General features: G+C 74.1%; 34 protein-coding genes (1 of these 34 cut by a window edge). 17 read left to right on the forward strand and 17 right to left on the reverse strand.

The features are described 5' to 3' along the window. The 7 genes from ACFWJW_RS19640 to ACFWJW_RS19670 all read left to right on the forward strand — a co-directional run. A protein-coding gene (locus ACFWJW_RS19640) for an ATP-binding protein (protein WP_387242601.1) crosses the window boundary here: on the forward strand, positions 1-474 show its 3' end. It extends 1578 nt beyond the left edge of the window; 474 of the gene's 2052 nt are visible here — the last part of the coding sequence; its start codon lies off the left edge, out of view; the stop codon is at positions 472-474. An 863-nt stretch (positions 475-1337) separates the two neighbouring features. Next, positions 1338-3452: a GTPase gene (locus ACFWJW_RS19645; RefSeq protein WP_387242605.1), complete on the forward strand. Its 2115-nt coding sequence runs from the start codon at positions 1338-1340 to the stop codon at positions 3450-3452. 478 nt (positions 3453-3930) lie between these two features. Next, on the forward strand, positions 3931-4839 hold the full coding sequence (locus ACFWJW_RS19650; RefSeq protein WP_387242699.1) for a single-stranded DNA-binding protein: 909 nt from the start codon (positions 3931-3933) through the stop codon (positions 4837-4839). 226 nt (positions 4840-5065) lie between these two features. Continuing rightward, positions 5066-6466, forward strand: coding sequence for an LAETG motif-containing sortase-dependent surface protein (locus ACFWJW_RS19655; RefSeq protein ID WP_387242608.1), 1401 nt, complete (start codon positions 5066-5068; stop codon positions 6464-6466). A gap of 368 nt (positions 6467-6834) precedes the next feature. Next, positions 6835-8499, forward strand: coding sequence for an energy-dependent translational throttle protein EttA (ettA, locus tag ACFWJW_RS19660; protein ID WP_387242611.1), 1665 nt, complete (start codon positions 6835-6837; stop codon positions 8497-8499). 5 nt (positions 8500-8504) lie between these two features. Then, entirely contained in the window at positions 8505-8939 is a 435-nt protein-coding gene (locus tag ACFWJW_RS19665; protein WP_387242614.1) for an acyl-CoA thioesterase, read from the forward strand. After that, the gene (locus tag ACFWJW_RS19670; RefSeq protein ID WP_387242617.1) at positions 8936-9667 is read left to right on the forward strand and encodes a hypothetical protein; all 732 of its coding nucleotides are present in this window, start codon (positions 8936-8938) and stop codon (positions 9665-9667) included. Before ACFWJW_RS19665 ends, ACFWJW_RS19670 begins: the two co-directional genes overlap by 4 nt. A 91-nt stretch (positions 9668-9758) precedes the next feature. Here ACFWJW_RS19670 and ACFWJW_RS19675 read toward each other — a convergent pair whose 3' ends face one another. The 11 genes from ACFWJW_RS19675 to ACFWJW_RS19725 all read right to left on the reverse strand — a co-directional run bounded on the left by ACFWJW_RS19675 (position 9759) and on the right by ACFWJW_RS19725 (position 28909). Next, on the reverse strand, positions 9759-10850 hold the full coding sequence (locus tag ACFWJW_RS19675; RefSeq protein ID WP_387242620.1) for an ABC transporter ATP-binding protein: 1092 nt from the start codon (positions 10848-10850) through the stop codon (positions 9759-9761). Continuing rightward, positions 10847-13564, reverse strand: coding sequence for an FtsX-like permease family protein (locus tag ACFWJW_RS19680; RefSeq protein ID WP_387242623.1), 2718 nt, complete (start codon positions 13562-13564; stop codon positions 10847-10849). The genes ACFWJW_RS19675 and ACFWJW_RS19680 overlap by 4 nt, the downstream gene beginning before the upstream one ends. Before the next feature lie 96 nt (positions 13565-13660). Beyond that, on the reverse strand, positions 13661-17089 hold the full coding sequence (locus ACFWJW_RS19685) for an FtsX-like permease family protein (protein ID WP_387242626.1): 3429 nt from the start codon (positions 17087-17089) through the stop codon (positions 13661-13663). Positions 17090-17252: 163 nt separating this feature from the next. After that, on the reverse strand, positions 17253-17657 hold the full coding sequence (locus ACFWJW_RS19690) for a globin (protein WP_042154860.1): 405 nt from the start codon (positions 17655-17657) through the stop codon (positions 17253-17255). Positions 17658-17773: 116 nt separating this feature from the next. Beyond that, positions 17774-19378, reverse strand: coding sequence for an FHA domain-containing protein (locus tag ACFWJW_RS19695; RefSeq protein WP_387242630.1), 1605 nt, complete (start codon positions 19376-19378; stop codon positions 17774-17776). Positions 19379-19438: 60 nt separating this feature from the next. Continuing rightward, a complete protein-coding gene (locus ACFWJW_RS19700; RefSeq protein WP_387242633.1) occupies positions 19439-20788 on the reverse strand; it encodes a VWA domain-containing protein in 1350 nt (449 codons plus the stop codon). 139 nt (positions 20789-20927) lie between these two features. Further along, the gene (locus tag ACFWJW_RS19705) at positions 20928-22400 is read right to left on the reverse strand and encodes a PP2C family serine/threonine-protein phosphatase (RefSeq protein WP_387242637.1); all 1473 of its coding nucleotides are present in this window, start codon (positions 22398-22400) and stop codon (positions 20928-20930) included. 1 nt (position 22401) lies between these two features. Next, positions 22402-25029 (reverse strand): tetratricopeptide repeat protein, encoded by a 2628-nt coding sequence (locus ACFWJW_RS19710; RefSeq protein ID WP_387242702.1) that lies wholly within the window; start codon positions 25027-25029, stop codon positions 22402-22404. Next, positions 25023-26348, reverse strand: coding sequence for a hypothetical protein (locus tag ACFWJW_RS19715; RefSeq protein ID WP_387242640.1), 1326 nt, complete (start codon positions 26346-26348; stop codon positions 25023-25025). The genes ACFWJW_RS19710 and ACFWJW_RS19715 overlap by 7 nt, the downstream gene beginning before the upstream one ends. A gap of 147 nt (positions 26349-26495) precedes the next feature. Beyond that, complete coding sequence (locus ACFWJW_RS19720) at positions 26496-27509, reverse strand: glutamate ABC transporter substrate-binding protein (RefSeq protein WP_387242643.1); 1014 nt, start codon at positions 27507-27509, stop codon at positions 26496-26498. Positions 27510-27535: 26 nt separating this feature from the next. Continuing rightward, on the reverse strand, positions 27536-28909 hold the full coding sequence (locus tag ACFWJW_RS19725) for a hypothetical protein (RefSeq protein WP_387242646.1): 1374 nt from the start codon (positions 28907-28909) through the stop codon (positions 27536-27538). A 266-nt stretch (positions 28910-29175) separates the two neighbouring features. Between ACFWJW_RS19725 and ACFWJW_RS19730 the strand changes: the two genes are divergently transcribed. Then, positions 29176-29868, forward strand: a complete 693-nt coding sequence (locus tag ACFWJW_RS19730) for a FadR/GntR family transcriptional regulator (protein ID WP_387242649.1) — start codon at positions 29176-29178, stop codon at positions 29866-29868. Positions 29869-30730: 862 nt separating this feature from the next. Here ACFWJW_RS19730 and ACFWJW_RS19735 read toward each other — a convergent pair. The 4 genes from ACFWJW_RS19735 to ACFWJW_RS19750 form a co-directional block, all read right to left on the reverse strand. Further along, positions 30731-31801 carry an N-acetylglucosamine kinase gene (locus ACFWJW_RS19735; protein WP_387242652.1) on the reverse strand — a complete coding sequence of 357 codons (1071 nt, stop codon included), beginning with the start codon at positions 31799-31801 and terminating at the stop codon, positions 30731-30733. Then, complete coding sequence (locus ACFWJW_RS19740) at positions 31792-33075, reverse strand: 6-phospho-beta-glucosidase (protein ID WP_387242705.1); 1284 nt, start codon at positions 33073-33075, stop codon at positions 31792-31794. The genes ACFWJW_RS19735 and ACFWJW_RS19740 overlap by 10 nt, the downstream gene beginning before the upstream one ends. A 232-nt stretch (positions 33076-33307) precedes the next feature. Then, positions 33308-34444: an ROK family transcriptional regulator gene (locus ACFWJW_RS19745; RefSeq protein WP_387242708.1), complete on the reverse strand. Its 1137-nt coding sequence runs from the start codon at positions 34442-34444 to the stop codon at positions 33308-33310. Positions 34445-34905: 461 nt separating this feature from the next. Beyond that, entirely contained in the window at positions 34906-35994 is a 1089-nt protein-coding gene (locus ACFWJW_RS19750) for a mechanosensitive ion channel family protein (protein ID WP_387242655.1), read from the reverse strand. 290 nt (positions 35995-36284) lie between these two features. Between ACFWJW_RS19750 and ACFWJW_RS19755 the strand changes: the two genes are divergently transcribed. Continuing rightward, a complete protein-coding gene (locus tag ACFWJW_RS19755) occupies positions 36285-36821 on the forward strand; it encodes an HNH endonuclease (RefSeq protein WP_018088296.1) in 537 nt (178 codons plus the stop codon). A 72-nt stretch (positions 36822-36893) separates the two neighbouring features. On the opposite strand, the gene ACFWJW_RS19760 is transcribed toward ACFWJW_RS19755, so the two are convergent. After that, positions 36894-39923, reverse strand: coding sequence for a beta-N-acetylglucosaminidase domain-containing protein (locus tag ACFWJW_RS19760; protein ID WP_387242711.1), 3030 nt, complete (start codon positions 39921-39923; stop codon positions 36894-36896). Positions 39924-40390: 467 nt separating this feature from the next. Here ACFWJW_RS19760 and ACFWJW_RS19765 point away from each other — a divergent pair, with 467 nt between their 5' ends. The 6 genes from ACFWJW_RS19765 to alc all read left to right on the forward strand — a co-directional run bounded on the left by ACFWJW_RS19765 (position 40391) and on the right by alc (position 46825). Further along, positions 40391-40660, forward strand: coding sequence for a hypothetical protein (locus ACFWJW_RS19765; protein ID WP_042154838.1), 270 nt, complete (start codon positions 40391-40393; stop codon positions 40658-40660). A gap of 6 nt (positions 40661-40666) precedes the next feature. Beyond that, positions 40667-42889, forward strand: coding sequence for a 4-alpha-glucanotransferase (malQ, locus tag ACFWJW_RS19770; RefSeq protein ID WP_387242659.1), 2223 nt, complete (start codon positions 40667-40669; stop codon positions 42887-42889). Positions 42890-43063: 174 nt separating this feature from the next. Beyond that, positions 43064-43312: a hypothetical protein gene (locus tag ACFWJW_RS19775; RefSeq protein ID WP_042154835.1), complete on the forward strand. Its 249-nt coding sequence runs from the start codon at positions 43064-43066 to the stop codon at positions 43310-43312. 238 nt (positions 43313-43550) lie between these two features. Continuing rightward, positions 43551-44528: an acyl-ACP desaturase gene (locus ACFWJW_RS19780; RefSeq protein WP_387242663.1), complete on the forward strand. Its 978-nt coding sequence runs from the start codon at positions 43551-43553 to the stop codon at positions 44526-44528. A 71-nt stretch (positions 44529-44599) separates the two neighbouring features. Further along, positions 44600-45562, forward strand: a complete 963-nt coding sequence (locus ACFWJW_RS19785) for a LysR family transcriptional regulator (RefSeq protein WP_387242666.1) — start codon at positions 44600-44602, stop codon at positions 45560-45562. A 117-nt stretch (positions 45563-45679) separates the two neighbouring features. After that, complete coding sequence (alc, locus tag ACFWJW_RS19790) at positions 45680-46825, forward strand: allantoicase (RefSeq protein ID WP_387242669.1); 1146 nt, start codon at positions 45680-45682, stop codon at positions 46823-46825. Positions 46826-46942: 117 nt separating this feature from the next. Here the strand turns inward: alc and pepN are convergent, their stop codons facing one another. Continuing rightward, on the reverse strand, positions 46943-49543 hold the full coding sequence (gene pepN / locus ACFWJW_RS19795) for an aminopeptidase N (RefSeq protein WP_387242672.1): 2601 nt from the start codon (positions 49541-49543) through the stop codon (positions 46943-46945). 124 nt (positions 49544-49667) lie between these two features. On the opposite strand from pepN, the gene ACFWJW_RS19800 reads away from it, so the two are divergent. Beyond that, positions 49668-49898 carry a ribbon-helix-helix domain-containing protein gene (locus tag ACFWJW_RS19800; RefSeq protein WP_387242675.1) on the forward strand — a complete coding sequence of 77 codons (231 nt, stop codon included), beginning with the start codon at positions 49668-49670 and terminating at the stop codon, positions 49896-49898. Further along, the gene (locus tag ACFWJW_RS19805; protein WP_387242678.1) at positions 49885-50232 is read left to right on the forward strand and encodes a type II toxin-antitoxin system PemK/MazF family toxin; all 348 of its coding nucleotides are present in this window, start codon (positions 49885-49887) and stop codon (positions 50230-50232) included. Before ACFWJW_RS19800 ends, ACFWJW_RS19805 begins: the two co-directional genes overlap by 14 nt. The last annotated feature ends 130 nt before the right edge of the window (positions 50233-50362 follow it).

Raw genomic sequence — 50362 nt, forward strand, 5'->3', positions numbered from 1 at the left:
GCCGGCGGTCGGCTCGGGGTGATCGTCCGGCGCTGGCGGCGCTGCCTGGAGGAGCTGGCCGAGGAGGAGACCCGTGAGGCGCGCGCCGGACAGGCCGGGGAGCGCGCGGGGTCGGTGGAGCCGGAGGAGTCGGCGGCGCTGTTGGCCACCGCGCTGCTCGGCGGCCGTCGCGCCCGTACGGCGGGCGAGAACCTCGCCGACCTCTTGGGGGCGCAGACCGCGCTCCGGCTCTGCGAACGGGGCGGCCGGCTGCTGGCCACCTACCTGGAGCGCGCGCTGGACGGTGAGCGCGAGCGGCGGCTGGCGCCCCTGGACCAGCTGACCGTGCCACTGGACCAACAGGCGGAGCTGATTGCCGCGCTGTCCGTATTGCAGCGGGAGAAGCAGCGGGAGACGGAGAAGGAGCCGCGGCAGGAGCAGCGGCAGGCGGACGAGCGGGCGAGGGCGATGGAGAAGGAGGAGGTGTCGGGGTGAGCGATTCCGAGGCGGCTGGTTCCGGGGAGGGCGCGGGGAACAACGGGCGGGGGATGGGGGAGGGGAAGCCCGGCGGTGCGGTGGGGGAGGGCGTGATGCCGGGTGAGGACGTGGCGTTGAGGAGCGGCGTGGGGCTGGTGGCCGGTAGTGCGCCGGTGGTCGGTGATGAGTCGGTGGTGGGTGAGTCGCTGGTGGCGGGTGGAGCGGCTGGGGGAGAGCGGAGGCCGGGGGAGTCGGGGGCGGCGGTGACGACGGGGGCGGCGGGGGCGTCTCCCGTGGAGGGGGAGCCTGTGGTGGGTGCAGAGGCTGTGGCTCCTGTGGTTTCCATGGCTCCCGTGGCCTCTGGGGCTTCCGGGGAGTCGGCGGGGGCTGCGGAGCGTCAAGGGGCCCAAGGGGCTCAGGGGGCTGTGGTGTCGGAGGCGGAGCAGGCTTTGGCGGAGCAGGAGTCCGAAGTGGCTTCGGGGGCGGCTGTGCACGAGGCAGTGGTGGGCGGGGCGTGGGATGACGGGTTGATTGCGCGGCGGGCGCGGGGTGCGGGTGTGCCCAGGCCGGGGACGCGGGCGGAGCCGTCTGTGGGGGCAGGCGTGGCGGCGGGTGTGGCGGCGGGTGTGGGTGCGTCGGCCGGTGCCTCGGTCGGCACGTCGGCCGGTGTGTCGGTTGGGGCGGGTGCCGAGTCGGGTGCGCGGGCGGGCGGTGCGGCCCCTGCCGAGGGGGACGGTTCCGGGGCTGCCCGTACGGCGGAGGCCCGTATCGGAGAGGCCCGTACCGCGGAGGCCCGTACGGCGGCAGCTCATGGCGCGGGCTCCCGTATGGAGAGGGCGCGTAGCGAGGGAGCACGGGGCGCGTTCCGTGCCGACCCGTGTATGGAGGCCATGGTTCAGCCGCGTTCGCCGGCCGAGATGGAGAGCGGTGCCGGGGGCGCGTACCGGTGGGTCGCGGACGGGGGGCGGCGGGCCGTGGGGGGCGGGCTGCGCGGGCGGCTGGATGCGTTGCGGGAGTTGATCGCGCTGTCCCGGACCCGGCTGGACCGGCGGACGCTGGAGGGGGCGGGCCGGGTGTTGGAGACGGCGGACGAGCGGTACCGGCTGTCCGGTGAGCACACCGTCGTCGCCATCGCGGGGGCGACCGGCAGCGGTAAGTCGTCGCTGTTCAACGCGCTGGCCGGGGCGAATCGTTCACAGGTCGGGCCGCGGCGGCCGACGACCGCGGAGCCGGTGGCCTGCGTCTGGCCGGGCAGCCGGCCGGGCGCGGACGGGCTGCTGCACCGGCTCGGCGTGCCCACCCATCGTCGGCATGTCCCGGCCGACGGCAGCACCGAGCTGCGCGGACTCATCCTGATCGATCTGCCCGACCACGACTCCTCGGCCACCGAGCACCGCGCCCAGGTGGACCGGATGCTGGAGCTGGTGGACGCGGTGATTTGGGTGGTGGACCCGGAGAAGTACGCGGACGCGGTGCTGCACGAGCGCTATCTGCGGCCGTTGGCGGGCTACGCCGAGGTCATGTTCGTCGTCCTCAACCAGGTGGACCGGCTGCCCGGGGACGCCGCCGACCAGGTGGTGGACGATCTGCGCCGGCTGCTGGACGAGGACGGGCTGGCGCTCGGCGAGCACGGGGAGCCCGGCGCGGCGGTGCTCGCGCTGTCCGCGGCGACCGGCCAGGGCGTGGGGGAACTACGGGAGGCACTCGGCCAGTTCGTCGCGGAACGGGGCGCGGCGGACCGGCGGCTGGCGGCGGATGTGGACGCGGCGACCGAGCGGTTGCGGTCGGCATATGTGGCGCAGAACGGGATCGGGCTGACCGAACGGGCCCGTGCGGAGTTCGACGACCGTTTGGCGGAGGCGGTGGGGGCGGTGGCCACCGGGCGGGCGGCGGAGCGCGATTGGCTGCGGTACGCGGAGCGTGCCTGCGGGTCTCCGTGGTCGCGGATGCGGCGGTGGCGGTGGCGGGGGAGCCGGTGGGGGGCCGGTGGCTTCGGGGCGGGGACGAACGAGGGATGGATGACGGGCGCGGGGGCGACCGGAGCGGGAACGACGGGAGTGGGGGCTACGGGAGCGGGGGCCGGCCCGGGAGGAGGGCGTGCAGGCGCCGGGCAGACGGGTGCCGGGCGGGCCGATGACGGGCGGATCGGTGCGGTGCGGGGCCGTAGGTGGCGGGCGGGAGCGAGGCGGAGCCAGGACGGGCGGGCAGCCGCCGAGGACGGGCGGGCCGCCGCCGTGGGGCAGTTCTGCGTGGGGCACGGGGAAGCGGGGCGGACGGGGACGGGGCGGACGGGAACGGGACGGGCCCGTTCCGGGTGGAACGGTGAGGGGCCCGAGGGGCTGACCGCTTCCGGGCGGAGCGGCATGCGGCAGGGCCTGGTGGAGCGGCAGTGGGCGGCCGGGCATCCGGGAGCCGGCGGGACCGGAGCCGGTGAGAGGGGTGCGTCGGCGGTGGACGGCCGGGCAGCGGCGCGGCCCGTGGTGGAACACGCCGTCCGCACGGTGGCCGCCGAGGCGGCGCACGGGCTGCCGGCGCCCTGGGCCCACGCGGTGCGGGAGGCGGCGGACCGCGGTGCCTACGGGCTGCCGGAGGCGCTGGACAAGGTGGCGGCGGACGCCGAGGAGGCCCTACGGGGCGGGCCGGCCGTGAAGCCGCGGTGGTGGACGGTTGCCGCCTCGTTGCAGGGCATGTTGTCCGTCCTCCAAGTCGTCGGTGTGCTGTGGCTGCTGGGCGCGGTCACGGGCGTGGGCGATGCGACGGCCTGGATCTCCGGGCTGCTGCCCGCGGTTCTCGGGTCGGTGGGCGGGCCGGCGCTGGCGTGGATGTGCCGGGTGGTGGCGCGCGGACCGGCCCGCCGTTACGGGCAGGACGCCGAGCGGCGGCTGCGGAGTACGGCGGCGGCCTGCGGGCGGGCGCGGGTACTGGAGCCGGTCGCCGCCGAGCTGCTGCGCTATCGCGAGGTGCGGGAGCAGTACGCGGTGGCCTCGGGCGTGTGACGGCGAGAGGGCAGCGGAGCAGACAGGGAGCGGCGCAACGGTCGGGTGGGGGCGGGAGTTGGTGACCGGCGGGGTGGATGGGACGGCCGAGGCGACCGGGCGGCAGCGACTGTGGCGGTAGCGACCGGGCCGAGGGGGACCGAGGCGAGGACGACCGGGGCGGATGACGACCGCGGCGGATAACGACCGGAGCGGATGACGCCCCGGGGCCGAGGCGGCTGGGGAGCGGGGAGAAGGCCCGATGGCTGCCTGCCGACAACTACCGGGCGGAGGGCAGACGGCGACCCGGGCCGTGAACACCCCGCCATTGCCCCCTCTCTCCCCCTCCCGGGTGGCCGAGTTGTCCACAGTCGGCCACTCGTCCACACGCCGCCGCGGCGCTTGCCGAATCCGTGCAGCATGAGGTCAACGCAGCGCGAGCGGTACGCGACGAGAGCGACCGCCGGACACGGGGGAGGCGTAGCAGGTGAACGACACGATGGTGACGCTGGTGGGGAATGCCGCGACGGCGGTGGAGCACCGGCAGACGGCGGCGGGTGTGACGGTGGCGAGATTCCGGATGGCGGCGACATCCCGCCGGTGGGACAAGGCACAGGAGCGCTGGACCGACGGCGAGACGAGCTTCTATACGGTCCGGTCGTGGCGTGGGCTCGCCGACAATGTGGCCGCGTCGGTGGCGGTGGGTGAACCCCTCATCGTCCAGGGACGGTTAAGGCTGCGGGAAGGGGAGCAGCCGCCCGAGAAGGGCGGGCAGCGCTGGTTCTCGGCGGAAGTCGACGCCGTGGCGATCGGCCACGACCTCACGCGGGGCACCTCCGCGTTCCGAAGGGCCCTCCGGGCGGTCCGTACGGGAGCGGACGGCCCTTCCGCCCCGGCTCAGCAGCCTCCCCCGGCTCAGCGACCTTCCCCGGCGCCGGAACCCTCCCCAGCGTCGGAACCCTCCGCCGCATCGGAGCCCTCCCCGTCAGGACAGTCGGCGCAACAAGACTTATGGGAAGGCCCATTGCCGGAAGCCGGCACTCGGGCGACCCCCAAGGCACCGACGGCAGCCAACTCTCCAACGGCGGCCAACTCCCCAACCAACTCCCCAACGGACGTCGGCCCACCAACGGGCGCCGCCCCACCAACGGACGCCAAAACGCGGACAGTCGGTGAAGCACGGACACGCTCCAGAACCCGGCCAGGCTCCAGAACCCGGCCACCCTCCAGAACCCGGACTGGCGCCGGAGCGCGGACAGTTCGCAAGGAGCAGCCGGCCGCCGGGGTCGCCACGACCGCAAAAACGCCTACGACCAGCGGGATTGCAGCCGGCGGAGGGGCGCCGGGGGACTCCGCCGCATCGCCTTCCTACGTGCCCCACTCGCCGGGCAAGGTGACTTTGCCCTGAAAAGCCCGGGTGATTTGTCGATAATGCCAGGTCAGGGTGCTCGTGGTCGGTAACGATTGCGATTCGGATCGCTTATGAGATGCCATTACTGGGGACCCTGATGCACCTGCTCCATAAGATCCGACAAGTACTCACGGGGGCTGACGTGTTCGGCTGTTGAGTTCTTTGGGATCTTTCCGGCGAGGCAACCTCTCCCACTCGACCGCCTCGCCCAGAGGGGAATTTCATGCTTTCGATAAAGAGGCGGGGCGCAGCCCGCCTTGCCGCCGCGGTCGTGGCCTCCGGCCTCGTCGCGGCGGGTGCGATAGCCACCGCGGGGCCTGCCGCGGCGGACGAGACGACCCCCTCCCACGGGGGTGCCACCGCCACGCTCGGCGGTCTGAAGACCTTCGACCAGGCGGTCGTGCACAACGACGGAGGGGACCAGCGCGTAGGCGCCGGCCTCTTCGAGATGGCGGTCGACAACGGCGGCACGCTCCAGACGTACTGCATCGACATCCATAACCCGACGCAGCAGCAGGCCAAGTACCAGGAAGTGCCCTGGAGCGCCTCGTCGCTGCACAACAACGGGGACGCGGGCAAGATCCGCTGGATTCTTCAGAACTCCTACCCGCAGGTGAACGACCTGGCCGCGCTCGCCACCAAGGCCGGTGCCGGGAACCTCACCGAGAAGACCGCCGCGGCCGGCACCCAGGTCGCGATCTGGCGCTTCTCCGACCACGCCAAGGTGGACGCGGTCGATCCGGCGGCCGAGAAGCTCGCCGACTACCTCGAGAAGAGCGCGCAGAACGTCGCCGAACCCAAGGCATCGCTGACGCTCGACCCGCCGGCCGTCTCCGGCAAGTCGGGCAGCAAGCTCGGCCCGGTCACCGTGCACACCAACGCCGACAGCGTCACGATCTCCCCGGCCGCCGGCGTGCCTGCCGGTGCCAAGGTCGTCGGCAAGGACGGCAAGCCGGTCACCAGCGCGACCGACGGCACCCAGCTGTTCTTCGACGTGCCCGCGGGCGCCGCGGACGGCAGCAGCTCGCTGACCGCGCAGGCCGCCACCAAGGTCCCGGTCGGCCGTGCCTTCACCGGCATCGGTGAGCACGCCAAGAGCCAGACCCAGATCCTGGCCGGCTCCAGCGAGTCCACGGTCTCCGCGGCCGCCACGTTCTCGTGGAAGAAGCAGGGCGCCATCCCGGCGATCACCGCGGAGAAGAACTGCGCCAAGGGTGGCGTGGACGTCACGGCGAGCAACAAGGGCGATGAGGCGTTCCGCTTCCAGCTCTCCGGCAAGGACTACGAGATCGCGCCCGGCAAGTCGCAGACCGTGACCGTGCCGATGGCCGAGGACCAGCCGTACAACATCACGATCAAGGGTGAGGGCGGCTTCAAGAAGTCGTTCTCCGGCGTCCTGGACTGCAAGACCGCCGGCAGCGGCGGCGGCAAGCCCTCCAGCCAGCCCAGCCCGGCCTCGGTCGGTGGCAGCACCACCGGTGGGGACAAGGGCGGCGACCTCGCCGAGACCGGTTCCAGCAACGCCACCCCGATGATCGCGGGCATCGCGGTCGTCCTCGTCGTGGTCGGCGGCGCGGCGGTGTTCTTCCTCCGTAAGAAGAAGACCGGCACCCCCGCTCAGTAACACCCGGCGGCCGGTGGCCCGGCGTCCGGCCGTACCCGGTGACCACTCGGTGACCACTCGGTGACCCGAGGGTGAGCCCCCGACGGCCCCGGAGCGCAGCAGCGCTCCGGGGCCGTCGGCATTCGCCCGGCGCCGTCCGCCCCACCCCGCCCACTCCCAGGTGACCAACGCTGACAGACGGCGATCAAGCGGACACAGCGGCGTGCCGGGCCGGGGCTGAGCAGGGGTGCGCTGACCTACTCGTTTCCGCCTGAGCGCAGGCGTACGGCAAGATGGGGTGTATCTGCCCTCCCTCGGTTGCCGCGCACGATGGCCCCGGGGCGGTGCCGCACAGACCCTGATCGATCCAATCTGCCGGACGGTTTCTCTTGGCTGAGTACATCTACACGATGCGCAAGGCGCGCAAGGCGCACGGCGACAAGGTCATCCTCGATGACGTGACGCTGAGCTTCCTGCCGGGCGCAAAGATCGGTGTCGTGGGTCCCAACGGCGCCGGTAAGTCCACGGTGCTGAAGATCATGGCCGGTCTTGAGCAGCCGTCGAACGGTGACGCGTTCCTCTCCCCGGGCTACACCGTCGGCATGCTCCTCCAGGAGCCGCCGCTGGACGAGTCCAAGACGGTGCTGGAGAACGTCCAGGACGGCGCCAAGGAGGTCATGGGCAAGCTCCACCGCTTCAACGAGGTCGCCGAGCTGATGGCGACCGACTACTCCGACGAGCTCATGGAGGAGATGGGCAAGCTCCAGGAGGACCTCGACCACGCCAACGCGTGGGACCTGGACACCCAGCTCGAGCAGGCCATGGACGCCCTCGGCTGCCCGCCCGGCGACTGGCCGGTCACCAACCTCTCCGGTGGTGAGCGCCGCCGCGTCGCGCTGTGCAAGCTGCTGCTGGAGGCCCCCGACCTGCTGCTCCTCGACGAGCCCACCAACCACCTGGACGCCGAGTCCGTGCAGTGGCTGGAGCAGCACCTGGCGAAGTACCCCGGCACCGTCGTCGCCGTCACCCACGACCGGTACTTCCTCGACAACGTCGCCGGCTGGATCCTGGAGCTCGACCGCGGCCGCGCCCACGGCTACGAGGGCAACTACTCCAAGTACCTGGAGACCAAGCAGACCCGTCTCAAGGTCGAGGGCCAGAAGGACGCCAAGCGCGCCAAGCGCCTCAAGGAAGAGCTGGAGTGGGTCCGCTCCAACGCCAAGGGGCGGCAGGCCAAGTCCAAGTCGCGACTGGCCCGTTACGAGGAAATGGCCGCCGAGGCCGACAAGATGCGGAAGCTGGACTTCGAGGAGATCCAGATCCCGCCGGGCCCGCGGCTGGGCAATGTCGTCGTCGAGGTCGACAAGCTCAACAAGGCATTCGGCGAGAAGGTCCTGATCGAGGACCTGAGCTTCACCCTGCCGCGCAACGGCATCGTCGGCATCATCGGCCCGAACGGCGCCGGCAAGACCACGCTGTTCAAGATGCTCCAGGGCCTGGAGACCCCGGACTCCGGCGACATCAAGGTCGGCGAGACCGTCAAGATCTCCTATGTCGACCAGAGCCGCGAGAACATCGACCCCAAGAAGACCCTGTGGGCCGTGGTCTCCGACGAGCTGGACTACATCAACGTCGGCCAGGTCGAGATGCCCTCGCGGGCGTACGTCTCCGCGTTCGGCTTCAAGGGCCCGGACCAGCAGAAGCCGGCCGGGGTGCTCTCCGGTGGTGAGCGCAACCGCCTCAACCTCGCGCTCACCCTCAAGCAGGGCGGCAACCTCCTGCTCCTCGACGAGCCGACCAACGACCTCGACGTCGAGACCCTGTCGTCGCTGGAGAACGCGCTCCTGGAGTTCCCGGGCTGCGCCGTGGTCGTCTCCCACGACCGCTGGTTCCTCGACCGCGTCGCCACGCACATCCTGGCGTACGAGGGCGACTCCCGGTGGTTCTGGTTCGAGGGCAACTTCGAGTCGTACGAGAAGAACAAGGTCGAGCGCCTCGGTGCGGACGCGGCCCGCCCGCACCGCGCCACGTACAAGAAGCTCACCCGGGGCTGACCGGCGTGCGACACCACTACTCCTGCCCCCTGCGCTGGTCGGACATGGACGCGTTCGGCCATGTCAACAACGCGGTGTTCGTCCGCTACCTCGAAGAGGCGCGGATCGACTTCACGCGCCGGCTGGCGCCGGGGGACGGCAGCCCGTCGTTCACGGGTGGCTCCGTCGTCGCCCGGCACGAGATCGACTATGTGCGGCCGCTGGTCCACCGGCACGCCCCGGTGACCGTCGAGTTGTGGGTGAAGAAGATCAGCGCCGCGTCGATGACGGTCGGCTACGAGGTCAAGGACGAGGACACCCTCTACCTGCGGGCCTCGACCGTCGTCGTGCCGTACGACTTCACCGAGGAGCGTCCCCGCCGCCTCAGCGCGGAGGAGAAGGCGATCCTGAAGGAGTATCTGGACGACGCCGCGCATCAGGGGGGATCCGCCGCGGTATGACGGCGCTGCACCTGGCTGACGCGGGGGAGGCGGCGGATCTCGCCGCCTTCCTCGCCCGCCTGATCCACTACGACCGCGCCGCCGCGGTACGGCTCCAGGCCGGCGGCGGGGTGCTCGCCGTCTTCGGCCGCCCGCCGTCCTTCGAGGTGCTGGCCATCCGCACCGCCCGGCTCGCCGACGACACCACCCTGGACCGTACGGTCTCGGCCGGTGAACTCCTCGACGGCGTGGCGGAGTCGGCGGGTGTGCTGACCGTGCCCGCCGCCGTCACCGGTCCGCCGTGGACCGGGCTGCTGCCGCCGCGCGGCGGCTGGCAGCGGGTACCGGGGCTGCCCGCGCCCGAGGCGCTGATGCGTGCGGTGGCCGCCGCGGTCGCCGAATTCCGCGCCCGTGACGAGGCGTTGCCGCCGCAGCACCGCACCCGCACCGAACGGGACCGCATCGGCCGGGAGATCTGGTCGCGCACCCTCGGCGACACCCATCTCCCGCTGCGCGCCGCGCATGCCGCGCAGTCGCTGGGCTTTCTGCGGCCGGTACGGGCCGGGGCGCTGGCGGGCAGCGGCACCGCTCCCGGCGCCGGATCCGCGCAGCCCGGGCACCGGCCGCTGAGCCTGCTGTCCACGGGCGGCTGGCTGCGGCTGAGCACCCCGTACGGGTCGATCGCCGTACGCACCGGCGGGCCGACGGGGCTGACCGGGCTGTCGGGTCTCACGGTCACACCGCTCTGACTGACGCGGGTGGCTGCGGGGAGGTAGCCGGTCGGGAGGTAGCCGGCCGGTCGGGCGGCGGCTCCGGGGCCCACGCCCCCTCGCCGGTGCTCTAGCCCCCACTCTCGTCCTCGTCCCCACTCTCGTCCCCGTTCTCGCCCTCGCCCCGCCCTCGGGCCGCCCCATCCGCCGTCGGGTCCGGCCATACCCCGATGTGGTCACTTTCCAGTTCCAGCAGGACGCGGTGGGCCATGCCGAGGCTGGTGGTGTACTCGGTGGGCAGCTGGAGCCGGCCCGCCCGGTCGAGCATGGCGTACTCGCGGGACACCAGGGACTCCTGGCCGGTGGTGGCGTCCCGTTCGGTGCGGCGCAGTACCTCCGAGGACGTGCGGCCGTCGCGGATCGCGACCGTGCGCCGTACCTCGCTCGCCACCGCCCGGTCATGGGTGACGATCACGATGGTGGTGCCCAGTTCCTCGTTGGCGGTGCGGAAGGCCGTGAAGACCTGTTCGGCGGTGTGTGAGTCCAGTTCGCCGGTCGGCTCGTCGGCCAGCAGGACGGACGGGGTGTTGGCCAGGGCCACCGCGATGGCGGTGCGCTGCTGTTCGCCGCCGGAGAGCTGGTGTGGCCGGCGGTCCCGGCAGTGGTGGAGCGAGAGCATCGACAGCAGCTCCTCGGCCGCCTTCGTGCGGGCCGCCCGCCGTCGGCCGCCCCGCAACTGCATCGGCAGCATGACGTTCTGGTGGGCCGTCAGATACGGCAGCAGGTTGCGGGCGGTCTGCTGCCAGACGAAACCGACCACCTCGCGGCGGTAGCCGAGCCGGGCCCTGGCGTCCATCGTCAGTAGATCGCGGCCGGCGACGGTGGCGGCCCCCGCGGTGGGCACGTCCAGGCCGGCCAGGATGTTCATCAGGGTGGACTTGCCGCTGCCGGACGCGCCGACCAGTGCCATCAACTCGCCCTCGGCGACCAGCAGATCGAGCCCCTGTAGTGCCTGCACCTCCACCCCGTCGGTGGTGAAGACCCGCACCAGCCGGTCGCAGGCGATCAGTGCGTCATGCCCGTAGGCGGGCCGCCCGCGCCGGGCGGACGCGCGCCGCTCCAGCTCGGCCAGGCCGGCGGGCGCGGCGGGCCGGGGCCCGGACGCCGGGTCCGCCGCGGGGGCGGGCTCGTCCGGTGGGGTGTCGTCGGGCCGTGTGGTCATCGGGTGTCCCCCGCTCTCAACTCGGTGCTCTCGCGCCGCCGTCCGCTCAGCCATGCCTGGGCCAGGGCCACCGCCAGGGCCAGCGCGACCACGCCCGCCGACGGCAGCAGCAGGGACGCGGGATCGGTGTGCAGTCGTACGGTGCCCGCCGCGCCGCCGCCCGAGGTGCCGGGGAGCGCGAGCGCGGTGAGGTCCGTACCGGGGCCCAGCAGCCGGATCGTGGCGACGCCGGCCAGGGCGCCCCCGACGGCCGCGAGCAGCGCCGGTGGCAGCGACTCCAGGACCAGCAGACGCCGCGCCTGGGCCCGGGTCAGCCCCATCGTGCGCAGCCCGGCCAGGAGTTGGCTGCGCTGCGGGGCCGCCTGGAGGAGGGACAGCAGCAGGGCGAGCAGGGCGAAGCCGGCGCCGGCCGCGACCGCGGCGGTGTAGAGGCGTATCGCGCCCTGCTGGAGGGGGGAGTCGGCGAACCCGTCGCGCACGGCGGAGCGCAGCGCCAGACGGACCGACAGCGATCCCGGGGTGTGGGCGCGTACGGCGGTGCGCAGCGCGCCGGTGTCCAGGGAGCGGCCGGACAGCAGGAGCACGGAGGGGCCGGTGGCGGGGTCGCGGTAGGTGTCGGGGTGGCGGCGGGCGACGCTCCCGGCGTCGACGACGACGAAGTCGCCGCCGGGCTGCGCGGGGGTGTCGGCGCGTACGGTCTTCGGGCGGATGACGAGCTGCCCGAACTCCGGCTGGAGAGCCATGGGGGCGCGCCCGAAGCGGGTCAGGAAACGGGAAGAGACGAGCGCGGGCAGCGGGCGGTCGCCGCCGGGGTCGGCCAGGTCCTGCGCGTCGAACGCGCCCAGGCCGGTGGCCCGTGCGAGCCGGGCGTACGCCTCGGCGTCGGCGATGACCAGGTAGAGGGGCGGCCCGTTGTCGTCGGCGGCCTGGACGTCGATACGCAGCGGAACCGCGTCCTCGACGCCCGGCACCTTGCCGGCCGCCCGCCGCAGCGCTTCGGGGAGCGGCTTGTCGGCCGAGATCCGGGCCTCGGCGCCGACCGCGGTCAGCGCCGCGTGGTCCCGTGCCGCGGCGACCCCGGACAACACCGAGCCACCGAACGACGCCGTGGTCAGCGCCACCACCAGGGCCAGCAGCGGCAGTCCGGCGGTGGCCGGGGCGCGGCCCGCGCGGGCCAGCGACAGAAAGCCGGTCAGCCCGGCCGTGCGGGCGGCGGGGCGGGCCGCCAGCCGCGGCGCTATCGGACTGAGGCGCATCAGGACCAGCGCGGCGATCACCCCGATCAGCACCGGCGCGGTGCTGACCAGCGCGTCCACCCCGCCCGTCGCCGTACTGCGGCCCCGCAGCGCGAGCACCGCGCCCACCGCCAGCACCAGTACGGTCAGTTCGGCGACCGTACGGCGCCGGGAGGGGCGGGCGCCCGCCCCGTCGGCGCGCTCCACGGGGCGCGGACGGCGGTGCGCGACCGCCGCCCGCAACGGCAGTGCGAGCGTCCCCAGCAGCCCGGTGCCGGCCGCCGCCAGCAGCGAGGGCAGCACCCGCTCGCCGGGCACCAGCAGCAGCGCCAGCACACCCCCGGCCGCGGCCGCCGGCAGCGCCACCGCCGCGGTCTCCGCCGCCAGCCGTCCGGCCAGCCCGGCCAGGGACGCACCACGGGCCCGCAGCAGGGCAAGTTCGGCACGCCGGCGCGCCGCGGTCAGTCCGGCGGTCATCAGCAGCACCACCCCCGCGACGGTGCCGATGCCGTACGCGGCCACCGCGATGACCGGCGCGACCGCCGCCCGCATCCGCCCGAAGGTGTCCAGCAGACCGTCCACCGCGCTGTCGGCCAGCGCGCCCCCGCCCGCCACGCTGCGCAACCCGGCGAGCGCCGCGCCGTGTTCGAGGGAGAGCAGCCGGTCCCGCAGCAGCGGGGCGTCCCGGGCGGTCAGCGCGTGGGTGTCGACCGGGTAGCGCCAGAACTTCTCCGGCTCACCTTCGGTGCGCAGCAGCGCCGGGCCGTCCTGCGGGGACAGCAGCAGAGCGGCGCGCCAGAATCTCTGCGGCGGGAGGCCCGGCGCCATGTCCTGGTGGGCGGTCGCCATCAGCGGGTCCACGGCCCAGTACGCGCGGTCCGGGGCGCGTGGGGTGAGCAGCCCGGAGATCCGTACCGTCAGGTCCGGCAGATGCAGGGTGCTGCCGACGTGCAGGCCGAGGGCCCGTGCGGTGGCGGCGGTGACCGCGGCCTCCAGGGTGTGCTTCCCGGGGGCCGCGCCGTGCGGCAGCCGGCCCGCGGTGAGTGTGGCATGCGCACCGAGCCCGGCTGCCGCGTACAGCGAGAAGCCGGGAGCGACGCCGTCGGGCCGGGGCAGCCAAGCGTCCCGGGCGCTCAGCGGTTTCGTGGTGCGTACGCCGTGCAGGGACTCGTCCGCGTCGATTCGCAGCGGGGCGCGGAACCGGCCCCGCAGCGCCCGGTCCTGGCGGGTGAGCTCGCCTGCGGCGTAGGCGGCCGCGGGATCGCCGCCGGTCACGTCGGTACGCGAGACGGTGATCTCCACCGTCCGCTGGCCGGGCGGTACCGAGCCGAGCGCCTGGCGCACGCCCCGGGTCTCGTACGCCGCCACGCCCCGCGGGAACGCCGCCGCGAGGAACGCCGTGACCAGCACCAGCGCGCCCAGGGCCAGTGCCGCCGCGCGCGCCGGACGCGGCCGGGCCCGCCAGGTCGGTGCCTTCACCGGCGCTCACCCCGCAGGCGGGAGCCCGCGGCCTGTCCGCCGGGCCGTGATTCCGTACGGGCCTTGGGCTCCGGCCCTGCGACATGGCTCGTCATCTCACCGCACTCCTTGGCCGCGCAGGGCCCGCACCGGGTCGCCGCGGCGCAGTCCGATGGCGGCGACGACCAGCAGCGGCACCGCCGCGACCGCCGCGAGCAGCACGGCGACCGGGCCCGGCGGCAGCTCCACCACCACGGGCGGCACCGGGCGGCCCGCCTCCTCGGTCAGCACGATCAGCGGGACGACCGCGCGGGTCAGCACCGTCCCCAGCGCCGCACCGACCGCCAGCGCCAGGGCGATCAGGACGCCCTGTTCGATGACGATCATCCGGGCCAGCTGCGGACGCGGCGCCCCCAGGGCCCGCAACACGGCGAATTCCCGGGCCCGTTCGCGGACCGACCCGGCGGCACCGACCGCGAAGCCGACCGCCGCCAGGGCCACCGCGACCGCGGCCGCCGCGGTCAGCGCGGTCTGCGGGCCGAGTCCCAGCGGATCGTCGTGCAGCTGCCCGGCGATCTCGTCGCGGACCAGCACCTGGCCCGGGTCGGTGTCGGGGCGGTCCCGCAGCGCCGCGACGACTCCGGCCGCCGCGCCGGGCCGCGGGCGCAGCCACCACTCGGTGGCGGTCAGCGGCAGCGCACCGAGGTCGGACAGCGCCTCGTTGACGGCCCCGAGGTCGACCAGCAGCCCGCCGGTGGCCGGCGCGTCCGCCGGACCCGGCAGCGCGCGCACCGCCCGGACGATCCGTACCTTCAGCGGCCGGCCGTTGACCGGTACCTCGACGAGGGAGCCGGTCCGCGAACCGCTGTCGCGCAGGAACTTCTCGGTGGCGACGGCGGCGAGCGGCGGGCGGGCGGCATGCGCGGCGGTGATCCGCACCGTGGTCACCGCGGCTCCCCAGTCGCCCAGCCTGGCGCCGGTGTCGTATGTCTGGGACAGCAGGCCGCCGCCGGGGACCCCCGCCCGGCCCGCCCGGGGTCCGGACGGCTCGCCCGCCGAGGTGCTCTCATCGGTGATCCGCGCCTTCCAGGCGAGGGCGGCGGGCGCGGTCAGGGACCGGGGCGGGCCATGCCCGGTGGCGGCTGCGACGGCGGTGACGGTGAGCCGCTGACGGTGCGCTACCGGCGACTGGTCCATGGCGACGAGCAGGCCGGTGAGCCGCAGCGGACCGGCCGGGCGGCCCGCCGGAGCGCCGGCCGCGGCGCCGAGGTCCGCGTGCAGGGTGTGCGGTGCGCCGTCGGCCGGGAGCGGGCCGAGCGGCAGGGTGTACGGGATCCCGTGGCGGTCGGTGACGAGGGCGGAGAGGGTCGCCGGAACCGGCCCGGTGTCGTGCCCGGCGGCCTCCTGGCCGGGCGCCGGCGGCAGCGCCCGCAGCGAGCGCAGCGCGGCGGTCAGCCGTAACCGGTCGCTGCCGGGCGGCAGTTGCACCCCTGCCGGGGGACCGCCGTCCGGCGCCACCGCGCGCAGCACCCCGTCCGCCGCCCGGCCCCGTGGGCCCTCCGCGCTGCCGCCCACCAGATCGCCGCGCAGCAGCAGTGCCCCCGCCGACCTCCGGGCGTCCAGCGCGAGCAGCGCGGAGGACCGGCCGTCCGACAGCTCCAGGCCGGCCAGCCCGGCGGGCAGCGCCGCGGCCACCCCCGGCACCGTCGCATAGGCACCGCCCTGGCCCAACGGCGGTGTCCGGCCGGCCAGTACGCGCACCGCCGCGGCCGCGCGGAAGTCGGCCTGGTCGTCCTGTGAACGGTCCCAGGACGCGCCCTGGCCGATCGCCAGCACGCCCAGGGCGGTCGCCAGCACCAGCAGCAGCACCGGGCCGGCGCCGCGGACTCCGCCGCCGGAACGGAGTGCGGAGCTCGGGGAGGAGCGGCGGCTGATCTGCCAGCCGGCCAGCGCCGCCGTCAGCCCCCGGCCACCGGCCGCGCCCCGCTCGGCGATCCGGGCGGCGAGCGGCAGCAGCCGCAGCGTCAGGACCGTGCCGGCGAGCAGCACCAGCGCCGGGGCGGCCACCAGCACCGGGTCGATGCCCAACTCCCCGGCGGCGTCCTCGGTCAGCACCCCGCTGCCGGCGTCGTCGCCGCCCGCAGTCTGCCGCTGGAGCTGCCAGTAGGCGACCCCGGCGATCACCAGCAGCCCGAGGTCCGCCCCGGCCCTTCCCCGGGCGCGCAGCGCCGCGCGGGCCGGGGAGGACCCCGGGGCACCGGGCAGCGCCCGCACCCGCCGTCGCCGCGGACCGTCCGGCCCGGTCCGCAGCAGCGCGGGCGCGGCCACCGCGAGGGCGCAGCCCAGCGCCACGCCGACGCCGGTCAGCCAGACCGGAACGGTCAGCCCGGTGTCCAGCGGCAGCCCGATACGGGCCAACGCGCCCCGCTCGGCAAGCAGTTGCCTCAGCGGTCCGGCCAGCAGCGGCGCGCCGACCGCGGCCGGGGCGGCCAGCAGCAGCGACTCGGCCAGGGCCAGTCCCGCGATCCGCCGCCGGGAGCCGCCGCGGGCCCGCAGCAGCGCGGTCTCGCCCTCCCGTTCGGTGCGCAGCATCCGGGCGACCAGCAGCAGTGCGTAGCCCGCGAGCAGGATCAGTTGCAGCGCGACGATCAGGATCGTCGAGCGGTTCACCAGTAGCGCCCGCCGCAACTGCCCCAGCGCGTCGGGCAGATCGGTGGTGGCGGTGGCCCGGCCCGCGAACGCCGGATCGGCCATCAGTGCCTTGGGTGCCGGACCCGCCGCGGCCGCCAGCGGGGCCAGCCGGTCCGCGGTCAGCGAGCGGAAGTCGGCGGTGGCGAGCCAGCCCACCGTGTCCTGGGCCGGGGACCCGTCGCGGAACGCCGCCGGGTCCGTGAGCAGCGGCCCGTACGTGGTGAAACCGGCGGTGCGCACCCCGCGCCCGCCGAGGTCGTCGAGCTTCCAGTACGGGTCGGCGCGGTCCTTGGGCCGGTAGACGCCGGTGACCTCGACGGCCAGACGGGCGGGGCCGGACAGCCGGTTGTCGAGGGTGAACCGCCGGCCGGGCGCGACCCCGAGACGGGCCGCCGCGGCCTCCGGCAGCGCGACGGGCAGCCGGCCGTGCGAGGCCGGGCCGGGCCAGTGGCCGGCGGTGAGGGTCAGACGGGAGCGGTCCAGGGCCGCGAGGTGGGTGAGATCCGGCTCACCCGTGCGCACGTCCGGCGGCCGCAGTGCGCGGGGGAGTGCGTACGGCCCGGAGCGGACCAGGGTGCGCACCGTGAACGGCAGCCCGTCGAAGGCCCGCCTGGCACCCCGGGCGACCGCCCGGTCCGCCGGTTCCCTGTCCCCGGTGGGCAGTTGGGCCTTCACCTGGAGCGCGGCGGCCGGCGCGGCGCGGGTCCGCAGCGCCTGCCGCAGCCCCGCGTCCCCGATCGCGCCGGAGAAGGCCGCGAGCGTCGTCAGCACGGACGTGGTGAGCAGCACCGAGAGCAGCGCCGCGGTCAGCAGCAGACGGTGCGCCCGCACCCGCAGAAACACAAAGCCGGACACGGACCCCCCTTACCGCGCTCAGCACCACACAGATGAACGAATGGTGGCAGACGCGCGGTGCGTGCGGAGGGGGCTGTGGATAACCCTGGCCGGATCATGACGGCGAAGGCGCGGCCCGGAGTGGTGCGGGGCGGCGCGGCCCGGGGCCGGTGTGAGGTGCTTCTCAGTCCGCGGCGTTGATCATCGAGGCGGCGGCGTAGGTGAGGTAGTTCCACAGCTGGGTCTCGTGCTTCTCGGACAGGCCGAGGGAGTCCACCGCGTCCCGCATGTGCCGCAGCCAGGCGTCGTGGGCGGCCCGGTCGACGGTGAACGGGGCGTGCCGCATCCGCAGCCGGGGGTGCCCGCGGCCGTCGCTGTACGTACGGGGGCCGCCCCAGTACTGCATGAGGAAGAGCGCGAGCCGCTCCTCGGCCGGACCCAGGTCCTCCTCCGGGTACATCGGCCGCAGCAGCGGGTCCTCGGCGACTCCCTGGTAGAACCGGTGCACCAGGCGCCGGAAGGTCTCCTCGCCTCCGACCTGTTCGTAGAAGGTCTGCTCCTCGAGCGTGCCGCGTGGAATCTTGTTCACCCGTCCATGGTGGCAGACGCCCCGGCGGAGGACTCCGGTCGTAGGACGCGGCCGGAAATGCCGCCGGGGCGTGATCGGTTGATCACGCCCCGGGGTCGCTCGCGACCGGTGGTGGCTCAGCCGCGGCGGACGGTCATCGTCGTCCAGGCGCCGACATGCACCCGGTCGCCCTCATGGAGCGGCACCGGCACATAGGGCTGGATCGGGTCCTCGGCGAGGTTGATCGTCGTGCCGTTGGTGGAGTTCTGGTCCACCACTGCCCAGCTGCCGTCCTGCTGCTGCACCAACAGCGCGTGCTGGTGCGAGACGCCCGGGTCCTCCGGCGCGCTGCCCAGGTCGATGTCCGGGGACTCGCCGGTGCTGTTGCGGCGCCGGCCGACCGCGATCTGGCCGTTGGCGAGCGGCAGCACCTGCTCGGGGGAGTACGAGGGCAGGTTGAGCCCCGCCGCCTCCGGGCCGCTGCGGCCCATCATCGCCATGAAGTACTCACGGTCCGGGGCGACCGCCACCACCCAGCCGGCGCCGACGACCGGCGCCGGACCCTGCGGCGGTGCCGCGGGCCCCTGGCCGGGGCCGTCGTTCCACTGCTGGTCGGGTCCGGGCTGCTGCTGCGGAGGCATCTGCTGCTGCTCGTACGGGCCGGGCTGCTGCTCGTACGGAGGCTGCTGCGGTTGCTGCCCGTAGGGAGGCTGCTGCTCGTACGGGGGCTGCTGCTCGTACGGTCCCGGCTGCTGCTGCGGGAACGGTGCGGGCGGCTGCTGCTGCTCGAACGGGGCCTGCGGGCCCGGGCCGGGCGGCGCGGGCGCCACCGGCGGGGGAGCGGCCTGGGCGCTCGGCGGGTTCAGCGTCCAGTCGTCGCCGCCCTGCTGCGGCGGCGGGCCGCCCTGGGGGCCGGGGCCGGGCATGCCGGGGGGCGGGCCGGGCGGGAAGCCGCCGGGGCCGGGGCCGCCGGGCATGCCCTGCTGCTGCGGGGGCTGGGGCTGCTGGGGCTGCGGTGGCGGGAAGCCGTAACCGCCCTGGCCGCCCTGCGGGCCGGGGCCACCGGGGCCGCCGAAGTCGGGGCCGGGAGCGCCGGGGCCGCCCTGGGGGCCGGGCTGCGGCGGCGGGAAGCCATAGCCGCCCTGCCCGCCCTGCGTGCCGGGGCCGCCGGGCGGCGGGCCGGGCTGCTGGCCGGGCGGGGCGTAGGACGTCGGCGAGTTGGTGAGGAAGTTGTAGCGGCACCCCTCACAGAACGGCGCCATCGCCTCACGCGGCGTACCGCACTGCGGGCAGATCTCGGGCTGGCCGGACGGGCCGGGGCCGCCGGGCATGCCCTGCTGCTGCGGGGGCTGGGGCTGCTGGGGCTGCGGCGGCGGGAAGCCGTAACCGCCCTGGCCGCCCTGCGGGCCGGGGCCGGGCGCACCGGGGCCACCGAAGTCGGGGCCGGGCGCACCGGGGCCGCCCTGGGGGCCGGGCTGCGGCGGCGGGAAACCATAGCCGCCCTGGCCGCCCTGGGAGTCGGGACCGCCGGGGCCGCCGAAGGCGGGGCCGGGGCCACCGGGCGGCGGACCGGGCTGTCCCGGCGGCGGTCCGGGCTGGCCGGTGGGCTGGCCGGGCGGCGGTGTGTTCAGGAAACCGGCAGGCAGGGAGGGCGGCGGGGGGACAGCGCCCGCCATCCGCTGGCCGCACACCTCGCACCAGTCTTCGGCCACCGACTGGTGGCCGCTCGGGCAGGTCGGCATGTCGGTTCTTCCCCCTCCGTACCGAATTCTTTCGGTGGTGCTGCTCGGTACTGTTCGTGGCTATTTCTTCATGCGAACGGTTTTCGTCGAGCGCGTTTCGAGAGTCATCTCGTCCGCCTCGGCGACCTTCGCCTTCAGTCGCACAGTACCGGTCGCCGTATCGACGACGTCCACCACCTTCGCAAGGAGTTTCGCAGTCCCCTCGTTCCCCGAGGCACCGGCCAGTTGTACCGCGCGGCCCAGTTTCGCCAAGGCACCATCGGTATCGCCCGACTTGCGGGCATCGAGCCCCTGTTGGATGACTTGGGCCAGTTCCGCCTGGCCGGTGTAGTGCGCCACCTGCGGATGGATCGCCGTGGCGGCGGCCACATCGTCCGTCCACACGGCCCGTACGAGGCCCTGCGACAGGGGCTGCGGCGGCCGCCGCGCGGGGTCGCCGTCCGGCGTGGAAGTGATCAACGAGACCCGGCCGGCCAGCATTTCCCGGCCGATCCCTGCGGCCGGTACCCGGAGGCAGAGGTGATAGTCGCGGGACTCGTCGCCCCAGGAGCCGGTCGGGTAGTCCGCCGACCGCGGACCGGACTCCCGGCGCCGGCCGGTCAAATCCGCCACGGAGGGAGCCACTTGCCGGACGAAGACGGTCTCGGCGCCCAGCGGTGTCCACAGCCGCAGGCCGACGTCGCCGATCTCCTTGCCCATCGCCGTCTCCATCATCCGCGTGAAGTCGGCGGCCAGCCCGGCCGGATCGGCGACGATATCGGCGGTGCCCAGCAGCGCCGCGGCGACGGCGGTGACCTCCTTGACCTCCCAGTCCGTGCCGACACCGCGGGCGTCGCAGGTGAACGCCCCGGAGCAGGCGTCCAGGGCGGCCCGCAGCTCGCTCGGCGACTCGTGCTCGTTGCGGCCGTCGGTGAGCAGGAGCGCGTGCCGGATACCGAGCTCGGCGGACGCCAGCAGCCGGCCGGTCAGCCGCAGCCAGCTGCCGATGGCCGTGCCGCCGCCCGCGGTCAGGGTGCGCAGCGCCTCCTTCGCCTGCGCACGGGTGGCCGCCGTGGCCACGGCCAGCCGGCCGCCGCCGGGGTAGACCTCGACGGCCCGGTGATTTCCGGCCACCACAGCGAAGCGGACCCCGTCGCGCACGGTGTCGAGGGCGGCGGCCGTCGCCTCCCGGGCGCCGCGCAGCTTCGCCGGCGGATGGTCCATCGACCCGGACCGGTCCACCATGATCACTACGCCGGCGGCCGGCCCGCCGGTACCCGCCGCCGGCACCGGCCGGCCCCCGGTCGAGCCGCCGCCGGTCGCGGTGACCGTGATGATGGCGTGGACCTCCCGCCCGCCCTCGGGGAGATAGGGGTTCTGGTACACCTCGGCGGAGAAACGCGGCACCCGGGACTTGGCGAAATTGGCCATCCGTTCCGCTCCTTGAGACGCCGTAACCGGTCGGTCGGTACACGTGGTGCGTCGTACACGGCGCGGCGCGCGCGGCGGCATACGGGCGGGGGTGCGCCGCGCCGCGCACCCCCGCCCCCGCCCGTCGGCGGTGCGCCGGTCAGGCCGGGGCCGGCTGCCCCGCCGGTGCCGGGAACGGCACCAGCGCCACGGTGACGTTGTCGTGCCCGCCGCCGTCGAGGGCGTGGGTGACCAGGGTGCGGGCACCGTTCAGCGGCCTGGCGGGGGCGTCGTACGGCAGCACCGCGGCCATCTGCTCGGCGCTCTCGGCGTAGTTCCACAGCCCGTCGGTGCACACCACCACGACACCGGGCCCGTCCGGCTTGAACGTCGCGGTGTGCGGCTCGACCTCGTACGCGTCCGCGCCGAGCCAGCCGGTGATGGCGTGCGCCCGCTCATCGGCGTTCGCCTCGGCCTCGGACATCAGGTTGTTGGCGACCATCTGGGCGGCCCAGGAGTCGTCCTCGGTGAGCCGGGCGGGCGGCGCCGTACGGTCGTTGGGGATCCAGTAGGCGCGGCTGTCGCCGACCCAGCCGACGGTCAGCAGGCCGCCGCCGACCACCGCACCGACGAAGGTGCAGGCCGGGGCGTTCTGCTGGCGGTGCTCGTCATGGGCCAGGGACGGGTCGGTGGCGAGCGCGTCGACCGCCGAGGAGGCCGCCAGGATGGCGTCGTGCATGGCCTGCGCGGGGTGGGTACCGCGCGGCAGGGACGCCCGCAGCGCCTCCCCGGCGGCCTCGGACGCCGCCGTGGACGCCTCGTCGGGGCGGGTCGCCGAGGAGACTCCGTCGCAGACCACGGCAACCACGGCGGGGGTGCCGTCCGGCAGCGCGGCGGCCCGGAGCGCGAAGAAGTCCTCGTTGCGGTGGTGCCGGTGGCCCCGGTCGCTGACCGCCGCGATGCCTCCCACCTCGTACTCCATGTGGTCGCGGGCGCGCGGCCGGGCGTGGCCGCAGTGCGTGCAGTAGCCCTCGGCGTCCACGGCGCCGGACCGGCAGACGGTGCAGACGACGGTGCCCCGGGCGGGTGTCCCGGTGGCGACGGCGGCGCCGGACGGGCCTTCTGGCGCGGCGGGCGCCACCGGCCCGGGGGCGGGCACACCGGGTTCCGCGGCGGGAGCCCCGGCTTCCGCGGCCGGTGCCACGGGCGCCGCGGTCGGTGCCACGGGCTCCGCGGCGGGCACCCCGGAGGGCGGGCCGGCGCCGGCTGCCGCCGCGTCGGCGACCGCCTCGTATCCGGCGACCCGCGGGTCCGCGGGCGGCGGGGCGCCGTCCACCGGCGGGTGGCCCGGCATCGGCGGCACGCCGGCGCCCTCGTACGGGAGCCGGGCCTGCGGGTCCGGAGGCGGCGGCCCGGCCGGGGCGGTACCGGCGGCCGGGGCGGGCGCCGGGGGCGGCCCGGGAGGCGCCGGCGGCGGGGGCGGTACGGCGGCCGCGCCGGGCGCGGGCGGAGCGCCGTACGCCGACGGTGCGGCGGGCGCCAGAAGTTCGGCGCCGCACCGCCCGCAGAAATTGTCCCCCGCCTCGAGCGGTTCGTCACAGCCCGGACACCGGGACGGCCCAGTCACACCCATGTCACACCCACGTCCTGGGGCGGAAGCGGTTGGCCCGTTCCACCAGTTCGATCCTTTTCTCACCACGCTGTGCCAGCCGTGCCAGCAGCCGGTACGACCGCTCCAGGCCGAAGCGCAGACCGCGCTCCTCCAGCGGGCTGCCGAGCAGCGCCGGCCGCTCGGCGGCGGTCGCCGCGACGTCCGGCCCGGCACCGTGGCTACCGGAGATTACCCAGTCCAGGGCGCTGCCCAGTACCTCGGTGGTGAGTTGTTCCCGGCGCTCGGTGTCCAGACCGAAGTACCCGAGCGCCTCGACCTGTTCGGCGGCGGCCCGAAGATCCGCCAGCAGCGGATCGCGGGGCGGCCGCTGCCGCAGCCGGGCGCGGACCGCCGCGATCCGCGCCGCGATGTAGTGGATGGACGACTCCGGCACGGACTCCAGTGCCGCGACCGCGCCACCGCGGTCGCCCGTCGCCAGCCGCACCCGGGCCAGCCCGAACGCGGCGCTGACATAGCTGCGGTCGGTCGCCCACACCAGGCGGTAGTACTCCAGGGCGTTGTCCAACTGGCCCAGCAGCTCGGCGCAGATGCCCAGCGCCAGCTTCGGCGCCGGTTCCCCCGGGAAGGCGTCGTAGACCGCGTCGAAGGCCAGCGCGGCGCTCTCGCGGTCGTCGGTCGTCAGCGCCACCAGGCCGCGGTGCCACACCACCCGCCAGTCCGCGCCCCAGGTGGCGGGCTCGGCCCCGCCCCGCCTCGCGGCGGGCCACCGCCTGGCGGGCTCGGCCGCGAGGGTCTCCAGCACCTCGTGTGCCGCCGCACCGTCCCCCGCCTCCAGACGGGCGCGCAGCTCCCGCAGCCGGAGCTCCGGGGAGTCGTCGGGCGCGGCGCGCAGCGCGGCCAGGAGCTCGGCGGGCCCGGCGGCCGGCAGCCCGGCCAGCAGCCCGGCGTTGACGTCGCCCGGATCGACCCGCGGCACCGGTAGCGCGAGGGCGGCGCCGGCCACGTCCAGGGGGCGCAGCAGCGGCCCGCCGGCGGGCGTCTCCCCCGCGCGCGCCAGCGCCGCGCCCCGCGCGCCCAGCAGCGAACTGTCGCCGTCCGCCGCGGGCATCAACTCCGTGTCCGTCACCCGGAGTTCGGCCCCGAACAGGGTCGACGGCGCGGGGCGCGGCTCGCCCGACTGGAGCGCCACCACCTCCCGCAGGACCCCCGTCAGCTGCTCGGCCATCTCCTCCGCGGAGGAGAACCGGCGCGCCCGGTCCGGGTCCGTGGCGCGCACCAGCAGCCGGTAGAAGGACTCATAGGCGCGGAACACCTCGATGTTGTCCGGATCCGGCAGGGAGTCCGCGAAGATGTTCGTGTAGCCCTGGAAGTCGAAGGTGAGGACGGCGAGGGTGCGCGCGACGGTGTAGAGGTCGGAGGAGACCGACGGGCCCAGCGTGGCGATCTCCGGCGCCTGATAGCCGATCGTGCCGTAGATCGGGCTCACGTGGTCGTCCATCCGGCGCACCGCGCCCATGTCGATCAGCTTGAGCTGATCGTGCTGCTGGATGGCGTTGTCGACCTTGAAGTCGCAGTAGAGGTAGCCCCGGCTGTGCAGATGGCCGAGCGCCTCCAGCGCCTCGATGCCGTACGCGCACGCCTGCTCGACGGGCAGCGGATCGCGCCTGCCCAGCGGGGTGCGCCGCTCGTTGGCGAGGTCCTTGAGCGACTTGCCGCCGACGTACTCCATGACGATGTAGCCGTCGCGGCTGCCCGTCGCCCGGTCGAGATGCTCCACGAAGTTGTAGATCCGCACGATGTTGGCGTGCTCGATCTCGGCGAGGAAGCGCCGCTCGGACACCGCCACCGTCAGCGCCTCCGCATCACCGGTGTCCAGCAGCCCCTTGAGCACCACCCACCGGTCGGAGACCGCATGGTCCGTCGCCAGATAGATCCAGCCGAGCCCGCCGTGCGCCAGACAGCCCACGACCTCGTACTGGTCGTGCACCATGTCACCGGGCCGCAGCTTGGGCACGAAGCTGTACGGATGGCCGCACTTGGCGCAGAACCCTTCCGTGCGGCCCTGCTCCGCCCCGCGCGTCCGGCCCACCGGCGCCCCGCAGTCCGCACGGCTACAGAACCGCTTGCGCTCGGGGACCTCCGGATGCTCCAGCACCGCCGTCCGCGGATCGGGCCGCGGCACCTCCGGCACCGCCACCAGCCCGGCGCCCAGCCGCCCGCGCGACGGCCCGGACGACGCACCGCTGCCCGGGCCGGGCCCCGAGCCGCGCCCCGACACCGCCGAGACGCCGCGCGCCCGGCCCCCGCCGGAGCCCGCGCGCGAGAGCCGGCCGGACACCGAACGCCGGGACGCCGACGGGCGGGCCGACGGCGCACTGCCCCCGGAGGCCCGTCCGGACGGCACGCCGCCGTCCGGCGCGGGGGCGGGGGAGGGGACCGTCAGCAACGCCCCGGCCGCCTCCCGCGCGGCCGTGCCACCCGCCGACACCCGGCCCGTCAGGCCCGTGGGCGACGACGACAGCAGACCGCCCGGCGAGACCACCGGCGCCAGACCGCACAGATCGCAGTAGCGCTCCCCGCCGCCGACATCCTCGTAACTGCCCGCGCAGTCCCGCCGCTGGCAGCTCTCGCCCGCCCGCTCCGTCACGATTCGCCCCGCCCCTCCAGCTGCTGCGGAACCAACGCCTCCGCCGCCGCCTGCTGATAGCGCCACACCGCCTGCTCGGCCGCCCGCAGATCACACGGCGCGCTCCACAGCATCCGGCGCGCGAGGTCGTACCGCTCCGTCAGCAGCGGATCCGCCGCCATGCCGTGACGCGCGACCTTCGCCCGGTACGCGTCCAGCCGGCCCCGCAGCTCGGCGCGCACCGCCAGCGGCGCGGTCACCGCCGTCAACGATTCGCGGGCCCGGTGGAGTTCGTCCTCCGCCCGCTCCTCCAGACTGTCCAGCAGCGGGGAGAGCCGGTGCCACTGCGCCCGCCTGCGGAAGTCGGCCGCCGCCGCCAACTGCTCGTGCAGCGCCGTCGACGGACCGCTGACCGCGGGCACCTCCGACGCGGCGATCTTCGCCAGCACCTCGCCCCGGGCCTGCCGCGCCTCGGTCAGCGTACGGTCCGCCCGCGACAGCACGTCCCGCAGCTGCATCAGCCGCCGCTCCGCGTCCTGCCGCACGTCCAGCACCGCCGCCACCTCCCGCCGGATGTCCTCCAGCGCACGGGCCGCACGGTCATAGCGCGCGGTGTCCGGCCGGCCCCCGCCCGGCGCCGAACTCCCCGTCGACGACGACACCCAGAACGCCAGCGGATCCGCGATCACCCGTTCCCGCAGCCGCAACAGCTCCTCCGTGATCCGCTCCAGATCGTCCCCCGCCGGATGCTCCCCGGGCCGCACCCCCACCGAATGCGCCAGCGAACGCGTCCGCTGCAACTCGGCCGACAGCAGGTCTATACGGGCCGGCAGCGCCGACCAGACCGCGTCGGCCGCCACGATGACGTCCAGCGACCGCGCGTACAGCCCGTTCATCCGCGCGACGAGCCCCTCCAGGCTGAACCGCTCGCCGGGCCGGGCCGGGCCGTCCTCCGGAGCACCGTCCGCCGCGGCCGCACCCGGCACCGTCACCCCCTCGCCGTGCAGCAGCTCGGTCAGCTCCGCCAGATCCTCGGCGGACGGCCAGCGGCGCCGCTCGCGCAGCTCACGCGCCGACTCCAGGGCGGCGGTGTACGCGTCGAACAGCGACCACAGGACCGTGATCGACCGTTCCGCGGCGGCCCAGCGTTCCTTGGTGGTGCCGGACAGCTCGGCGCCCTCCAACAGGCGGCGCCCCGCGTGATCCTGCAACGCGAGCAGCGAGGTCTCGATCGCCTCGTACTCGGCACCGAGCCGCGCCAGCGCGCGATCCACCTCCTCCCGGTCCGCCACCGGGGCATCGGGCCTCCCCGGAGAGCCGGGGAAGGGTCCAGGGACCCCCATCGATCACCTCTCCAATACGCGTACGATGCACGGCGGTTGCGGCGACCCCGTAGCCGCTCGCGGTCTGCTCCTCCCGTCTCCACCTCCATAGTGACCTCATCCGGCCGCTCCATGGGGCGATCGGTCGCACACCGCTCCTTGGGGCGATCAGTCGCTGTACTCCGGCGACGGCGGCCCCGATATGCCCGGCAGATCGGCCTGAAGCCACTTGCGGTACGCCCGCATCCAGGGGCTGTCCGCGCCCCCGTCGCCCCGGTAGTCGTCCAGGACCTTGTTGACCCGCCGCACCAGATCCGTGTCGCCCTTGTTCATCGCCACGCCGTACGGCTCGTCCGTGAACGGCCGCCCCTTCAGCTCCACCGCCGGATCCTGCGCCGCCTGCGCCGCGGCCAGCGCATTGTCCGTGACCACCGCATCCGCCTCACCCAGCTGAAGCCGCACCAGACAGTCCAGCTGATTGGGCACCGTCAGCACCTGCGCACCGTGCCGTTGCGCCGACAGCTCGCTCTCGCCCGTCGAACCCGCCGCCGTGCACACCCGCTTGCCCCGCAGCGAATCGTCGAACGCCGCGATCTTCGACGCCTTCGGGGCCAGCACCTGCTGTCCCCCCTGGAAATACGCCGTGGAGAAGGCCACCTGTTCCTTGCGCGCACAGTTGATCGTCATCGTCCGCACCACCAGGTCGACCGTGCGCTTCTGGAGCGCCGGAATCCGCTGGCTGGTCGGCACCGCCTTGAAGACCACCTCGGGATGCGGCCCCAGGATGTCCTCGGCGACCGCCCGCGCCAGATCGATGTCGAATCCCGCCAGCTCACCGGTCACCGGATCGCGGTACCCCCACCGGTAGGTGTTCTGGTCGACCCCGACGACCAACCGGCCCTTCTCCTTGATCCGCGACACCGCCGCACCGTCCTCCGACGACGGCCGCAGACTCTCCGCGGCGTTCCGCGCCGTGCACTTCGCGACCGCCGGCGCGGCCCCCGGCCCGTACGCCCGGTGCGTCACCGCCGGCGCCGCCGCACCACCACGGCCGCGCCCGGCCTCCCCGGCGGCCCCGCCCAACGCCGGCACCAGCACCGCCGCGGCCGTCGCCATCACACACATCCCCGCCGCGACCGGCGCCAGGACGGCACGCAGATTCAGCAGTCCTCGCGCGCGCATCCCCATCTCCCCCTCACCCGGCTCCCTCACCGGTACTCCGCCAGCCTGCGCCCGATCCCCAGCACCGCGCCCAGCGCCCCGAGCCCCGCCAGCGCCCCGGCCCCCACCGGCAGCCCGCGCAGCGCCGCACGCCCCCCGTCCGCCGCCGACCGGAACTCCGCCTGCTCATGCACCAGCGCCCGCTCCAGCCCGGCGGCCACCCGGTCGAAGGACTCCCCGGTGGAGCCCTCCGCGCCGATCACCTTGGCCAGCGCCCGGTCGTAGTCACCGCCCTCGTCCGCCGCCCGCGCCTGCGCGTGCCGCGCCTGCCACTGCCGGACCTGCGTCAGCGCCACCCGCACCGGACGCCGCCCCGCCTCGTCGTCCGCCAGCACCAGCGCCGCTCCCAGCCTGCTCCGCGCCGCCGCCGCACCGTGGTCCCCCGCACCCACCAGCTCCGTCATCCCCGAGCGGAACCCGGCCTCGTAGAAATCCTGCTTGCCGTCGGTCAGCACCGCACCCCGCGCCACCAGCGTCAGATTCTCGTCCCCCCGCGCCCGCAGCGCGGCGATCCGCGCCTCGTTGAGCACCCGCAACGACCGCGCACCGTGCTCATACGACCCCGTCAGCCCCCCACGCGCCACCGTATGCCCCGCCACCAGCCACCCCAACACCACCAGGGAAGCGGCCGTCGCCGCCAACAGGCCCCGGTTGAACACCCGGTTGGTCCGCCGGTAGTGCCGCCGCTGCGCCCACCCCAGCGCACCGAGCGCCACCACCCCGGCCGCCAGGGCCCACCACGGCCACGCCTTGGCCGTGGCGTAGTCCGCGGCCAGCCGGTCCGTCTCCGCGTCGTACAACGCGCGGGCCGCCGGGAGGAGTTCCGTCCGCATCTGCTCATGCGCATAGCGCAGATACGCGCCGCCCAGCGGCAGCCCCTGCCTGTTGTTGGCCCGCGCCGTCTCCACCAGCCCCGTGTAGCGCGGCAGTCCGCCGTTGAGCTTCGCGATCTGCGCGCCCGCCCCGTCCGAACCCGCGCTGTTCGCCGATGCCTTGACCAGCAGCGCGGCCGCCGTCCTGATATCGGCGGCGTACCGCTCACGCGTCGCCCGGCTCTCCTCGCCCCCGGCCAGGAAGCCCGCCGCGGCCGTCGTGTCGGCATCCGCCAGCGAACGGTAGAGACTCGCCGCGTCCGCGGTCAGCGGCTGACTGTGCTCGACCACGTCCTCCGCGGCCGCCGACCGGTCCGCCACCTGCCAGGCCGTGACCGCACCGAACAGCACCACCAGCAGGGCCAGTACGGCACCGATCACCCGCAGTCGGCCCGGCTCGGTCGTCGCCGTGGCGCGCAGTTCGTCCAGTCCCTCGGCCCAGGCCGTCCGGCGCCCCGCGGCAGGCGGTGACACGCTGCTGGTCGACACGGAACCTGAACCTCCCCCTGGGGCGCTGACGGCGGGACCGGCCCCCGCGCACAGCGCCCGGGAGCGCTCACGAAAGGGACAGGTGCATGGGCAGCAGTATGTCCGGAGCCGCTGACACCCACACCGCTAATGCCCCGATCTTGTTCGGATCGCGATCCACGAACCGGCCCGTCGCACCGCCGCGCCCCGCATTACAGTGGGCGGAGAGACATCAGACATCAGGTGTTACCGGACTCCGGATGCCGCACCGAAGGGGGAGTGATCTCGTGCAGTCGGTCCGCAAGGGCAGGGTGTCGCTCGTGGAGACCGCGACCGACGAGATCCGCGGCCAGATCGTGAACGGCACCTGGCCGGTCGGCAGCCGCATCCCGCCCGAGAGCGCGCTCTCCGAGACCCTCGGAGTCAGCCGCGCCTCGGTCCGCGAAGCCGTCCGCTCCCTGGTGCACTCCGGCCTCCTGGAGCCCCGGCAGGGCGACGGCACGTTCGTGATCTCCGACGACGACAGCGCCGTCGCCCTCCGCCGCCGCCTCGAACGTGCCGAATTCAGCCATGTCACCCAGGTCCGCCAGGGCCTCGACGTGGTCGCCGCCCGCCAGGCCGCCAAACACCGTACGGACGCCCAACTCGCCGGCATCGAAGCCGCACTGGCCCGCCGCAAGGCCGCCTTGGCCGCGCACGACAGCGAGGCGTTCACCGCCGCCGACGCCGAGTTCCACGTCCTGGTCGCCGAGGCCGGTGACAACCCCGTCCTCGCCGACATCTACCGCTCCCTCAGCGCCGCCCTGCGCGAGGAACTCCGCCGCGCCGCCTGCCTGGACACCGCCACCGCGGCCCCCGCCGACCCGCACTCCCGCCTGGCTGACGCCATCCGCGCCCAGGACCCGCAGGCCGCCGTGGACGCCGCCGTCCTCCTCCTCGCCGGCCACGTACGGGACCTTGCCCTTCCGCTGGACGACTGAGCGCGGGCCGCCTGGGCGATTGACCCCGGCCCGCTCGGACGACTGCCTCCGGCTCGCCTGGGGGACTGCCGCCGGCCTGCCTGGGCAACTCCCCGGCCCGCCCGCCGTGCGCACCGACGACGGCGCGCGCACCCCTCCTCACGCCCCCCGCTTCGCTCCCACGCGCCGCTGCGCCGCCCACCCCTCTCTGGCTACGCTGAGTGACGAAGGTTGATCCCCGCCCCAGCGACCGGCACGGGTCCGCCCGTGCCCGACACCATCCGGAGGTATCGCCATGCGACGCATGAAAAAACTCCTCGGTCACCGCCCCGCCGCCCCGCCCGACGCCACCCCCACCTCGGACAATTCCCCGTCGGGCAGAGGCTTCCTGACCATCGGCGGCACCACATACATCGACCCCCACGGCAGCTATCCCCTCACCCATCACCTGGACGGCTCCGCCACGCTGATCGTCAACGACACGGATCAGTACGTCACTGTCGTCACGGAGCGCGATCGAGGACGGGAGCGCGGGCGGGATCGGGGGCGCGGGTGTGATCATCGTGATCCACCCTTGATCGCGGCCCGGGAGGGGCCTGCGCCGGGGGAGGCCGCTGCGTGGGGGCAGGGCACTGAGTCGGGCCGCGGCCCGGTACGGGGACATGGCCTGGGCCGGGACCTCGTGCTTGCCCCCGGGGAGCGCGCGGAGACCTGGCGGGGGGACAGCGTGCGGGTGGGGTGAGGCGGAGGCGGGGGGCTGGGGAGGGGTGGGGGAGGGGGAGGCCCCCTAAGGGGAGCGGGCCCAAAGCCCAAGCCCCATCGCCCCCGCCCCGAAACGCCCGCACCCCACCCCACCCCACCCCAGCCCCCGACCCCGCACTCCCTACCCCCAAGCGCCCCTGACCCGCCCATAAGCCTCCGCATGTGCTCCGGCCCGGTCCAAGGTGTCGAGGGCGGCGCCCAGTACGGGTGGGGCGGTCACCACGTGGGGGAGGGCCTTGGGGGCGTGCTGTGTGAGGAGTTGGGTGAGGTGGTTGTGGAGGAGGGGGTGGCGGGCGGTCAGGACGCCGCCGCCGAGGATGACGGGGGTCGGTTCGTCGAGGAGGCCGAGGCGGTCCAGGGCGACGCGGGCCAGTAGGGCGATCTCCTCCGCCTGGCGGGTCACGAGGGTGCGGGCGATGCGGTCGCCGGCGGTGGCGACGGCGAAGAGGACCGGGGGCAGTTCGTGGCGGCGGTGGGCGGGGATCTCGTGCAGGTGGAGTGCTTCGATCAGTTCCCGCATGGTGGTCAGGCCGAAGTGGGCGGGCAGCGCGCGGGCCAGCTCCGTCGGTGCGCCACGGCCGTCCTCGGCGCGGGCCGCGCACCACAGAGCCTCGTCGGCGAGGTGCGCACCGCCGCCCCAGTCGCCGGAGATCCGGCCGATGGCCGGGAAGCGCGCGGTGGCCCCGTCGCGTCCGAGGCCGACGCAGTTGATGCCGGCCCCGCAGACGACGGCGACGCCCACCGGCTCCCCGCCGTCCGGCAGTCCGGCTCGCAGCAGGGCGAAGGTGTCATTGCGGACGGTCACGGTTCCCGCCCACCCCCGGCGCGCGATCTCGGCGGTCAGCCGGACCTCCTCGACGGGGAGGTCGGCGTTGGCGAGAAAGGCCGAGAGGTGGTCGACGGGGCCGGCCGCCCCAGCCGCCCCGACGAGTCGCGGCGCTTCAGCCGCTCCGACCACCCCACCAGGCCCCACTGCCCCGACAGCCCTCGCCACTCCGACCAGTCCGGCCTCGGCCAGGACAGTCGCCACCAGCGGGGCCAGTGCGTCGACCGCCCGTTCGGCGCCCACCGTCGGTGGCTGGAAGCCGCCGCCGCGGGCCGTTGCGAGGATGGTGCCGTCCGTGGTCACCAGTGCCACGTCGGTCTTGCTGTTGCCCGCGTCGATGGCGAGGGCGATGCCCGTCAGGCCCACGGCAGGTGCTCCCGGTTGTGCGCGATCAGTTCGTCGGTGAGCCGGTCCGCCTGGTCGAGCTGGCCGATGAGGGGGTGGGCGAGGAGGGCGGAGAAGACGGCCCGGCGGCCCTCGGCGTGGCCGGTGTCGCGGCCGGTGGCGCTCAACAGTGCTGCTTCCAGGGCGAGTTGTTCGTAGGCGGTGACGTGGGCGACCAGTCCGGCGTACTGCGGTTCCAGGGGGCGTACGGGGAGGGGCGTGGCGCCCGTCGCATTCACGGTCGTGGGGACCTCGATCACCGCGTCGTCGGGGAGGAAGGGGAGAGCGCCGTCGTTTCGGGTGTTGACGATCTGGGTGTCGCCGGTGTCGCGCAGCAGCGACGCGGTCAGCGCCACCGCGGCCTCCGAGTAGTAGGCGCCGCCGCGCCGGGACAGCAGCTCCGGTTTCTCGTCGAGTGCCGGGTCGCCGTACAGGGTGAGAAGCTCCCGTTCGATGGCGGCGACCTCCGCGGCGCGGGATGGTTTGCTGCGCAACTCCCGTACTACCGCGTCGTGTTGGTAGTAGTAGCGCAGATAGTAGGAGGGGATGGCGCCGAGGTGGTCGAGGAGGGCGCGGGGCATCCGTAGTTTGGCGGCGAGGGTGTCGCCGTGTGCGGCCAGCAGTTCGGGGAGGACGTCCTTGCCCGCGACGCGTACGGACCGTTCCCAGGTGAGGTGGTTGAGGCCGATGTGCTCCAGCGCGACCTGGCCGGGGGCGACGCCCAGCAGGGTGGCGAAGGTGCGCTGGAAGCCGATGGCGACGTTGCACAGGCCGACGGCCCGGTGGCCGTGGGTGAGCAGCGCCCGGGTGACGATGCCGACGGGGTTGGTGAAGTCGACGATCCAGGCAGCGGGGTTGCGGCGGCGGACCCGTTCGGCGATGTCGAGGACGACGGGGACGGTGCGCAGCGCCTTGGCGAGGCCGCCGGCGCCGGTGGTCTCCTGGCCGACGCAGCCGCACTCCAGCGGCCAGGTCTCGTCCTGATTGCGGGCGGCCTGGCCGCCCACGCGCAGTTGCAGCAGGACGGCGTGGGCGCCGTCGATACCGGCGTCCAGGTCGCCGGTCCAGGAGATCCGGCCCGGGTGCCCCTGTTTGGCGAAGATGCGCCGGGCCAGTCCGCCCACCAGCTCCAGCCGCTCCGTGTCCGGGTCGATGAGGACGAGTTGCTCCAGCGGCAGCAGATCACGCAGCCGTGCGAAGCCGTCGATGAGTTCGGGGGTGTAGGTGGAGCCGCCGCCGACCACGGCGAGCTTGATACGGGGGTGCGGGGTGCGTCCCTGGGGAGACGGCATACGGATCAGCCCTTCACTCCGGTGAGCGTGGCGCCTTCGACGAAGGCGTTGGGAACGAGCGGTGCGGAGACGGCCGGCGCCATGGAAGGCCGGATACGTCTCCGCACGAGTGGCATGGCGGACTTCCTTGATGGCGGCGGGAGTCGGGGAGGCGGGGAGATGGCAGCCGCCCGGCCACCCGCCCCGCCGCCGGCCCTCAGCCCGTCTGGAATACCGCGTCGCGCGCCGCGGCGAGCGCTGTCCGCAGGGCGCCGAGGAGGATCGGATCGCCGTCCAGGTGGCTGAGGCGCAGGGCGGGGCGGGGCAGTGCGAGACCGGTGAACTCCTCCTCGACCAGGGCGCGCAGGGCCTCGCCACCGCCCCGGGCGACCTCGCCGGAGAGCACGATGAGCTGGGGGTCGACGACCGCCACCACGGCGGCCAGCCCGGTCGCCAACCGCCGCGCGACCTCGGCGCGCACCGCGTCGTGCGCCAGTGCTTCGGTGACCGTACGGACGTCGGAGGACCCGCGCTCCCGGCCCAGTTGGATGACGCTCGCGGCGCCGACCAGCCGCTGGAAGCCGCCGCCCGCGTCCGGCCGGGCGGCGTCGCGTGCGCCGCCCCGGGCCAGCGGGGCGCCGGGCAGCGGCATATAGCCGATCTCGCCCGCGCCGCCGGTGGCGCCGCGCAGCAGCCGCCCGCCCAGCACGAGGGCGGCGCCCACTCCCTTGTCGGCCCACACCAGGACGAAGTCGTCGAAGCCCTGGGCGGCCCCGTCGTACCGTTCGGCGACCGCCGCAAGATTCACATCATTTTCGAGTGTGACCGGCATGCCCAGCGCCTCGGCCAACTCCTCCTTCAGGGCCCGCGCGTGCCAGTCCGGCAGGTGAGGTGCGTAGCGCAGCCGTCCGGTCCGCGGGTCCAGTGCGCCGGGCGTGCCGATGACCGCCCCGTGCAGCCGCTCGCGCGCCAGCCCGGCCTTGGCCAGCGCCCCGTCGACGGCCCGCGCGACCAGTTGGGCGGTCCGGTCCGGCGCGTCGCCGGCGAACGCGTCGCTGCCGGCCCGTTCCTCGCCGAGCACCTGCCCGGTGATGTCCGCGACCGCGGCGGTGACCCCCAGCTGATCGACGGCCAGTGCGGCGATATGCGCCGCCGCCGGGTTGATCTCGTACAGCTGCGCACTGGGGCCCGGCCGCCCGGTCTCGTTGCCGGTGGTCCGCACCAGCCCCGCGGCCTCCAGCCGGGCCAGCAGCTGCGAGGCGGTGGGCTTCGACAGCCCGGTCAGCTCCCCGATCCGGGTACGGGTCAACGGGCCCTGCGACACCAGCAGATCGAGCGCGGCCCGGTCGTTCATGGCCCGCAGCACCCGCGGCGTCCCTGGGACCCCCGGGATTCCCGGCACCGACTGCCCATCGGACACGACGTCCCCCGTTCACCGGTGGCCGGGGCGACGACCGCCCAGCCTCTGTTAAGAAACCTTCCCAACGATCCGACAGGAAGGTAGGCCCCGGCCCGTCACAGCGTCAACGGGCCGAGCGGGGGAGCGACTCAAGGAACCTGGCGCGTCAGCCAGGCGACAACGAAACTGGGCCAGCCAGCCAGCCAGCCCACAACAAAGCTGGGCAGTCGGCCAGGCGACAACAAAAACCGGCCGGCCATTCGCCAACAAAAAAGGGAAGAGGCGCACCGACACCCTCATCGGTACGCCCCTCCCCCTCTCACGGGAGCCCTCAGACACTCACCACCCGGCTACCCGGCCACCCGGCTACCCGGCCACCCGGCTACCCGGCTACCGGGCGACCGGCCACCGGCCCGCTACTTCCCCACCTTGGACGGCGAAGCGATCGGATTCGCCGCCAGGGACTGCGGGGACAGCGGGTTGTTGAGGGCCGAGGGGGCGGCCATGCCGGCGGTGGGGTCGGTGGCCTCCGCTTCCTCGTCCTCGGGGAGCGGGCGCGGGGCGAGGTCGACGCCGGCCGCGTCCAGGGCGTGCTTGATGCGCCAGCGCAGCTCGCGCTCCACGCCGAGGGCCTTGCCGGGCATGGTCTTGGCCGCGACGCTGATGGTGACCGTGTCCAGGTGCACCTCGCTGAGGCCGAGCACCTGCACCGGCTCCCACAGCTGCTCGTTCCAGGGCTCGGACTTCGACATCTCCTCACCGGCGGTGGTGATGGTGTCGCGGGCGCGCTGGAGATCCTGGTCGGCGGCGATCACCACATCGACGGCGGCCGTGGACCAGCCCTGGCTGAGGTTGCCGATCCGCTTGACCTCGCCGTTGCGGATGTACCAGATCGCGCCGTTGGGGCCGCGCAGCTTGGTGACGCGCAGGCCGACCTCGATGACCGTCCCGGTGGCGACCCCGGCGTCGATCTCGTCGCCGACGCCGTACTGGTCCTCCAGGATCATGAAGACGCCGGAGAGGAAGTCGGTGACGAGGTTGCGGGCGCCGAAACCGATGGCGACACCGGCGACACCGGCGCTCGCCAGCAGCGGCGCCAGGTTGATCTTCAGGACGGAGAGCACCGTCAGGGCGGCCGTGCCCATGATCACGAAGGAGGCGACGCTGCGCAGCACCGAGCCGATGGCCTCGGAGCGCTGCCGGCGTCTCTCGGCGTTGACGAGCAGTCCGCCCAGCGCGGTGCCCTGGGCGGCGGCCGCGGTGCGGTTCATCCGCTCGATGAACTTGGTGATGGTGCGGCGAATCACATGCCGCAGCACCACCGCGATCACCAGGATCAGCAAGATTTGCAGGCCGGACGTGAGCCACGTCCCCCAGTTCTCCTGCACCCAGCCGGCGGCGTTGGTGGCCTTCTCCGTGGCGTCGTCGAGCGAAGTCGGGCCGGAGGAGCCGGGTGTGGCGGCGCTCAGGTGCGCGGCAGCGGCCGGCGAAGCGGACCAGAACACAGTCGAACCTTCCGTGTGGGACAGCAGACCCGGGCCTCGGTGGGACCCCAGGGACCGGGCAGACCAACCACACTAACGGGGCAAGGAGAACGGTCCGCGCTCTTGTTCGAACGGGCAGGTTTTGCGCGGGCCGGAAAGAGCGGGATCCGGACAGCGGCGCGAGGGGTGTGGTGGAAAACACCTCCGGGCCGTTACTCGGTCATGGTGGCGCTCCGACCAGGCAGCGGGGGACACTGTGGGGAGATCGTCCCGGCGCGAGCCACGCGCCGCCGGCGTACAAGGAGGCACCCGTGCCGCATGTCCTGGTCCTCAACGCGTCGTACGAGCCGCTCGGCGTCGTACCGCTCCGCCGCGCGCTCATCCTCGTCCTCAATGAGAAGGCAGTCAGCCTCGAGGAATCCGGCGCCCTGATGCACAGCGCGACCCGCGTGATCCCTGCTCCGAGCGTGGTCCGCTTGAAGCGGTTCGTGCGGGTGCCCTTTCGTGGCCCCGTGCCCCTGACCCGCCGGGCGCTGTTCGCCCGTGACGGCGGGCGCTGTATGTACTGCGGTGGCGTCGCAACCAGCGTCGACCACGTCATCCCGCGCAGCCGCGGAGGTCAGCACACCTGGGAGAACGTCGTCGCCGCCTGCCGGCGCTGTAATCACGTCAAGGCCGACCGCCATGTCGCCGAGATCGGCTGGCGGCTCCGGCATCAGCCCGCCCCGCCGTCAGGACTGGCGTGGCGGATCATCGGTACGGGCCATCGTGACCCGCGCTGGCTGCCGTATTTGCAGCCGTACGGCGCGGATGACGCCCTGGCCCGGATCGACGCCGTATCGGCGTAGGTCCGGGATTTTCCGTCCGGGGGCCGTGGGGGCAGCGCCGTGCGCGCGGCTCCCCACGGCCCCCGGACGCGTTCAGTGCGTGTTCTTGCCGCGCGGCTCCTGCACCGCGTACGCCTCCACCGACCACAGCGAGTAGCCGAAGCGGGTGGCCCGCTTGTCGCCCTGGATGCGGACGAACCGGGCGTCCTTGGCATCCATCCGGACGGACTCCCGGCCGCCCTTGCCGTCCCGGACCGTGGCCGCCGTGCGCCAGGTGCGGCCGTCCGGCGAGACCTGGACGCGGTAGCCGGCGGCGTAGGCGTCCTGCCAGTGCAGCACGAGCCGGCCCAGGCGGGTCGGGTGGGCCAGCGCGAACTGGAGCCAGGCGCCGTCCTCGGCGGTGGACGACCAGCGGGTCCCCGGATCGCCGTCGGTGGCCGCCGAGGCCGGGAAGTCGGGCGTCTCGTCCCCGGAGGAGGTGGCGACGGTGCCGCGCGCCAGGTCCTTGCCGCCGGTGCGCGGATAGGTCCGCACGGTCAGCGTCTGCTCCGCGCCGCCGAAGGTGACCGGGATCTCGTACGTCCCGGAGGGCGCGTCCTCGGGGACGTCGACCGTGATGCGGACCGTGGCGGTGCCGCCGCGCGGGGCGGTGACCTCGTCCGGGGCGTGCACGGTGAAGCCCTTGGGCGCCTTGACCGTCAGCTTCTCGTGGACGTCGGAGGGGCGGCGGGAGTAGATCCGGGCGTCCACCGTGGTGCTGTCGCCGGGCTGGGCGTCCACCTCCTTGCGGGACAGTTCGAGCCCGGCCGGCTCGGTGTCGTCGAACCAGGGGGTGAGCGCCTTCACGGACGGGGCGTCCGCACTGTTCGCCCAGGTCAGCCGCACCGCGTCGGCACGCAGCCGCGGGGTGTGCGACTCCGTCCAGCCGGTGGCGGAGAGCCGGCCCAGGCGGCGCCAGCCCTCGCCGGGGACATGCGCCTCCAGGGACACGGCGCGCGCGGCGGCGCCCGGCTCGGTCAGGGCGGTGACCGCGGCCAGCCGGCGGGCCCGCTCGAAGGGGACGGTCAGGGACCTCGGGCCGGCGTCCTCGTCGTGCCGGGGGGTCTCGTGGCGGGCGCCGGTCCAGGCGTCGGCCTCGGTCATCGCCCGCTCCAGGAACGGTGCGAGCACCCCCTTGCCGACCGTCGCCGGGCTGCGCGCGATCTCCTTGCGCAGCCGCTGCGCGGTGCGCTGGGCTGACCAGGCGGTGCCGCCGTCGTCGTGGGCCTGCGCCATCAGCGTGTCCACGGCGTGCGCGCCGGCGGTGCCGTAGCGGGCCAGTTGCTCGGCCCAGGGCCGGACTTCGGCGGCCAGATCCGGGTTCAGGTCGTCGGGTGCGCTGCTCATGGTCCGGAACGCGGTCCGCAGCGTCCGGGCCGCCTTGGCGAGGTCCGCGTCCTGGCCGGGCCGGCCGTGGTTGGTCGCCTTCTCGCGGGCCGCCCAGAAGCGGTTGATCAGCACCCGCAGATACTTCGACTCGCTCTGGTCCAGCACCGAGGAGGAGTCGTTGCCGGCCAGCGCCCGCAGCGCGGCCCGGGCCCGGGGGTCGCTGCCCGCCAGGTCGTCGACGGCCGCCTCCCAGGACTCCGCGGGGCGGTAGTCGCGGGGGTTCCACGCATAGTCGGCGGCCGTGAACAGCGGGATCCGGGAGGCGAGCGGCTGCTCCATGGCGTTGGCGAGCAGCGCCGAGGAGCCGGTGGCGACGGCCGGCTCACGGCCGCGGTAGGGGCCGAGGAAGATGCGGTCCTGGGCGTAGTCGTTGACCGGATAGTTGTCCATGGTCACCAGCGGGTGGCCGAACGCCTGGCGGGCGGTGGACAGCTCCGTGCCGGTGATGGTCCGCGGGACCACCCCGATGCCGGTCCAGGCCACCTCGACCCGGTCGCCGAGCGCGTCGGAGAGCGCGCTGCGGTACGCCGTCGAGCCGTCCTGGTAGTACTCGGTCGGCATCAGCGACAGCGGCGCGGCCTCCGGGTGCCGCTCCGCCAGGTGCGCGGCGAGCGCGTTGGCGATCTTGGCCTGCGCGGTGGCCGCGGCCCGCGGGCCGGAGCCGAAGGTGTCCTGGTCGGCGTCGCAGTGCCATTCGCTGTAGCTGACGTCCTGGAACTGGAGCTGGAAGGAGCGCACGCCCAGCGCCCACATCGCGTCCACCTTGCGCCGCAGCGCCCGCAGGTCCTCCTCGGACGAGTAGCACAGCGCCTGGCCGGGCGCGAGGGCCCAGCCGAGCGTGACGTGGTTGGCGCGGGCCCGCTCGGCCAGCGCCCGGAAGTCGTCGCGCTGCGCGGCCGGGTAGGGCTCGCGCCAGCGGGCCTGGCGGTACGGGTCGTCGCCGGGCGCGTACAGATAGTGGTTCTGCTTGGTGCGCCCCATGAAGTCCAGCTGGGCCAGCCGCTGCGGCCGGCTCCACGGCTGCCCGAAGAACCCCTCGGTGGTGCCGCGCACGGCCGTACCGGGCCAGTCCCGCACGGCCACCGAGGCCAGCTGCGGCTTCCGGCCCGCCCGTCGCCCGCCACCGCCCCGGCCGGAATCGCTGCGCGATGCTTCCTGTTGATCGCCCTCGGTGACCAGCTGCCGCAGCGTCTGCGCGGCGTGGAAGAGGCCGTCCGGGCCGACGCCGTCCAGGGCGACCGTGTCCCGGCCCGCGACCTGGCCCACGGCCAGCCGGTAGCCGCCGGAGGGCAGGTCCCCGCGGGCCGGTGCCCGCAGCGCCCGCAGCGCGTCCGCGGCCGGCCGGCCGCCGGCCCGGATCACCGGCCCGTCCGCGGGCAGCGGGTCGCCGGGCGCCAGCGTCCGCACCGTGCGCACCCCGGCGTCACGCAGCAGCCCGCGCAGCACGTCCAGGGCGTAGGGATCGGTGTCCGGCGCCGCCACCAGCGCCGCCTCGCCGGTGAGGGGCACGGGGGCGCCGAGCTCCTCCATCGACTGGGGGCGCGGCCAGACCGCGGGCGTGCGCCCCGCGCCGGCCGGGCGGTCCGGTTGCTCGGGCGTGCCGATGGCGGGGTCCGCGGGCGCGGCCTGGGCGCCGGGCGCCCCGCCGAGCAGCCCCCCGATGACGGCGGCGGCCAGTGCGGTGGTCCCCGCCACCCGCGCGCGAGTGCCCGCGCCGCCGCCCTTGCCGCCCCTACCGATCTTTCCGACGCTCCATACGCCCCGGCCTCGCACGGCTGCTCCTCGTCCCCGTCCATCACTCGCCGGTCCGCACCGGCGCCCCATTTCCCCGCCGATGCCCGTTCGGACAGACCTTCGGCCGTGAGCCCACCATTGTGGCGGTCAGGGTGTCAATAAGGCCATGGCGGTGTCCCCTACGACGTCATACGTACGGCTTTCGCCGGGTGCCGCGGGCGGGGGTGCGCGGGGGTGGACGGTCCGCAGGAATTCCGTCGCGGGGCCCGCTTTCTCCGTCTTCTCTGCGCCTGCCGGTGTCCGCCGCAGTGAAATCGCCTGCGTGGGGGATAATGAGACGTGGGTCACGTTTCGTGAGCAGATACGTCTGCGATCGTGTCGAGTGGGTAGGGCCCACGTGTCCCACTACCGATGAACGGGAGGCCCTCGTGGCCGCATCCGCTCAACTGCTCCTCGACGCTCTGTCCTCCAAACCGGGAGGTGCGACGATGGAGCCCGATCTCTTCGACGGGGTGTCCGACCCCGATTCCGGCCTCGACGGCTCCGGCTCCTACAGCTTCGTCGAGCCGCCACTGACCAGCGAGCCCCCGCTCGCCGACGCCGCACCACTGACCAGCGAGGTCCCGATCGCCGCCGAGCTGCCGCTGACCAGCGAGCCGACGGCCGCGGGCATGGGCACGGAGTCCATGGAGGTCTGAGGACCCATGGGCCGCGCGCGGCTCGCCCGGCTGCACGGCGTCGCCACGTCGTACGCACCCGCGCCGGGTACGAGCGTCCCGATCGCCGACGACACCGTTGTCGCCGTGCTCGCCGCATTAGGAGTCGACGCCTCGACCCCGCACGCCGTACGCACCGCCCTGGCCGCGTACGAGGACGACGCGCGCCGTGCCCTGCTCCCCCGCACCGTCGTCGCCCGGCCCGACCGGCCACCCGACCTCGCGCGTCTCCCCGAAGGCACCGTCCTCCGGGTCGAGACCGGGGCCGGTGAGGCCGCGGACCTGGGCGCGCCCGATCCGGCGGCGCTCGCCCGGCTGCCCCTGGGCGTCCATGTACTGGAGGCCCGGGCCCCCGGCGGCCGTACCTCCCGCGCCCCGCTGATCGTCGCGCCCGACCGGGTGCCCGTACCCCCCGGCCGCAGCCACGGCTTTCTGGTGCAGCTCTACTCGCTGCTGTCCCGGCGGTCCTGGGGTATGGGCGACCTCGGGGACCTCGCCGAGCTCGCCGCCTGGTCCGGGCGCGCCCTGGGCACCGGCTTCCTCCAGCTCAACCCGCTGCATGCGGCGGTCCCCGGCCCGCCCACCGACCCGTCGCCGTACCGGCCCTCCTCGCGCCGCTTCCCCGACCCGGTCCATCTGCGGATCGCACACATCCCGGAGTACGCCCACCTCGCCGGCGCCGCGCGCTTACGGGCCGACGAGCTGGCCGCCCGCGCCGACGCGCTCCGTTCCGGGGTGCTCGAACGGGGCGCGCTGATCGACCGGGACGCGGTCTGGGCGCTCAAGCGGGAGGCGCTGGAGCTGCTGTGGGCGGTGCCGCTCGGTCCGGGCCGGCGGGCCGCGTACTGCGACTTCCTCGCCGAGCAGGGCCAGGCGCTGGAGGACCACGCCACCTGGTGCGCGATCGCCGAGCGGCACGGTCCGGACTGGCGCGGCTGGCCCGCCGAACTGCGCGACCCACGGTCCCCGGGCACCGCCCGGCTGCGGCACCGGCTGCTGGACCGGATCGACTTCCACTGCCGGCTGGTCTGGCACACCGACCAGCAACTGGCCGCCGCGCAACGGGCCGCGCGGGACGCCGGGATGGCCGTCGGGCTGGTGCACGACCTCGCCGTCGGCGTGCACCCCTCCGGCGCCGACACCTGGGCGCAGCAGGACGCCTTCGCCGCCGGTATGTCCATCGGGGCGCCGCCGGACGCCTTCAACGCCCGCGGCCAGGACTGGGGCCTGCCGCCCTGGCGCCCCGACGCGTTGGCCGCCGCGGGCTACGCCCCCTACCGGGAGCTGCTGCGCGGTCTGCTGCGGCATGCCGGGGCGCTGCGGATCGACCATGTGATGGGGCTGTTCCGGCTGTGGTGGGTCCCGGAGGGCCGGCCGCCGACGGAGGGCGCCTATGTCCGCTACGACGGTGAGGCGATGCTCTCCGTGCTGGCCCTGGAGGCGCGGCGGGCCGGGGCCGCGGTGATCGGCGAGGATCTGGGCACCGTCGAGCCGGGCGTCCGCGAGGCGCTCGCCGCCCGCGGCGTGCTGGGGACCTCGGTGCTGTGGTTCGAGCGGGACTACGGGAACGGGGAGCGGGACGCGGGGAACGGGGCAGCCGCGGGGGACGGGGCGGCCGCGGCCGACGGCTCCGGTGCGGCCGCGGCGCCGGAGGCGGGGGTAGAGGGCTCCGGCGCGGGCCCGGCGGGGGACGCCGCCCCCGCGCGCGACGCCGCCCCCGCGTCCGGCGCCCCGGCCCGCATCCTGGCGCCCGAGGAGTGGCGTAACGGCTGTCTCGCCACCGTCACCACCCACGATCTGCCGACCACCGCGGCCCGGCTGACCGGCGAGGACGTGGCCCTGCGCGAGCGGCTCGGGCTGCTCGCCGGGCCGCCGGAGCGGGAGCGCTCCCGCGCCACCCAGGAACGCACGGAGTGGCTGCGGGAGTTGGTGCGGCGCGGGCTGCTGCCCGAGGGGGCGGGCGACGAGGAGGCGGCGGTCAAGGCCGTGCACCGCTTTCTGCTGCGCACCCCGGCCCGGATGGTCGGCATCTGGCTGCCCGACGCGGTGGGGGACCGGCGCCCGCAGAACCTCCCGGGGACATGGGATGAATACCCGAACTGGCGCCTGCCGATCGCCGGCCCCGACGGCCGTCCGCACACCCTGGAGGAACTGGCCGCCTCGCCCCGACTGCACGCCTTGATGCGGGAGTTGGCGGAGGGGTGCCGCTAGGCCCGGCGCCGGGACACGTCACCGTACGGGCGCGCAGCGGCGGCACCTGGGGGACGCTCGCGCGCGGGACCACTCTCGGGCACCGGCGGATTCTCGCGCTGCCGCGGGCGGGGAGGCCGCCGGTTGTGCCACCCCGGGCGCGCGGGGCGCCGGGGCGTCCGATACGTTGACTTCGTGAGCAACAAGGTCAATAAGAATGTCCTGCGCGCCGGAACCATCACCGCCGGCACCGCGCTGATGCTGCTGATGTCGTCCCCCGCGTTTGCGCTCACCCGCGACGATGGTGACGACCCGGGTCCGGGTCTGAGCGTGATCGAGACGCTCGGCCTCTACGTCGCTTTGCCCATCGTTCTCTTCCTGGTCATCGCCGGGCTGGTCATGGTGGGCGACAAGTCCCACAAGCAGGCCGGGTCCAAGGGCTGACACCGGGCACCAGTGACGCCGCAAGGGCGCCCCTCGGTTACAAGAACCGAGGGGCGCCCTTTGTCGTACCCGGATATTTCCGCAGGTGAAAAAGGGGTTGCGAGGTGGCTATCGCGCGATTTTGGGCCGGTTTGCGAGGGGGCCGTGTTTAACCGGCCCTAACCTACGATGACGTAACCTACGCAGCCGTAGGTCAAACCTACGGTCCCGTAGGTCATCGTCCCCAGGAGTTCCCCCCGTGACCATCGCCCCCGCCCGCCATAACGGAGAGCTCGGCCATGCCGCCTGGAGCGACGCCCAGTTGCTCTACGCGCTCGAAGAGGTCGTCGAGAAGGAACTCAACCGCCATCTGAAGGTCGCCAAGGACTGGATGCCCCACGAGTACGTGCCGTGGAGCGACGGGCGTAACTTCCCCGGGCCGCTGGACGGCGACGCCTGGGACCCCGAGCAGTCCAAGGTCACCGACATCGGCCGGATCGCCCTGGTGGTGAACCTCCTCACCGAGGACAACCTCCCCAGCTACCACCACGAGATCGCCACCCTCTTCGGCCGCGACGGCGCCTGGGGCACCTGGGTGCACCGCTGGACCGCCGAGGAGGGCCGGCACGGCATCGTGATGCGCGACTACCTGCTCACCAGCCGGGCCGTCGACCCGGACGAGCTGGAGCGGTTCCGCATGGCCCATATGTCGGAGGGCTTCGAGTCCGACAACTCGCACAGCATGCTGCACTCGGTGGCGTACGTCGCCTTCCAGGAGCTGGCCACCCGGATCTCGCACCGCAACACCGGCCACCACTCCGGTGACCCGGTCTGCGACCGGATGCTGGCCCGGATCGCCAACGACGAGAACCTCCACATGGTCTTCTACCGCAACCTCCTCGGTGCGGCCTTCGAGATGGCGCCCGACCAGACGATGTGCGCGGTGCGCGATGTCGTCACCGGCTTCCGGATGCCCGGCCACGGGATGCCCGGCTTCGAGCGGTCCGCGGCCCGGATGGCCCTCGGCGGGATCTACAACCTGCGCATCCACCACGACGATGTGCTCCAGCCGGTGCTGCGCTTCCTGAAGGTGCTGGAGATCGGCGGGCTGGGCCCGGCCGGGCTGGCGGCGCAGGAGGAGCTCGGGCTGTTCATGGACGGCCTGGACGGCCAGGCGCGGAAGTTCGACGAGCGCCAGGCGGCCATCCTCGCCCGCCGCCAGGCCAACCGCGGCTGAAGCGGCCGTGCCGCTCCGCGTCACCGCCCACAGCGGCGGTGGCCGGGGCGGCGGATGCGTACGCTGCCCGCATGGCCGACTGGGACCTCAAAAAGCTGCGCATCCTGCGCACCCTCCACGAGCTGGGCACGGTCACCGCGACCGCCGAGGCGCTGCACATGACGCCCTCGGCGGTCTCGCAGCAGCTGACCGGGCTGGCCAAGGCGCTCGGGGTGACGCTGCTGGAGGCGCACGGCCGGCGGGTGCGGCCGACCGACGCCGCGGAGCTGGTGCTGCGGCACGCGGAGGCGGTCTTCGCCCAGCTGGAGCGCGCCGACGCGGAGCTGCTCGGCTACCTCCAGGGCGAGGCCGGCCAGGTGCGGGTCGGGGCCTTCTCCACCGCCATCCCCGCGCTGGTGGTCCCCGCCGTACAGGAGCTGCGCCGCACCCACCCGGGGCTCTCGGTCGTCGTGCGGGAGGCGGAGGCGGAGGCCGCCTACGAGCTGCTGGCGGAGGGCAGCGTCGATCTGGCGCTGTCGCTGGCCGCGCACGCCCCCACCCCGCGCGACCCCAAGTTCAGCCGGGTCGCGTTGCTCGCCGATCCGCTGGACGTGGCGCTGCCGGCCGGTCATCGGCTGGCCGCCGAGCCGGGGCTGCGGCTGGCCGATCTGGCGGGCGAGCCCTGGATCTTCGGCAGCAGCGGGCCCTGGTCGCAGATCACCACGGCCGCCTGCGAGAACGCCGGGTTCCTGCCCGAGCGGGCGCATGCCGCCGCCGACTGGAGCGCGATCTGGGCGATGGTCGCGGCGGGGATGGGGGTGGCGCTGGTGCCCCGGATGGCGAGGGCGGGCGGCATCGGCGCCTTCGGGCGCGGGGGAGGGGCGCCGGCCGGACACGGCGGCCGCGAGGGGGTCGCGCTGCGGGTGCTCTCCGGTGACCAGCCGCGCCGTCATGTGATCGCCGCCGCCCGGCGCGGCTCGGAAGGGGCGCCGGGCCTGGCCCGGGTGCTGGCGGCACTCCGGCAGGCGGCCGCCACGCAGCCGCCGGGAGAGTAGACCCTTCAGAACCTTTCAGTTCTGCTGAACGTATTCATCGAAAACTTTCGATGGACCTGTGAGGTGCTGCGCTGCGACCGTGAAGGGGTCCGCACCTCCACCCATCGAAGGGCAGCGATGACCGCCAACCCGGCCGCCGACACCACCGATCCGCACGCCAACGACGCCGACCCGTACGGTGGCGGAGACCCCTACGCCGACTACCGCGGCGGGGACTTCCCCTTCACCTCGCTCGTCGACCTCGCCGACCGCCGCCTCGGCGCCGGGGTGATCGCCGCGAACGACGAGTTCTTCGCCGAGCGGGAGAATCTGCTGAAGCCGGCTCCGGCGGTCTTCGACCCCGAGCACTTCGGCCACAAGGGCAAGATCATGGACGGCTGGGAGACCCGGCGCCGCCGCGGCACCGACGGCGACCACCCCTTCCCCACCGACGAGGACCACGACTGGGCGCTGATCCGGCTCGCCGCCCCCGGCGTGATCCGCGGCATCATCGTCGACACCGCCCACTTCCGCGGCAACTACCCCCAGCAGATCTCCGTCGAGGCCACCTCGCTGCCCGGCAGCCCCGGCCCCGAGGAACTGCTCGCCGGCGATGTGAAGTGGGAGGAGCTGGTCCCGCGCACGCCGGTACGGGGCCACGCCGCCAACGGCTTCGAGGTCACCGTCGAGCGCCGCTTCACGCACCTGCGCCTCAAGCAGCACCCCGACGGCGGCATAGCCCGCCTCCGGGTGCACGGCGAGGTCGTGCCGGACCCGGCGTGGCTCGATGTGCTCGGCACCCTCGACCTGGCGTCCGTCCTGCACGGCGGCACCGTCGAGGACGCCTCGGACCGCTTCTACTCCTCGCCCACCCAGATCATCCGGCCCGATCTCTCCCGCAAGATGGACGACGGCTGGGAGAACCGCCGCCGCCGGGTCAAGGGCACGCACGACTGGGTGCGCTTCCGCCTCGCCGCGCAGGGCGAGATCCGGGCGGTGGAGATCGACACCGCCTACCTCAAGGGCAACTCCGCGGGCTGGGCCGCCCTGTCCGGCTGCGACGGCGACCCGGCCGACGAGGGCTCCTGGTTCGAGATCCTGCCGAAGACGAAGCTCCAGCCCGACACCCCGCACCGCTTCGCCCTGCCGGCGGCCGTCACCGCCACGCACATACGGCTGGACGTCTTCCCCGACGGCGGCCTCGCGCGGATGCGGCTGCACGGCGCCCTCACCGAGGCCGGCCGGGCCTCCCTGGGCCGCCGCTTCGACGCCCTCAACGGCTGAGCCGTACCCCCGTTTCCGCCGGGCCCCGCGGGAGGGGGGCGGGGCCCGGCGGACGGAGCGCACCGGGCGCCCGCCCGCCGGGCGTCACCACCGGCCGTGGCGCCCGGTGTGCGCCGGTCAGGCCGTCGCGTCGGCCTGCTGCGCCTTCAGCGCCCGCTCGATGCCGGCCCGCGACTCGGTCATCAGCCGGCGCAGCGCCGGGGTCGGCTCGGCCGAGGCCAGCCAGGCGTCCGTGGCGTCCAGGGTCTCCTGCGAGACCTGGAGCGCCGGGTAGTGGCCCACCACGATCTGCTGCGCCATCTCGTGGCTGCGGGAGTTCCAGATGTCCTTCACCGCGGCGAAGTACTTCGCGGTGTACGGCGCCAGCAGCTCCCGCTGGTCCGGCTGGACGAAGCCGCCGATGACGGCCTCCTGAAGGGAGTTGGGGAGCTTGTCCGACTCCACCACCGAGGCCCAGGCTTCGGCCTTCGCCTCCGCCGTGGGACGTGCCGCACGCGCCGTCGCGGCATGCCGCTCGCCCGCGGAGGTCTTGTCCCGGTCCAGCTCCGCCGCGATGGCCTTCTCGTCGGCCCGGCCGGTGGCCGCCAGCCGCTGGAGCAGCCCCCAGCGCAGCTCGGTGTCCACGGCGAGCCCGGAGATCTCCTCCGTACCGTCCAACAGGCCCTGAAGCAGGTCCAGTTGAGCGTCCGTACGGGCCGAGGCGGCGAACGCGCGGGCCCACGCCAGCTGGTGGTCGCTGCCCGGCTCGGCCGCCCGCAGCTGCTCCAGCGCCGCCGCGGTCCAGGTCGCCAGACCCGTCTCGCGCCAGTCCGGCGCCGCGTACAGGTCCAGCGCCAGCTTCACCTGGCGGTGCAGCGACTGGACGACACCGATGTCCGACTCCTTGCCGATGCCCGACAGCACCAGCGACAGATAGTCCCGGGCGGGCAGTTCGGCGTCCCGCGTCATGTCCCAGGCCGACGCCCAGGACAGCGCGCGCGGCAGCGACTCGGTGAAGTCGCCGAGGTGCTCGGTGACGACCTTCAGCGACTCCTCGTCCAGCCGGACCTTGGCGTACGACAGATCGTCGTCGTTGAGCAGGAGGACGGCCGGCCGCTGCTTGCCCACCAGCTGCGGTACGGGGGTCAGCGCACCGTCCACGTCCAGCTCGATCCGCTCGGTCCGCACCAGCTTGCCGTTCTGGAGCTCGTAGGCGCCGATCGCGATCCGGTGCGGGCGCAGCACCGGCTCACCCTTGGCGCCGGCCGGCAGCGCCGGAGCCTCCTGCTTCACCGCGAAGGAGGTGATGACGCCCGCGCCGTCCACCTCGATCTCCGGCCGCAGGATGTTGATCCCGGCGGTCTCCAGCCACTTCTTCGACCAGGTCTTCAGATCCCGCCCGCTGGTCTCCTCCAGCGCGCCCAGCAGATCCGACAGCCGGGTGTTGCCGTAGGCGTGCGCCTTGAAGTAGGACTGCACGCCCTGGAAGAACTCGTCCATGCCGACATAGGCGACCAGCTGCTTGAGGACGCTGGCGCCCTTGGCGTAGGTGATGCCGTCGAAGTTGACCAGGACGTCGTCGAGGTCATTGATCTCGGCCATGATCGGGTGGGTGGACGGCAGCTGGTCCTGCCGGTACGCCCAGGTTTTCATGGAGTTGGCGAACGTCGTCCAGGAGTGCGGCCACTTCGAGCCCGGGGCGTACGCCTGGCAGGCGATCGAGGTGTAGGTGGCGAACGACTCGTTCAGCCACAGGTCGTTCCACCACTCCATGGTGACCAGGTCGCCGAACCACATGTGCGCCAGCTCGTGCAGGATCGTCTCCGCGCGCACCTCGTACGCCGCGTCCGTCACCTTGGACCGGAAGACGTACTGGTCGCGGATGGTCACCGCGCCCGCGTTCTCCATCGCGCCGGCGTTGAACTCCGGCACGAAGAGCTGGTCGTACTTCGCGAAGGGGTAGGCGTAGTCGAACTTCTCCTGGAACCACTCGAAGCCCTGCCGGGTGACCGCGAAGATCTCGTCGGCGTCCAGGTGCTCGGCCAGCGACGGCCGGCAGTAGATGCCCAGCGGCACCGTCCGCCCGTCCTTCTCGTAGGTGCTGTGCACGCTGTGGTACGGGCCGACGATCAGCGCGGTGATGTAGGTGGAGATCCGCGGGGTCGGCTCGAAGCGCCAGATGTTGTCGCTCGGCTCCGGCGTCGGGGAGTTGGAGATCACCGTCCAGCCCTCCGGGGCCTTCACGGTGAACTGGAACGTCGCCTTCAGGTCCGGCTGCTCGAAGGACGCGAACACCCGCCGGGCGTCCGGCACCTCGAACTGGGTGTAGAGATAAGCCTGCTGGTCCACCGGGTCGACAAAACGGTGCAGTCCCTCACCGGTGTTGGTGTAGGCGCAGTCCGCCACGACCCTCAGCTCGTTACGGCCGGCCCGCAGCCCCGCCAGCGCGATCCGCGAGTCCTTGAACACCGCGCCCGGGTCCAGCGCCTCGCCGTTGAGCACCACTTCGTGCACGGCCGGCGCGACCAGATCGATGAAGGAGTCCGCGCCCGCCTCGGCGACCTCGAACCGCACGGTCGTCACGGACCGGTACGTGCCTCCTGTGCTCCCGTCCTCGCCCGGACCGGAGGCACCGCCCTCCTGCGCGCCGGAGAGGTCGAGATCGATCTCATACGCGTCCACGGTCAGCAGGCGCGCCCGCTCCTGCGCCTCGTCGCGGGTCAGATTTGTGCCAGGCACCCGGCCATCTCCTTCGTATGGGTCATCACATCGGACTCTTCGGCCATCCTTCCATGTGGTCCCGGGGGAGAGGGGGTGGTATGCAGGGTGGCAAGGTGGTAGCAACCCCGGTAGCATCGAGGGTATGAAGATCAGTGTGAGTCTTCCGCAGGAGGATGTCGCCTTCGTCGACGAGTACGCGGCGAGAACGGAAGGCGAATCGCGGTCCGCCGTGATACATGCGGCCATTGAGCTGCTGCGGGCCGCACAGCTCGAAGCGGAGTACACCGAAGCGTTCGCGGAGTGGGACGAGAGTGAGGACGCGGCGCTGTGGGACCGCGCGAGCGGGGACGGGCTTGCCGATGAGGCGTGGTGACATCTACATGGTCGACCTGGAGCCGGTGCGCGGCAGTGAGGCCAACAAGATCCGCCCGGCGGTGATCGTGTCCAACAACGGCGCCAACCAGTCGGTCGAGTCCCACCGGCGGGGGGTGGTCACGGTCGTTCCCCTGACGTCGAACACCTCGCGGGTGCTTTCCTTCCAGGTCTTCCTGGGGGCCGACGAGTGCCGCCTGCCCAAGGACTCCAAAGCTCAGTGCGAGCAGCTGCGCGCCGTCGCGCCGGATCGCATACTCCACAAGGTCGGCTCGGTGCCACGCCAGCGCATGGCCGAGGTCGACGCCGCACTCCGTCGCCACCTGGCCCTCTGACCCCGGGTGCCGGTGCCCGTCGTGTGAACGCAAGAGGCGGGTGGACCTACAGCAAAAACGGAACGTCCACCCCCCCGGCGGCGTGCGCCCCGCACCCGCGCAGCACAGCCGCGACCCCCACAGCGCGCAG

The organism is Streptomyces sp. NPDC127097 (genome assembly GCF_042724075.1).
Classification (GTDB): Bacteria; Actinomycetota; Actinomycetes; order Streptomycetales; family Streptomycetaceae; genus Streptomyces.

Excerpts from the sequence above, each read along its gene's own strand:
- ACFWJW_RS19645 (WP_387242605.1), top strand. The coding sequence starts at position 1,338 with ATGGAGGCCATGGTTCAGCCGCGTTCGCCGGCCGAGATGGAGAGCGGT.
- ACFWJW_RS19650 (WP_387242699.1), top strand. The coding sequence starts at position 3,931 with ATGGTGACGCTGGTGGGGAATGCCGCGACGGCGGTGGAGCACCGGCAG.
- ACFWJW_RS19655 (WP_387242608.1), top strand. The coding sequence starts at position 5,066 with ATGCTTTCGATAAAGAGGCGGGGCGCAGCCCGCCTTGCCGCCGCGGTC.
- ACFWJW_RS19670 (WP_387242617.1), top strand. The coding sequence starts at position 8,936 with ATGACGGCGCTGCACCTGGCTGACGCGGGGGAGGCGGCGGATCTCGCC.
- ACFWJW_RS19675 (WP_387242620.1), bottom strand. The coding sequence starts at position 10,850 with ATGACCACACGGCCCGACGACACCCCACCGGACGAGCCCGCCCCCGCG.
- ACFWJW_RS19695 (WP_387242630.1), bottom strand. The coding sequence starts at position 19,378 with ATGCCGACCTGCCCGAGCGGCCACCAGTCGGTGGCCGAAGACTGGTGC.
- ACFWJW_RS19700 (WP_387242633.1), bottom strand. The coding sequence starts at position 20,788 with ATGGCCAATTTCGCCAAGTCCCGGGTGCCGCGTTTCTCCGCCGAGGTG.
- ACFWJW_RS19705 (WP_387242637.1), bottom strand. The coding sequence starts at position 22,400 with ATGGGTGTGACTGGGCCGTCCCGGTGTCCGGGCTGTGACGAACCGCTC.
- ACFWJW_RS19715 (WP_387242640.1), bottom strand. The coding sequence starts at position 26,348 with ATGGGGGTCCCTGGACCCTTCCCCGGCTCTCCGGGGAGGCCCGATGCC.
- ACFWJW_RS19720 (WP_387242643.1), bottom strand. The coding sequence starts at position 27,509 with ATGCGCGCGCGAGGACTGCTGAATCTGCGTGCCGTCCTGGCGCCGGTC.
- ACFWJW_RS19745 (WP_387242708.1), bottom strand. The coding sequence starts at position 34,444 with ATGAACGACCGGGCCGCGCTCGATCTGCTGGTGTCGCAGGGCCCGTTG.
- malQ (WP_387242659.1), top strand. The coding sequence starts at position 40,667 with ATGGGCCGCGCGCGGCTCGCCCGGCTGCACGGCGTCGCCACGTCGTAC.
- ACFWJW_RS19785 (WP_387242666.1), top strand. The coding sequence starts at position 44,600 with ATGGCCGACTGGGACCTCAAAAAGCTGCGCATCCTGCGCACCCTCCAC.
- alc (WP_387242669.1), top strand. The coding sequence starts at position 45,680 with ATGACCGCCAACCCGGCCGCCGACACCACCGATCCGCACGCCAACGAC.
- ACFWJW_RS19800 (WP_387242675.1), top strand. The coding sequence starts at position 49,668 with ATGAAGATCAGTGTGAGTCTTCCGCAGGAGGATGTCGCCTTCGTCGAC.
- ACFWJW_RS19805 (WP_387242678.1), top strand. The coding sequence starts at position 49,885 with ATGAGGCGTGGTGACATCTACATGGTCGACCTGGAGCCGGTGCGCGGC.